The sequence below is a fragment of the Enterobacter sp. Crenshaw genome, assembly GCF_024734705.1.
GTDB lineage: Bacteria > Pseudomonadota > Gammaproteobacteria > Enterobacterales > Enterobacteriaceae > Enterobacter > Enterobacter asburiae_B.
In genome coordinates this window covers 4,230,458-4,288,128 of sequence record NZ_CP102932.1, presented here as the reverse complement: position 1 = coordinate 4,288,128, position 57,671 = coordinate 4,230,458, and the positions used below count along the sequence as shown (strand labels likewise).

Here is a 57,671-nt window from a genome sequence, read left to right as displayed (position 1 = left end):
CTGGCGCAGGAAGCTGCCAAACAGCGGGTGATAGCTAAACCACTCGCCGGGATCGTCCATGCGCGTCAGGAAAAGGCCCTGACGTTCAATCTCTTCGAGCTGCAGCTGACCGTTTTCACAGCCCGTTACGCGCACGATAAGCGCATCGTTCATGGAACGCAGCAGCGAGCTTTTCAGCAGGAAATTACGCGTCGAGGGATCGACGCTGTCCAGCACCTCATCCACCAGATAGTCGGAAAGGTGGCTGGCGTTGATGCCCGCCAGACGCCGCGCAGACTGATGCGCCGGACTGTTGTTTTGTCGGGCAGAGAGCGCGATGAGCTGCAGCGCCGTGGCCCAGCCGGCAACGTCATCACACAGACGGCTGCTCTCGGCGGCCTCAATCGGTGATGTCAGGCGGCAGTCAAAGAATTGTTTCGCTTCCTGGTGGGTAAAGGCCAGCTGCTGGCTGCCCACTTCCAGAAGCTGATCGCGCACGCGCAGGTTGGCAATACCCAACTGCGGCAGGTTGCGTGACAGCACCACTAAAGTCAGGTTTTCCGGCTGATGGCGCAGGAAGAAACGCATCGACTCATGAATCACCGGATTCGTGATGAGATGGTAATCGTCGATCACCACGTAGAGCGGGCGATGCCATTCGGCCAGTTCGATAAACAGCTGAGAGAAAAGAGAGGACAGGCTGGCGTACTGGCGCTTTTGCACCATCACCTCACTGGCGACGCAGTGTCCATGGGTGGCTTGCTGTATGGCGGCAATCAGATAGCTGGCAAAACGCTCCTGCTGGTTATCGCCCTCGTCGAGGGAGTACCAGCCAAGATCGCTTTTACCCGCGGCCCATTGCGAAATGAGCGTTGTTTTTCCATAGCCTGCAGGGCTCGTAACCAGCGCCAGTCGGAAATTATGCGCGCCGGAAAGTTTAGCCAACAGACGCTCGCGGACCACTGTATGGTCAAGACGAACCGGGCGACTTAATTTAGACGGAATCAACATAGGTTTCACTTCACTGTGGGGAACGAGAGATTTTATTTTTTTTGCGCTTCGTAATTAATACGATATAAGGTCGAACAGAAAGAGAACTATTGCAAGTTATGTCTGGGTTTTGTGGTTCTGAATTTGCACTCTGTCACAAAACATTCAGGCAAATGTTGGAACTTTCTCGAAAGGGCCGTAACGCCGCGTCACTGCTGGCTTGTCTGTATACATTGCCGCTGCGCTGAAACTGGTTTCAGAAAGGTATAGTGACGTCGAATTTAATAAAGTGCGGGTAAAGTTGAGGGAGAGAAATAGTCTCCGGAGATGTAACCCGATGACTAAATTATTATTCTACGTAAGTAATCATTTCAGAACGGATTAATTTCACCCGAAACTGCATTTCATTTCTTTGACATTCTCTCCGGTTACTTTTTTATCTTCCGGGCACACTCGAACTATGCTCTGAGAGTGGCCTCGATCACACTTTTATGCTCATCCCCGCTACTCCTCCCTGTCTAATCCCCCACAGGAGGAGGAAGAGGGGAAATGAGCCAGGCACACTAGCGCCAACTTGTGTTTTCTTTCTAAAGGATGCCGATCCCCTATGTCACAGCCTACCTTCAACAAAGCTCAATTCCAGGCTGCCCTGACGCGTCAGTGGCAGCGTTTTGGCCTTCATGCTGCAAACGAGATGACGCCTCACCAGTGGTGGCAGGCAGTGAGCGGTGCGCTCGCAGAACAGCTGGATGCTCAGCCTTTGGCAAAGCCGGTGAAGAACCAGCGCCATGTAAACTACATTTCAATGGAATTCCTGATTGGCCGCCTGACGGGCAACAACCTGTTGAACCTCGGCTGGTATCAGGACGTTGGTGACGTCCTTAAAGAACACGACATTAACCTGACTGACCTGCTGGAAGAAGAGATTGACCCGGCGCTGGGCAACGGCGGTCTGGGACGTCTGGCGGCCTGTTTCCTCGACTCCATGGCGACCGTCGGCCAGTCGGCGATTGGCTATGGCCTGAACTATCAGTATGGCTTGTTCCGTCAGTCGTTTGCCGATGGCCATCAGATGGAAGCGCCGGACGACTGGCATCGCAATACCTATCCGTGGTTCCGCCACAACGCGCAGCTGGATGTGCAGGTCGGCATTGGCGGGAAAGTGACAAAGCAGGGGCTCTGGGAACCGGCGTTCACCATTACCGGTGAAGCCTGGGATCTGCCGGTGCTTGGCTACCGTAACGGCGTGGCGCAGCCGCTGCGTCTGTGGCAGGCGAAGCACGCGCATCCGTTTAACCTGACCAAATTCAACGACGGCGATTTCCTTCGCGCCGAGCAGCAGGGCATCGACGCCGAGAAGCTGACCAAAGTCCTCTACCCGAACGACAACCACCTGGCCGGTAAAAAGCTGCGCCTGATGCAGCAGTACTTCCAGTGCGCCTGCTCCGTGGCGGACATTCTGCGTCGCCATCATCTGGCGGGCCGCAAGCTGGCGCAGCTGCCGGACTTCGAAGTGATTCAGCTCAACGACACGCACCCGACGATTGCGATCCCGGAACTGCTGCGCGTGCTGATCGACGAGCACCAGCTGAGCTGGGATGACGCCTGGGCCATCACCAGCCGTACCTTTGCCTACACCAACCACACCCTGATGCCAGAAGCGCTCGAGTGCTGGGATGAGAAGCTGGTGAAAACGCTGCTGCCGCGCCACATGCAGATCATCAACAAGATTAACGACCAGTTTAAAAACCTGGTGGATAAAACCTGGCCAGGCAACAAAGCGGTCTGGGCGAAGCTGGCGGTTGTGCATGACAAACAGGTGCGCATGGCGAACATGTGCGTGGTCAGCGGCTTTGCGGTGAACGGCGTGGCGGCGCTGCACTCGGATCTGGTGGTCAAAGATCTCTTCCCGGAATACCACCAGCTGTGGCCGACCAAATTCCACAACGTGACCAACGGCATCACGCCGCGTCGCTGGATCAAGCGGTGCAACCCGCTGCTGGCCGGTCTGCTGGATAAGACCCTGAAGAAAGAGTGGGCCAACGATCTGGACCAGCTCATCAACCTGGAAAAACAGGCTGACGACGCGAAATTCCGCGAGCAGTATCGCGCGATCAAGCTGGAGAACAAGGTTCGCCTGGCGGAGTTTGTGAAAGTGCGTACCGGGATTGAGATCAACCCGAATGCCATTTTCGATATCCAGATCAAACGTCTGCACGAGTACAAACGCCAGCACCTGAACCTGCTGCACATTCTGGCGCTGTACAAAGAGATCCGCGAGAACCCGCAGGCCGACCGCGTGCCGCGCGTGTTCCTGTTCGGTGCGAAAGCGGCGCCGGGCTATTACCTGGCGAAAAACATTATCCTCGCCATCAATAAAGTGGCGGCGGCGATCAACAGCGATCCGAAAGTGGGCGACAAGCTGAAGGTGGTGTTCCTGCCGGATTACTGCGTCTCGGCGGCTGAAATGCTGATCCCGGCGGCGGATATTTCCGAGCAGATCTCGACGGCAGGTAAAGAAGCGTCCGGTACCGGCAACATGAAGCTGGCGCTGAACGGCGCGCTGACCGTCGGTACGCTCGACGGGGCAAACGTCGAAATCGCCGAGAAGGTCGGGGAAGAGAATATCTTTATCTTCGGCCATACCGTGGAAGAGGTGAAGGCCATCAAGGCCAAAGGCTATGACCCGGTGAAATGGCGTAAGAAAGACAAAGTGCTCGACGCGGTGCTGAAGGAGCTGGAAAGCGGTAAATACAGCGACGGCGACAAGCACGCGTTTGACCAGATGCTGCACAGCATGGACAAACACGGCGGTGACCCGTATCTGGTGATGGCGGACTTCACGGCCTATGTAGAAGCGCAAAAGCAGGTCGACGTGCTGTATCGCGACCAGGAAGCCTGGACCCGCGCGTGCATTCTGAACACCGCGCGCTGCGGTATGTTCAGCTCTGACCGTTCAATCCGTGATTATCAGGCCCGTATCTGGCAGGCAAAACGCTAAGGAAGCGCGATGGAGAGTAAACGTCTGGACAGCGCCGCGCAGGCGGCGGGGATCAGCCTCAGTTACATTAATGCGCACGGCAAACCTCAGTCTATTGGCGCCGACACCAAAAGACGTTTGCTGGATGCCATGCACAAAGCCGACGCGAAAGCGTCGGTTGCACCGGTGCCCAACGTGAAGGTATTCACCGCAGGCAAAAAGATGCCGCTGGCGGTGGAGGGGCGCGGCGAGTTTAGCTGGCTGCTTACCACCGAAGAGGGGCATCAGCACAAAGGCCACGCCACCGGCGGCAAAACGTTAAACCTTCCGGCGAAGCTGCCGGAGGGGTATCACACCTTAACGCTCACCCAGGACGATCGTCGTTTCCACTGCCGGGTGATCGTCGCGCCAAAACGCTGCTACGAGCCGCAGGCGTTGCTCGAGGGTAAAAAGCTGTGGGGCGCCTGCGTGCAGCTCTATACGCTGCGCTCCGACAGCAACTGGGGCATCGGTGATTTTGGCGATCTGAAAAAGATGCTGTCGGATGTGGGCGAGCGCGGCGGCGCGTTTATCGGGCTCAACCCGATCCACGCGCTCTATCCGGCCAACCCGGAGAGCGCCAGCCCGTACAGCCCGTCGTCCCGTCGCTGGCTGAACGTGATTTATATCGACGTTAACGCGTTAGATGACTTCAAAAACAGCAAAGAGGCGCAGGCGTGGTGGAAACTCAGCACCACGCAGCAGGCCCTGAAGCAGGCGCGCGACGCGGAGTGGGTGGACTATTCCACCGTCACGGCGCTGAAAATGGCCGCGCTGCGTCTGGCGTGGAAAGGCTTTTCGCAGCGCGATGACGAGCAGATGGCCGCGTTCCGCCAGTTTGTGACGCAGGAGGGCGAGAGCCTGTACTGGCAGGCGGCGTTTGATACACTGCACGCGTATCAGGTGAAGGAGGACGAAATGCGCTGGGGCTGGCCGGTCTGGCCGGAAGCGTATCAGTCCGTCGACACGCCTGAAGTAAAAGCGTTCTGTAAAAAATATGCCGATGAAGTGGACTTCTACCTGTGGCTGCAGTGGCTGGCGTACAGCCAGTTTGCCGCCTGCTGGCAGGTGAGCCAGGGCTATAAGATGCCGATCGGCCTGTATCGCGATCTGGCCGTCGGCGTGGCAGAGGGCGGCGCGGAAACCTGGTGCGACCGTGAGCTTTACTGTCTGAAAGCTTCCGTCGGCGCGCCGCCGGATATTCTTGGTCCGCTCGGTCAGAACTGGGGATTACCGCCGATGGATCCGCACGTCATGGCGTCGCGCGCCTACGAGCCGTTCATCGACCTGCTGCGCGCGAACATGCAGAACTGCGGCGCGCTGCGTATCGACCACGTGATGTCCGTGCTGCGTCTGTGGTGGATCCCGTACGGTGAAACGGCCGATCACGGGGCGTACGTGCAGTATCCGGTTGACGATCTGCTGTCGATCCTGGCCCTGGAAAGTAAACGCCACCAGTGCATGGTGATCGGTGAAGATCTCGGTACCGTGCCGGTGGAAATTGTCAGCAAGCTCCGCGACAGCGGCGTCTACTCCTATAAAGTGCTCTATTTTGAAAACGACCATGAGAAAACCTTCCGCGCGCCGAAAGCGTACCCTGAACAGTCAATGGCAGTCGCGACGACGCATGACCTTCCTACGCTTCGTGGCTATTGGGAAAGCGGCGATCTGACGCTCGGCAAAACGCTGGGACTGTATCCAGATGAAGAGGTTTTGCGCGGCCTGTATCAGGATCGCGAGCTCTCCAAACAGGGGCTGCTGGATGCGCTGCACAAGCAGGGCTGTCTGCCGAAACGTGCCGGACATAAGGCGTCATTGATGTCGATGACCGCTACCCTCAATCGCGGCTTGCAGCGCTATATTGCCGACAGCAACAGCGCCCTGCTGGGCCTGCAGCCGGAAGACTGGATTGATATGGCGGAGCCGGTGAACATTCCGGGCACCAGCTATCAGTACAAGAACTGGCGTCGCAAGCTGTCCACATCGCTTGAGAAGATGTTTGCCGATGACGGGGTGAACAAGCTGATTAAGGATTTGGACAAACGCAGAAGGGCGGTGGGCAAGAAGCGGTAGTTTCACCCTAACCCTCTCCCAGAGGGAGAGGAAATAGAATGTAGGCCGGGTAAGCGTCAGCGCTACCCGGCTTTTTTACATCAAACCACCATATTCAACAGCAGTACCCCGACCAGACCGCACACCGAAATAATGGTTTCCAGCGCGGACCAGGACTTGATGGTTTCACCGATCGTCAGGTTGAAGTACTCCTTGAACAGCCAGAAGCCAGGGTCGTTAACGTGAGAGAAAATCACGCTACCGGAACCGACGGCGATAACCATCAGTTCAGGGCTAACACCCGTGGTCGCAATCAGCGGGGCAACGATACCGCCCGCGGTGATCGCTGCAACGGTCGCAGAACCCAGCGCAATACGCAGAACCGCGGCAATAGACCAGGCCATCAGGAGCGGCGATACGTTGGTTTCATGCATCATGGCAGCGATGTATTTGTCCACGCCGCTGTCGACCAGAACCTGCTTGAATGCACCGCCACCGCCGATGATCAGAAGCATCATGGCAATGATTTTGATGGAAGAGGTCAGCGTGTCGTTGATCTGATCCATAGAACGGCCGCGGTTCAGGCCGAAGGTGAACATCGCGATCAGCACCGCAATCAGCGTTGCCATGACCGGGTCACCGAGGAATTCCGCAACGGACAGGAACGGATGACCTTTCGGCAGAATCATCTCCGCCACGGCACGCATCGCCATCAGGATCACCGGTACCAGAGAGGTCCAGACGCTGACGCCAAAGCCCGGCATCTCTTCTTCGGTGAAGGTTTTGGCGCTGTACAGACCTTCCGGAATCGGCTTATCAATGCCTTTCAGGAAGCGGGCATAAACCGGGCCCGCCAGAATCACGGTTGGGATCGCCAGAATCGTACCGAACAGCAGGGTTTTACCCATATCCGCGTGGAAAATGGTTGCGATAGCGGTTGGACCCGGGTGCGGCGGCAGGAAGCCGTGAGTCACGGACAGCGCCGCAGCCATTGGCACACCGACATACAGCAGCGGGATGTTTGCCGCAGCCGCGATGGTGAACACCAGCGGCAGCATCAGCACGAAGCCCACTTCATAGAACAGCGCGAAGCCGACGGTAAAACCGGTTAATACCACCGCCCACTGGATGTTCTTCTTGCCAAATTTGGCAATCAGCGTGGTGGCGATACGCTGGGCGCCCCCGCAGTCTGCCAGCATTTTACCGAGCATGGCGCCGAAGCCCATGATCAGCGCCAGGCTGCCGAGCGTGCCGCCGACGCCGGCTTTGATGGAACTGATAACTTTAACCAGCGGCATACCCTGCATCAGACCGACTGCAAGTGCCACCAGAACCAGAGCGATAAATCCGTTCATTTTGAAACGGATCATCAAGAGCAGTAATAACACAACACCGATAGCAACGATGACTAATGGCATGATTTACCTGGCCTTTGAATTGTTATGGGTAACGTCATTGTTTCAACGACAAATTCCGATTGTCCCAACTGGGAACAGAGTGTTAACGGCACTCATACTGATGCCTTCGAAACCATTAAGTTTAGTCGGCTGTTATAAGGATGCTGAGTGCCCACGAGAATGATACGGGTAACATGGCGCGATTGAGAATCACCCTGGGAGGCTAAATTTGAATTATGAGACGCAGGTCAACATATGGGAGGTAAACGCAAAACGGTAACCATGAGGTTACCGTTTTTAATGTTTTCACCCTCTCCCGTGGGAGAGGGCCGGGGGTGAGGGCAATCAGACCTCACTATTTCTGTAGGCCCGGTAAGCGCAGCGCCACCGGGCGATACAGACGGATACTGAATTAGTAGTAAGAGTGCTCGCCGCGCTGGTGCTCGGTCAGGTCACGCACGCCTTTCAGTTCCGGGAACTCGTTCAGCAGCTGCTTCTCGATCCCTTCTTTCAGCGTTACATCGACCATTGAGCAGCCGTTACAGCCGCCGCCAAACTGCAGAATGGCAAAACCTTCGTCGGTGATTTCCATCAGGGAAACACGACCGCCGTGGCCCGCCAGCTGTGGGTTGATCTGGGATTGCAGCAGATACTCAACGCGCTCCATCAGCGGGGCATCGTCAGACACTTTACGCATTTTCGCGTTCGGCGCTTTCAGGGTCAGCTGAGAACCCAGCTGATCGGTGACGAAGTCGATCTCCGCATCTTCAAGATACGGTGCGCTCAGCTCATCAACGTAGGCGGTGAGCTGTTCAAATTTAAGGGCAGTGTCAGTCGCTTCCACAGCGTCCGGAGGACAATAAGAAACACCACATTCTGCATTCGGAGTGCCTGGATTAATCACAAACACGCGGATCTGCGTCCCTTCTTCCTGATTTGCCAGCAGTTTGGCAAAGTGCGCTTGTGCAGAATCGGAAATACGGATCATAGCTTTGGCCTAATAGTTGACTAAATTACCTGGGTATAATCATACGCCCATTGAAGAAGGGCTACAAGGTACGGCACAGACACCATACCTGAACCGACGCGGCGCCGCTTCGCAAAAGCAGTCGGGAAAGTTCAGCAACGGTACTGCCCGTGGTGACGACATCATCCACAATCGCGATATGGAGACCGTCGACCGGCAATTCAAGGCGAAAGGCATTTTTGAGGTTTCTTTTGCGAAGCCGGGCGCTGAGCTGATGCTGGATGGCGGTGGCATGAACGCGTGTCAGCGCGCGGGCCTCATACCGGCAGCCGAGCCACCGTGCGAGGGGACGGCAGAGCAGGTCACTCTGGTTATAGCCGCGCCGCCAGTGCCGACGTCGGTATAAAGGGACATTCACCACCATGTCAATTTTCGGCAGTGCCCGGTGACGTCGCGCCTGCAAAACCGCCAGCAACAGCAGGCGGGCAAGGGGCTGTGCCAGCGAGCTCTGCCCGGAAAACTTCAGCGCGTGGATCAGCCTGTTCAGCGGCGGAACATAATCATCCACTGCCACCAGCGCGCTCCACGGCGGGGATTTTTTCAGGCAGCGGCCACAGGGCAACGAGGGGTTCGTGGCCGGTAAACCACATTGTGGACAGATCCCGATACGCCATTGCAGCGATCGCGTGCAGACGGAGCAGACGCCCCACCCGCTGAGCGCCAGCGGCATTTGGCATAGCCAGCACAAGCCGGGTACTGTTAGCATGTGCAACCTCCATGTGAAAAAAAGAGAACAGTAACTGATGAAGACGCTGTGGTGGCAGACCGTAGGGACAGGAAATTGCCATCTTGTGCTGCTGCACGGATGGGGCCTGAATGCGGAGATATGGCATTGCATACGTGAGGAACTTGCCTCGCATTTCACGCTGCATCTGGTGGATTTACCCGGCTTTGGCCGCAGCCGCGGGTATGGCGCGTTGTCGCTTGATGAAATGGCGCAGCAGGTTCTGGACGCTGCGCCGCAAAACGCTGTCTGGCTGGGCTGGAGCCTGGGCGGGCTGGTGGCGAGCCAGATTGCGCTGTCGCAGCCTGAACGCGTAAAAGCGCTGGTGACGGTGGCGTCATCGCCCTGTTTTAGCGCGCAGGAAGAGTGGCCGGGGATCAAGCCTGACGTGCTGGCGGGCTTCCAGCAGCAGCTGAGCGAAGATTTCCAGCGGACCGTAGAGCGGTTCCTGGCATTGCAGACAATGGGCACTGACACCGCGCGTAAGGATGCCCGAACGCTGAAGCAGACCGTGCTTTCGCTGCCGATGCCGGAGGTTGAGGTGCTAAACGGCGGACTTGAGCTCCTGAAAACGGTTGACCTGCGCGAGCCGCTGGCCGCGCTGACGGTGCCGCACCTGCGTATCTACGGTTATCTCGACGGGATTGTGCCGCGCAAAGTGGTTCCGCTGCTGGATTCACTCTGGCCGGAGAGTGAATCGCAGATTATTGCCAAAGCCGCACATGCCCCGTTTATCTCTCATCCGACGGAATTTTGTTCAGCGCTGATTGCGTTAAGTCAACGTTTCGACTGATTATTTTCTATCCTGCCTGGAAAAAGTAACACACCGCAACCATACTCCAGATGTCGTTGCGGTTGTTCTGCCTACGATAATCAAAACAACAATCCTATGGAGAGTCAGGCTATGAAACTTGTTACAGGTATTGTCACTTCTCTGGTTATTGGGTCACTGTCATTTGGCGTCTTTGCGGCAAAAGAGCTGGAAAAAGATAAAGTTGCCGGCATGAATTTGACGAAAATTGGTGAGATTTCTACGTCTGACACCACCGCGCCGATGGACGCGAGAAAAGAGCTGTCGAAGAAAGCGGATGAGCTGGGCGGAACGTACTACGTCGTCACCAGCGCAGAAAAACAGACCAAAAACGTACGCGCAACGGCGGACGTCTACAAGTAATACGATAAAGCCGGGCAGCGATGCCCGGCTTTGTTAACGCAGCGTCCACCACTCCCTGAGGCAGGCCTTTCCTTCCGGACAGCTTTTACAACTGCCGGAGAGACAACCGTCCGCTTCTTCCTGAATCCGCACGGCTTTCCCCATGGCTTCCAGTCTTTCCAGCATGGCATCGATCATCGGCTGCGGCGTATGCAGGCTGAGGCTCAGCTGTTTCGCCTCCATTCGCCCTTGCAGTGCCAGCAGGTCACGAACCTGAATCAACGATGCCATGCTTTACTCCTTAGTGACAGTCGCCCGCCGGGCTGCTGCAGCAGGTCGCGGCGGTTTTACGGTTTGCCAGCAGGTCGATGTCGACGCGGCTGCGCGCACGCCGCAGTAAACCGAGCACTATCACGTTAAACAGCACAACCGCGAGAATGCAGACCAGGCTGTAGCGCGGATGCTGGCTGAAATTAACGGTTTGATAAAAGAGCGTCGACAGCGAGTACGCAATGTTTAACCCCCACAGGATGGAGAAGCCCATCCAGCCGCGGCTGGACTCGCGGGCAATCGCCCCCATCACGGAGATGCACGGAATGTAGAGCAGAACAAAGATGAGGTAGCTGTAGGCCGCGGACGCGCTGCCAAATTTCTCGCCCATCACGCCCATGGCACCTGTTGCCATTTCGCCGTCGCCTTTGCTGGCCTCAATAGGGTTCGCCAGCACGCTCAGGCTGAAGGTGTCTTTCAGGCTCTGCCAGGTTTCCTCTACGGCACCCAGCAGTTCATGACCGAGATGAAACTCTGCCGGATTAAATTCCTGTTCCTGAATGTTCTCTGCGGTGTAAAGCGTGTTCAGGGTGCCCACAACCACCTCTTTCGCCATCGCACCGGTGAACAGCCCGACGGTTGCCTGCCAGTTATCCTCATGCACGCCAATCGGTTTGAAGACCGGCGTGATGACGCGGCTGACGGAGGCGAGGGCAGAGTCGTTGATGTTATCTGCCGCCTGCCCGCTGAGGGTGAAGCTGTTCAGCGCGCTCAGGAAAATGCTGACGATGACAATCACCTTACCGGCGCGCAGCACAAAGCCCTTCAGGCGCTGCCAGGTCTGGATCGCCAGGCTTTTCAGATGCGGCACGTGATACACCGGCAGCTCCATCACAAACGGCGACGCTTCACCGCGCATGATGGTGTGCTTCAGCATTAAACCGGTAAGAATAGCCATCACGATGCCCAGCACATACAGCGAGAAGACCGCCAGCGCGCCCTGCTGACCAAAGAAGGCTGCGGCAAAGACCGCAAAGATGGCCAGACGGGCACCGCAGGACATAAACGGCGCCATCATGATGGTCATCAGACGTTCACGCGGCGCATCCAGGGTGCGTGCGCCCATCACCGACGGTACGTTACAGCCGAAGCCGACAATCAGCGGGACGAAGGATTTACCCGGCAGACCCAGCGCCTGCATCAGACGATCCATCACGAACGCGGCGCGCGCCATGTAGCCGGAATCTTCCAGGAACGAGAGGAACAGATACATCATGCCGATCTGCGGCACCAGAGGCAGAACGGTGTTGATACCGCCGCCGATCCCCTGTGCGAGGAAGATGGTTAACCATTCAGGGAAGTGCAGGGTGTAACCCACCCACTGAATACCGTGCACGAAGACCGCGACGGAACCGGCGTCGAAAATAGGCTGGAGTGCGCCGCCGATGTTAATGGCGAGCAGGAACATCACGTACATGACCAGCAGGAAGATGGGCAAACCGAGGAAGCGGTTAAGCACAACCTTATCCACCGCTGCCGTAAAGCGGCTGGGCTCTGCCGTCAGGGCGTTACTGACAACGTCGCAAATCGAGGCGATGGCCTGGTAACGCGCATCGGCGATGTGCAGCGCCGGGTCGTCCAGCTCGTCGCTAAGACGGGCCACCGTCGCGTCCAGCTTATCAGCCGCATGCCCGGCGTAAGCGCGGCTGTAGATATCCCCTTCCAGCATCTGCAGGCCGAGCCACAGGCGCTGTTTTGCCGGCATGCTTTTGTCCATCTCCTGCGCCAGCACATTGGCTTCGCGCAGGAGAGGCTTCGCGTAATGCACCAGCTCAATGTCATGATTTCCCTGGTGACGGTCAATGGCCAGCTTCAGCGCATCAATACCGCGAGCGCGCGTCGAGACCAGCGGAACGACCGGGCAACCCAGGCGCGCGGAGAGGGCATCGACGTCGATACGAAGCTTTTGTTTCTCCGCAATGTCGAGCATGTTGAGCGCCACGATGCAGGGGATGCCCAGCTCCAGCAGCTGCAGCGTCAGATAAAGGTTACGTTCGAGATTGGAAGCGTCGACCACGTTGATCAGCAGGTCCGCGTCGCCGCCAAGAATATAGTGGCAGGCAATCTGCTCATCGAGCGAGGTTTGCGACGAAATGGTGGTTAAGGAGTAGGTGCCTGGAAGGTCAACCAGCGTCACCTGGTTGTCCGTTGTCGTGAACTGGCCCTCTTTACGCTCAACCGTCACGCCCGCCCAGTTGCCCACGCGCTGGCGGGCTCCGGTTAGCTGGTTAAAAAGCGTCGTCTTGCCGGAATTAGGATTGCCAATTAAGCCAATAGTTAACTTTTTCATTTTTTTAGACTCACTGAAACCGCTGGCTTGTTATCGGGATAAGGCTTCGACTTCTATTAACGCGAGGTCTTTCTTACGCAGCACCAGATTCACGCGGCGGGTTTCGATATGAACCGGATCGCCCAGCGGCGCCACGCGCACAACCTGGAATGACGAGCCGGGCAGCATGCCCAGCGACAGCAGCTTTTGCCGATAGGCTGGGCTAATTTCGCGGGTAAAACCGGTAATCTTCCATGCACTGTCTGGAGTGAATTGCATAACGCCTGATTCCACGAAAGGTTAAATTATCTACTATGGGATGATAATGAGAATAGTTTTTATCAGCAATATTAAAACTGTGACGGAATGTTGTTTACGGTATTAATTTACGGCCTGTTTGACCTGGCTCAATATTTGCTGAATTGCCTGGAAAACAAAAAGGGGAGTATTTGTTAACGGGGTGATAATTCGTGGTTTAAATATGGCTATGCAATCGGTTTCATATATTTCGATATGAATTTATTCCCCCCATCCATGAGGACGAGGGGGAAAGACCGCACCGTGCGATCCCCTCTCCCCTTTGGGGAGAGGGTTAGGGTGAGGGGCATTGCAACCTTAGCGTTTCTTACCCATCGCTGCCGCCAGCGCATCCATCATCGCGCTGTTGCCTGCAGGCTGAGCATCACGTCCGCGCGGTTTTGCCGCTTTTGCGGCCGGGCGCTGCTGCTCGCGGCCACCGCCATTGCCGCCGCGGCGCGCGCTGGTGTCGCCCGGCTGCTCGTCCAGACGCATGGTCAGCGCGATACGCTTGCGCTGCAGATCCACTTCCAGCACTTTGACCTTCACGATGTCACCCGCTTTAACCACGGTGTGCGGGTCTTCAACGAACTTGTCGGCAAGGGAAGAGATATGCACCAGACCGTCCTGATGCACGCCGATATCCACAAACGCGCCAAAGTTGGTGACGTTGGTCACCGCGCCTTCCAGCACCATGCCGGGCAGCAGGTCGTTCATGGTTTCTACGCCGTCAGCAAAGGTCGCCGTTTTGAACTCAGGGCGCGGATCGCGGCCCGGCTTTTCCAGCTCTTTGATGATGTCGGTAACGGTGGGAACACCAAATTTGTCATCGGTGAAATCAACGGCTTTCAGGTTGCGCAGGGCGCTGCTGTCACCCATAAGATCTTTCAGTGCCTGCTGGGTGGCGGCCAGAATGCGCTCCACAACCGGGTACGCTTCCGGGTGAACGGTGGAGGCATCCAGCGGGTTATCGCCGTGGTTGATGCGCAGGAAGCCCGCACACTGCTCAAAGGCTTTTGGCCCCAGACGGCTCACCTTCAGCAGCTGCTGACGGTTCTGGAACTGGCCGTTCTCATCACGCCAGGCGACGATGTTCTGCGCCATCATGCGGGTTAAGCCCGCCACGCGGGTCAGCAGGGGAACGGAAGCGGTATTCAGGTCAACGCCGACGGCGTTTACGCAGTCTTCCACCACCGCATCCAGCTTGCGCGCCAGCTGAGTCTGGCTCACGTCGTGCTGATACTGGCCCACGCCGATGGATTTCGGGTCGATCTTCACCAGCTCCGCCAGCGGATCCTGCAGGCGGCGTGCGATAGAGACCGCACCGCGCAGGGAAACGTCCAGGTCAGGGAACTCCTGGGCCGCCAGCTCGGACGCGGAATAGACGGATGCTCCCGCTTCGCTGACGATCACTTTCTGTGCCGTCACTTTCGGGAACTGCTTCTGCACGTCGAGGTAGAAACGCTCGGTTTCGCGTGAGGCCGTACCGTTGCCGATGGCAACCAGCTCGACGTTGTATTTTTCGCACAGCGCCGCCACGACGACGGCCGCTTTCGCTGCCTGGCCGGTGTGCGGATAGATGGTATCGGTCGCCACCAGCTTGCCGGTGCCGTCAACCACAGCGACCTTCACGCCGGTACGCAGACCCGGATCGAGACCCATAGTCGCGCGCAGGCCGGCAGGGGCGGCCATCAGCAGGTCGTGCAGGTTACGGGCGAAGACGTTAATCGCTTCATCTTCGGCGCGCTCGCGCACGGTGCCCATCAGCTCGGTTTCGAGGTGCATCAGCACCTTGATGCGCCAGGTCCAGCTCACTACGCCTTTGCGCCAGCTGTCCGCCGGGGCGTTGTTCAGGCGCAGGCCGAGATGGTCGATAATGATCTGCTCGCAGTGGCTCTCTTTCGGCGGCTCGTCGAACTGCGGGTCGGCGTTGAGGGAGAGCTGGAGCACGCCTTCGTTGCGGCCGCGGAACATCGCCAGCGCGCGGTGTGAAGGGGCGGTAGAAATCGGTTCGTGGTGATCGAAGTAGTCGCGGAATTTCGCGCCTTCTTCCTCTTTACCCGCGACGACGGTAGAGACGATGTGGGCATTCTTCCACAGGTAATCACGCACTTTAGCGAGCAGGGCGGCGTCTTCGGCGAAGCGCTCCATCAGAATGTAGCGCGCGCCGTCAAGGGCGGCCTTGGTGTCCGCTACGCCTTTGTCGGCGTCGATAAATTTGGCAGCTTCAGTTTCCGGATCGTGGGACGGCTCGTTCCACAGCAGGTCGGCAAGCGGCTCAAGACCCGCTTCAATCGCAATCTGCCCGCGCGTGCGGCGCTTCGGTTTATACGGCAGATAGAGATCTTCGAGTTCGGTTTTGCTCAGGGTGCCGTTGATGGCGCTTTCAAGCTCGCTGGTCAGCTTGCCCTGTTCGCCGATGGATTTGAGGATCGCCTGACGACGTTCTTCCAGCTCGCGCAGATAGCCCAGACGGGTCTCCAGGTTACGCAGCTGCGTGTCATCCAGACCGCCGGTGACTTCCTTACGATAGCGTGCAATAAACGGCACGGTGTTCCCTTCATCAAGCAGGCGAACGGCAGCTTCTACCTGTTCGGCTCTGGCCTGAATATCACCCGCAATAATGCGGCAGAGCGAATCATTCATCATGGCTTTATCATCTGTTGAGTCGAAAAATCAGGGGATAGTTATACGGGCTGACACGGCAAAATGCCAGCCGGTGAGGGCGCTCTCGGACTATTTTACGTAGACGATCTCATTGACGTACCAGCTGGCTTCACCGGCTGGGGTCTGAACGACGGCCAGATCGCCCACTTCCTTTTTCAGCAGCGCGCGGGCCATCGGGGAGTCGATAGAGATGTAGTCCTTACGACCAAAAATTTCATCGTAGCCGACAATGCGAAAACGCAGAGTGTCGCCATCGTCGTTTTCAATCTCCACCCACGCGCCGAAGAACACTTTGCCCTCCTGCTGCGGGGAGTAATCGACAATTTTGAGATTCTCGAGACACTTCGTCAGGTAGCGAACCCGGCGGTCAATTTCGCGCAGCCGCTTTTTGTTGTACTGGTAGTCAGCGTTTTCGCTGCGATCGCCCAGGCTTGCCGCCCAGGTCACCTTTTTGGTTACTTCAGGACGCTCTTCGCGCCAGAGGTAATCCATCTCTTTTTTGAGCTTTTCGTACCCTTCGCGGGTGATCAGGGGCGTTTTCATGATAAAGCCTTTGCTGCCTGCCGGTTAACTGTCTTGCGCACAATACGTACCGCACAGTGTAACAGACAGGATTAATAATGATTTATGTGATGAAATGAGCAGATAAGCTGCTGTTAAATATGCTTTGTAACAATTTCGACTAGAATTTATACCAGAATTAACTGGTCGAATACGTGCACTTTTTTAGAATACGCTGTTACAAAGACTATCCGAACCTTTGGGAGTACACACAATGCAAGAGAACTACAAAATTCTGGTCGTGGATGACGACATGCGCCTGCGCGCGCTGCTGGAGCGTTATCTGACCGAGCAGGGCTTCCAGGTTCGTAGCGTCGCGAACGCTGAGCAGATGGACCGTCTGCTGACCCGTGAATCTTTCCACCTGATGGTTCTCGACCTGATGCTGCCTGGCGAAGACGGGCTTTCTATTTGCCGCCGTCTGCGCAGCCAGAGCAACCCGATGCCGATCATCATGGTGACGGCGAAGGGTGAGGAAGTTGACCGTATCGTCGGCCTCGAAATCGGCGCGGATGACTACATTCCAAAACCGTTTAACCCGCGTGAACTGCTGGCGCGTATTCGCGCTGTGCTGCGCCGTCAGGCGAACGAACTGCCTGGTGCACCGTCTCAGGAAGAAGCCGTCATTGCCTTCGGCAAGTTCAAGCTGAACCTCGGCACGCGCGAGATGTTCCGTGAAGACGAGCCAATGCCGCTCACCAGCGGCGAGTTTGCGGTCCTGAAAGCGCTGGTCAGCCACCCGCGTGAACCGCTTTCCCGCGACAAGCTGATGAACCTGGCGCGCGGTCGCGAATACTCCGCAATGGAACGCTCTATTGACGTGCAGATCTCTCGCCTGCGCCGCATGGTGGAAGAAGATCCTGCGCATCCTCGTTATATTCAGACCGTATGGGGTCTGGGCTACGTGTTCGTCCCGGACGGCTCTAAAGCATGAGGCGAATGCGCTTCTCGCCGCGTAGCTCGTTTGCCCGCACCCTGTTGCTGATCGTCACCCTGCTGTTCGTCAGCCTGGTGACGACCTATCTGGTGGTGCTGAACTTTGCGATCCTGCCGAGCCTCCAGCAGTTTAATAAGGTCCTGGCCTACGAAGTCCGTATGCTGATGACCGACAAACTGCAGCTGGAGGACGGCACGCAGCTCGTCGTTCCCCCGGCGTTTCGCCGTGAAATCTACCGTGAGCTGGGCATTTCGCTCTACTCCAACGAAGCGGCGGAAGACGCTGGCCTGCGCTGGGCGCAGCACTACGAATTCCTCAGCCAGCAGATGGCGCAGCAGCTGGGCGGCCCAACGGAAGTGCGCGTTGAGGTCAACAAAAGCTCGCCCGTCGTCTGGCTGAAAACCTGGCTGTCACCCAATATCTGGGTGCGCGTTCCGCTGACCGAAATCCATCAGGGCGACTTCTCGCCGCTGTTCCGCTACACCCTGGCGATTATGCTGCTGGCGATAGGCGGCGCGTGGCTATTTATCCGTATCCAGAACCGACCGCTGGTCGACCTGGAGCACGCTGCGCTGCAGGTCGGTAAAGGAATTATTCCACCTCCGCTGCGCGAGTATGGCGCCTCGGAAGTCCGTTCGGTGACGCGCGCGTTTAACCATATGGCGGCAGGCGTGAAGCAGCTGGCGGACGATCGTACGCTGCTGATGGCGGGCGTAAGCCATGACCTGCGCACGCCGCTAACGCGTATTCGTCTGGCGACGGAGATGATGGGGGAAGAGGACGGTTATCTCGCCGAGTCCATTAACAAGGATATCGAAGAGTGTAACGCCATCATCGAGCAGTTTATCGACTACCTGCGCACCGGGCAGGAGATGCCGATGGAGATGGCGGATCTGAACGCGGTGCTGGGCGAAGTGGTGGCGGCGGAAAGCGGCTACGAGCGCGAGATTGATACCGACCTGCAGGCGGGTGAAATTCAGGTACGCATGCACCCGCTCTCCATCAAACGTGCAGTGGCGAATATGGTGGTCAACGCGGCGCGCTACGGCAATGGCTGGATTAAAGTCAGCAGCGGGTCTGAACTCAACCGCGCCTGGTTCCAGGTGGAAGACGACGGTCCTGGCATCAAGCCCGAGCAGCGTAAGCATCTGTTCCAGCCGTTTGTGCGCGGCGACAGCGCGCGCAGCACTAGCGGTACGGGCTTAGGCCTGGCGATTGTTCAGCGTATCATCGATAACCACAACGGACTGCTGGAGATTGGCACCAGCGAGCGGGGTGGGTTGAGCATTCGCGCCTGGCTGCCGGTACCGGTGACGCGGGGGCAGGTGAAAGAGGGTTAAAAAAAGGGTGGCAATTGCCACCCTTTTTTGTAGGTCGGGTAAGGTGAAGCCGCCACCCGACAAAATGCGGTCTCTGCGGTCTGATGCCCTCACCCCGGCCCTCTCCCACGGGGAGAGGGAGAAGGACTACAGCTTCGGTCCCGCGCTCACCAGCGCAGCACCCGCCGGGGTATCGGTATACTTCTCGAAGTTCTCAATAAACAGCTTCGCCAGCGATTCCGCCTTCTCGCGCCACTGCTCCGGAGAACCGTACGTGTTGCGCGGGTCGAGGATATGCGTATCCACACCCGGCAGCGACGTTGGGATCGCCAGGTCAAACATCGGCAGCGTGAAGGTTTCGGCGTCGTCCAGAGAACCATCCAGAATGGCGTCGATAATGGCGCGGGTATCTTTGATAGAGATACGTTTGCCGGTACCGTTCCAGCCGGTGTTCACCAGGTATGCCTGCGCGCCGGATGCCTGCATGCGTTTCACCAGCACTTCAGCGTACTGCGTCGGGTGCAGCGACAGGAAGGCCGCGCCGAAGCAGGCGGAGAAGGTTGGGGTTGGCTCCGTCACGCCACGCTCGGTACCCGCCAGCTTGGCGGTAAAACCGGAGAGGAAGTGGTACTGCGTCTGGCTGGCCGTCAGGCGAGACACCGGAGGCAGCACGCCGAACGCATCCGCCGTCAGGAAAATGACCTTCGTGGCATGACCCGCTTTTGACACCGGCTTCACGATATTGTCGATGTGGTAGATCGGGTAAGAGACGCGGGTGTTTTCCGTTTTCGACGCATCGTCGAAGTCGATGGAGCCGTCGGCACGCACGGTGACGTTTTCCAGCAGCGCATCGCGACGGATCGCGTGGAAGATATCCGGCTCGGCCTCTTCAGACAGACGAATGGTCTTCGCGTAGCAGCCGCCTTCAAAGTTGAATACGCCGTCGTCATCCCAGCCGTGTTCGTCATCGCCAATCAGGCGACGTTTTGGATCGGTGGACAGGGTGGTTTTCCCGGTGCCGGACAGGCCGAAGAATACCGCCACGTCGCCTTTTTCACCGACGTTAGCCGAGCAGTGCATGGAGGCGATGCCCCGCAGCGGCAGCAGGTAGTTCATGACCGAGAACATCCCTTTCTTCATTTCGCCGCCGTACCAGGTACCGCCTATCAGCTGGATACGCTCGGTCAGGTTGAAGGCCACAAAGTTTTCGGAGTTCAGACCCTGCTCTTTCCACTGTGGGTTCGTGCATTTCGCACCGTTCATCACGATGAAATCCGGGGTGAAATCCTGCAGCTCTTCGTCGGTTGGACGAATAAACATGTTTTTCACGAAATGCGCCTGCCAGGCCACTTCAGTGATAAAACGCACGGAGAGACGGGTATCGGCGTTAGCGCCGCAGAAAGCGTCGACAATGAACAGACGCTTGCCGGAAAGTTGATGGGTGACGAGCCCTTTCAGGTGCTGCCAGGTTTCCGGGGAGAGCGGTTTGTTGTCGTTCTTCCCTTTGCCCTTGTCAGCCCACCACAGCGTATCGCGGGTGGTTTCGTCTCGGACGATATACTTATCTTTCGGCGAACGACCGGTAAAAATACCGGTATCGACGGCGATAGCACCAAGATTCGTCAACACACCACGCTCGTATCCTTCCAGTGCTGGATTGAGCTCTTCCTGATACAGCGTATCGTAGTCGGGGTTGTAGACGATTTCCTGGACGTCGTGAATACCATAAGCCTTGAGATCTTGCGGGGTTAAACCAGTAACACGCATATCACTGCTCCTTAGCCAATATGTACTGCCTGAAATTGTAGGGTTTTTCTGAGGTTGTTAACCGCGACGGGGCTCATAGATTTACGCATCTGGACAAAACCCTTACTAACGGAAAACGCTGCGACTCCAGTCACAGCGCAGGCGGATTATCGCAGGAATCGCTTTTTGGTTGGGGAAAATGTTCCGAAAAGGTTAAAGAGTGGTGATTTTATCGGAAAGAATGTGAATGTAATCGCATACACGTAAGAAAATTACGTAAGAGTTACATAAGGAAAACGATTCAGCTTGGGGGGAGTTTTTTACCCCTCACCCCGGACCGTACACCCCAAAGGGGAGAGGGGGTTCAAGTTCCCTCTCCTCTTTGGGGAGAGGGTTAGGGAGAGGGGAAAGAGGTTTAGTGAACCTGCGGATCCGCCGGGGAGGCGTTATTGCGGATCTCAGCGATATCCATCGAATTGAACACGTAGTGCGTACCGCAGTAGTCACAGTGCATATCGATTTCGCCGTCTTCCGCCATGATGCTGTCGATCTCTTCATCCGGCAGGGTTTTCAGCGCGCCAGCACAGCGCTCGCGTGAGCAGGTGCACTTAAATTCCACGGATTGCGGGTCGTAAACCGTTACTTCTTCTTCGTGGTACAGACGCCACAGCACGTCGGTCGCCGACAGGTTGAACAGCTCTTCCGCTTTGATGGTTTCGGTCAGCGTCGCCAGGTGCTCAAAGTCATTGGTCTGTGCGTCCTGCGCAGGCAGAACCTGCAGCAGCATACCGCCCGCAGCAGGCTGACCGTCCACTTCACCGGTGCGGATGAAGAGACGCGTCGGCAGCTGTTCAGAACGCATGAAGTAATCTTCCAGGCAGGCTGCCAGGGTATCGCCTTCCAGACCCACCACACCCTGATAGCGCTCACCTTCCTCAGGGGAGATGGTGATCACCAGGTAGCCATTACCCACCAGCGTTTTGAGGTCTGCATTTTCAGGCACGTCGCCCTGAACGCGCGCCACGCCGCGCATCTGCTGCTGGTTATTGCCGTTGATCACCGCCAGCGTCATCGGGCCGTCGCCCTGCAGCTGCACGGTGATATCACCGGCAAACTTCAGCGTCGCCGTCAGCAGGCTGGTGGCAACCAGCAGTTCGCCCAACAGGGTCTTCACCGGCAGCGGGTAGTTGTGGTTTTCCAGAATCTGTTTCCAGGTTTCGGATACGGTGACCAGCTCGCCGCGCACGGCGAATTGTTCAAACAGATAGCGGTGTAATTGGTCGTGTTGGGCCATTTTCATCTCTCGTGCGGGTGAGGTTAATCAGTCTCACCGTGTTTAAATTTCATCAGATCGCGACGCTCTTTTTTATCCGGTCGCCGGTCCGGGTGGGGCATCGTCAGCGCGTTCATTTTGCGCGCCAGCGCGGTCTTCTCGCGCTTTTCAATGCTCTCCGCCGTCTCTTCATAAAGCAGTACGGCTTCCGCTGCAGGTCGACGCTGTTCGGTAATGGCTTTAATCACCACCGTACGTTCATCGTTGCCCTGCCGCAGCGTTAAGGTGGCATTCAGCTCAACCAGCTTGCTTGGTTTGCTGCGCTGGCCGTTGTAATGCACTTTTCCGCCGTCAACCATCTCGCGGGCGAGGGCGCGAGTTTTATAAAAACGCGCTGCCCACAGCCATTTATCCAGTCTTACCCCGTCAGAGGGTTTTTCTTTCATGGCGTCTCCTTCACGATCAGTGAGGGGATCATCTGGCGATAGTCGTTCAGTCCAGGGTGGCGCAGATAGCTTTTTTCAGCCAGGCCAGAGTCAGGATTGGTCACGCCCAGACAGTAGCGAATGCCAAACCTTGCCGCGGAATCCAGAATGGGCTCGCTGTCATCAATGAACAACGTACGTTCTGGCTGCAAACCCGTCTCTTCCCTTACCGCATGCCACAACCGCTGATCCTCTTTCGGATAACCAAATGTGTGGGTGGAAAGTAATAAATCAAGGTGCGACGCCAGACCGGTATGCTCCAGCTTCACCGCCAGATTATGTGGATGCGCGTTGGTCAGCAAAATACGGCGCTTGCCGCTTGCTTTCAGCGCATCCAGAAAGGGCACGGTATCCTCGCGCAGAACGGCGCGCGGCCCCTGGGCGGTGGTCATGGCACAAATATCCAAACCGAGGCGCTCGCTCCAGTAGTCAAGACAGTACCAGTTTAGCGTATGTTGCACCGCACTATATTGCGAACGAATGAATGCCTGCGCTTCTGCCGGGGAGATCCCCTGCTGCTCGCCATAGGTTTCAGGAACCAGCGTTTGCCAGAAATAGTTATCAAAGGCGAGATCGAGCAGCGTGCCGTCCATATCCAGCAGAACGGTATCTACCTCCTGCCAGGCGATATCAAGATGCATTAGGGGGGAACTCCAGCCAGAAGAAACGTGCGCGACAGGGTAGCACATCTTGTCGCGCAACGACGTTATCAGATCAGGCTCTCAGACGAGGGGATCAGCTTTGGATTGAGGCAGTTTTCATAATACTGCTGAATGTCTGCAAGCCGGGTGCGCGAGCGCTGGTAGCGGCGCAGGGCCATAAAGCCGTTCCAGAAAATGGCGATCAGCATCGCGGTCATCAGCAAAGAGGTGCCGATGTAACGCCACAAGCCTGCGCTATCCGGCATCCGGTGCAGGCCGATATGGCGAGTGCCGTTGGCGTCGGTATAAATACTCGTGACAATCCCTTCGGCGCTGAACGGCGTTTGCATCAGCATCTGCGCCAGGCGCTGGAACTGGCTCCACTGCTCCTGCGCCGGGTAGTCATAAAGCGCAACCTGCGGGTAGGGTTGATCGACCAGGTCGCTGCCTTCATCGCTTGCTATCACAAAGCCACCCGGCGCCGGGCTGTTCAGCGCCTGAGCCGCGCGGGTGGTCTCGCGCATCATGAACGGCGACGTCGAGGTGGCGACCAGGTTATCCAGCGATTCCGCGCTCACCGGACGCAGCAGCACGTTAACGCCATCCAGTCGTCCCGCTTCGGCGCGTTTTACCAGCGAGTCCCAGTCTTTGCTGTTCCCCAGGTTTACCAGGGCGTTTTTAAGGCGTATGCACTCATCCTGAGAGGAGCATAAATCCTGCGTTTTCAGGACGATGTCACCAAAATCATCCAGCAGAACCATGCCTGATTTCTGAATGGCCGAGCGCAGCGCGGGGCTGACGCGCGAATCATCGTCCGGTTTCGGGTGCAGCTGGCGGTTAACCGTCTGGGTGAGAGCCGTGGCCTTATTCACCACTTCGGATTCCGGCAGCGGCAGCGGCGGCGCGTCGTTCCAGATAATTTGCGAACAGTCGAACGGCATGAACGGCGAGCTCTGACGCGTGTTCCACGCCCCCGGGGTGTGAATATTACACATCCCGGTTCCCTTCAGGCGCAGCGTGTCCCCCACGCGTACACCGGCTTCATCCAGTTTGTTGACGCTTGTCGCTTCAATGGTTTGCGCCCCTTTGATCCACGACAGGGTGAATTTAATGGGCATATCCAGCGGCACGAAAAGCAGCAGCATGGCTAAGACCAGCGCGGCGCCGCCGGCAATGACCGTACTGCGTAGCCAGTGCTGAAGCGGGAAATTTTTCACTTCATCATGCAGGGATAAGAAGCGCCCCTGGCGCACAACGTGGCGGTCAAGGTAGATATCAATATCGGTTTTCTGCCCTAAATCCTGTGCGATCCACGGCTGCCAGTGGCGCGGGTAGATCAGGTCGATAATACCGAGCGAGATATTGTTGAGATGCTCCTGATCGTTTTCACCGAACAGGCCCCAGCGCTTTGGCGTCCCGCGCAGGCAGTGGATCTCGCGCAACGAGGTTTTAGCCGGTGGAGCAAAGAGACCCCAAAGCCCGCCGGCCAGCAGCAGCACCGCGCCGCCAGCCAGCCAGGGGACAAACACATCCGGCGTCAGCAGGCAGATAAAAAAGAGCAGGAAGGCAGCAACGATCAGAATGGCTTCACGGATGCCGTCCGGGCGGCTCAGGGCGTACTCTTCATGCGTTTCCTGGCGAATGTTCAGCAGTTCGATCTGCTCTGTCTCTTCGCCACGAATGGACGCCTGCGTTGAACTCGCGCGCTCCAGCGCAAAACGCGGGGCTTCCTGAAGGTATTCATTCAGCGTATGGCCGTTAAGCGTGATTACCAGAGGCAACGAATCGGTGTGAATCAGCTCAACGCTGTTTTCGTCATTAATGTATTGCTCCCAGGACGGGGGCAGATGCACTTCGACGGAATCAAGGTAATAGCGCCATTTGTTGGGGTCATCAGTGGTGATGCCATAGCGCGTGATGGAGCGCGTCACGCACAGCACGGTATCACTTTGCGCATTCAGCTTTAGCGCGACGGGCGCAGCGGTGGCTCCCGTTGGCCCAGGCGTTAACTGAGTACGGTTCAGGATTTCGAGATAGTTTTCAACCGCATCGCGCTCGTCCTGCGTGAGTTTACGCGTGCTCGCACCCGCAAATGCGTTTAAAAAAGGCAGACGATAACGGCGCTGTACGCGGCGCCTGTACAACCACCCTGCAACCAACGCGCCGGCCAGCATAGCAGCGAGAACAATCAAAATGGTGCTCATGCTTTCCCCATCTTACTTATCTTCTTACAGGTGTAGTCAGTAGCACCTTTACATTGAATGAGAGTCTGTGGCTGGCTATCGGCAAGTATGGAGTCGAACTTGAGCATTCTGAAGCGCATCCCAGTGACCGGTGATGATAGCAAAGCCTGTTATGGCGCGATATCAGCAAATTCCTGGAAACATTTCAACCTCTTGACATTTGTTTTGAATTGAGGATTGATCCCTGATACGTTGCATAAATGTAAATAAAGAACGATTGACATTGCCGAAACCGTGCGGCATATCGCACAATAACGCCAGTTCTCACTGCTAAGACCCATCAAGATGAGCAAACCATTACAAAAACCCACCATTCTGAATGTTGAAACTGTCGCCAAATCGCGCCTGTTTAATGTCGAAAGTGTGGACCTGGAGTTCAGCAACGGTGTGCGTCGCGTTTATGAACGTATGCGCCCCTCTTCGCGCGAAGCGGTGATGATTGTTCCCATTGTCGACGATCATCTGATTTTGATCCGCGAATACGCTGTGGGAACGGAATCTTACGAGCTTGGGTTCTCGAAAGGGCTTATCGACCCGGGTGAAACCGTCTTTGAAGCGGCAAACCGCGAGCTGAAAGAAGAGGTCGGCTTCGGTGCGAATGAGCTTTCATTCCTGAAAAAGCTGAGCATGGCGCCGTCCTATTTTTCCAGCAAAATGAATATCGTGGTGGCTGAAGACCTCTATCCTGAATCGCTGGAAGGGGATGAACCGGAGCCGCTGCCGCAGGTTCGCTGGCCGTTAGCGCACCTGATGGATCTGCTTGAAGACCCTGACTTTAATGAGGCTCGCAACGTGAGCGCGCTGTTCCTGGTACGGGAGTGGTTGAAGGGGCAGGGGCGGCTGTAATGGCCTGATGCCCCATCCCAACCCTCTCCCACGGGAAGAGGGAGCAAACACAAAAACGGCAACCAGAGGTTGCCGTTTTGCTTTGTTGTCAGAACAGCTCGTGCGTCTCGCCGTTATCAATAATCTCTGTCCCCACCTCGTGCACCGCCTGCGTGGTTGGCTGCGTGCCCTCGATGAAATACTCTTCGCGACTATTACCGCCGTTGGCGAGCTGACCGGTGCTGCGGTCGATATTAACCGTCACCACGCCTGGCGGTGGCGTTAACGGCTGCTCCGGCACGCCTTCAAGAACGGACTTCATGTAGGCGTCCCAGGCCGGCTGCGCGCTCTTCGCTCCGCCTTCGTAGCCGGAAATCTGATCCTTAATCGCGCCGGAGGCCGTTGTACGACCTAAGTCACGGCGGTGATCGTCGAAACCGATCCAGACCGACGTCACCACGCCCGGGCCGTAGCCGGAGAACCAGGCATCTTTCGAGCTGTTGGTTGTCCCCGTTTTACCGCCGATATCATGGCGCTGCAAATCGCGCCCTGCGCGCCAGCCTGTGCCCTGCCAGCCCGGTTCACCGAAGATGTTGGTGTTCAGCGCGCTTTTGATCAGGAACGACAGCGGCGTGTTAATCACGTGCGGGGCATACTCCGGCGCGCCGGTCTGTGCCACCAGCGACTGGTTAGCCTGCTCGAGCTGCGGCTGCGGCACGACGCCGTTCTGCTGCTCCTGAGACACGGCAGGGTCTTCCATGTCCTTATTCTCAAGCACCTCGGATTTCGGCGTATTGCCATAAATCACCGGAATATCGCAGTCAGGGCAGGCAATTTTCGGCTTCGCTTCGAACAGCACGCCGCCCTGGTCGTTCTCGATCTTGCTGATGAAGTACGGGTCAATCAGGAAGCCGCCGTTGGCCATCACCGAGTACCCGCGTGCGACCTGAAGCGGCGTAAACGAGGCGGAGCCTAACGCCAGCGACTCGGTGCGAACGATGTTCTGCGCCGGGAAACCGAAGCGCTGCAGATACTCTGCGGCATAGTCGACGCCCATTGCGCGCATGGCGCGCACCATCACCACGTTTTTCGACTGTCCCAGGCCCTGACGGAGACGAATTGGGCCGGCATACTCCGCAGGGGAGTTCTTCGGCTGCCAGTCGGAACCGGCACCGGCATCCCAGCGGGAGATTGGCACGTCGTTAAGGATGCTGGCGAGGGTCAAGCCCTTATCCATCGCTGCCGTGTAGAGGAACGGTTTGATATTGGAACCGACCTGACGCAGCGCCTGAGTGGCGCGGTTAAATTTGCTCTGGTTGAAATCAAACCCGCCGACCAGGGCCAGGATGGCACCGTTCTGTGGATTGATAGAGACCAGGGCCGAGTTGACGTCCGGCACCTGCGCCAGCCACCAGGATTCGCCTACCTTGCGCACCCAGATTTGCTGCCCGGTCTGGACTGCATCGGTCACTTTACGCGGCGTTGCGCCCTGCAGCGTATCCGAGCGGTAAGGACGCGCCCAGCGGATACCGTCCATACGCAGGGAGACGGACGTACCGTCCGCGAGCGTCGCAACGGCTTCCTGAGGATCGGCCTGCGTGACCACGGCAGGAAGGAGCGGACCATAGGTTGGCAGCGCCTTCAGCGTACTGGTGATTTTTTTACTGTCCCACGCGCTTTCGCCCACTTTCCAGAGCACGTTTGACGGGCCGCGATAGCCGTGACGCATATCGTAGTCCATCACGTTGTTCCGCACCGCTTCCTGAGCCGCCTGCTGGACCTTACGGGTGACGGTGGTGTACACGCGATAGCCATCTTCGTAGGCCTTGTCACCATAGCGATTCACCATCTCCTGGCGAACCATTTCGGTCAGGTAAGGGGACGCGAAGGCGATCTCAGGGGCGTGGTAGTTAGCGTCAATGACATCGTTACGCGCCTGGTCGTACTCGCTCTGGCTGATGTAGCCTTCGCTCAGCATACGTGACAAAACGACGTTACGGCGCGCGGTGGCGCGATCGAGCGAGTAGAGCGGGTTAAAGGTGGACGGCGCTTTCGGCAGACCGGCGATGGTTGCCATTTCGCTTAAGGTGAGCTGCTCAACGGGCTTACCGAAGTACACCTGTGCGGCAGCCCCCACGCCATAGGCGCGGTAGCCCAGGTAGATTTTGTTGAGGTACAGCTCAAGGATTTCGTCTTTGCTCAGCAGCTGCTCAATACGGATCGCGAGGAACACCTCTTTGATCTTGCGTATCAGCGTCTTTTCAGGGCTGAGGAAGAAGTTACGCGCCAGCTGCTGCGTAATGGTACTCGCCCCCTGAGAGGCGTGACCAGAGAACAACGCAATGCTCGCGGCACGGAAAATCCCCACCGGATCGACACCGTGGTGCTCGTAAAAACGGCTGTCCTCCGTGGCGATAAAGGCTTTCACCATCACGGGGGGGATTTGGTTTAAGGTCAGCGGAATACGACGCTTCTCGCCATACTGCGCCATCAGCTCGCCATCGGCGCTATAGACTTGCATCGGGATCTGGAGGCGCACATCGCGAAGCGTGGCGACATCAGGTAGCTGTGGCTCAATATATTTGTATAAACCGTAAATCGAGCCTGCTCCCAGCAGAATGCAAAAGACTGCAAGGATGAATAAATACTTTACGAACTTCACCGGAGATTTCCCATTTGGTTTCACTTGGGCAGTTTCTAAACAATCGCGCGGTAGTATAAAGGCAAGCCTGATTCATTGATATAGCCGTCAACCCGACGGGCGATAAGGAGATCGTGAAGCATGGCTTTCAAAACATGGCAAACGGGCGTTCATATTCAACAGGATAGGGTGCAGATCGTCGCCTTGGCCCGGGATAAGTCGGGCTGGTGCTTGCGCCGCTGGTGGGCGATTCCTCTGGACGAGGGCATCATTCGTGACGGCAAAATTTGTCAGCCAGAACAGCTGGTTGATGCGTTACGCGACTGGCGCAAAACGCTGCCGCACTACCATCGGGTGTTCCTCTCTTTCCCGGCAGCACGCACTCTGCAACGGACGCTCCCCCGCCCGACCGTTGCGCTGCGCGACAGCGAGCAGCTCTCATGGCTTGGCGCGGCGCTCGCGCGCGAACTGGAGATGTCTGCCGATACGCTCTGTTTCGATTACGCGCAGGATACCTTCAGCAATACCTTTCACGTGACCGCCGCGCAAAACAACGAGGTTGATACCCTACTGGCGCTGGCGAAAACGCTGCGTTTGCGGCTGGTGGCCATTACGCCGGATGCCAGCGCGCTGGCGAATCTTCTTCCTGCGGTGGCGCCAGCGACGTGCGTCGCCTGGCGCGACGATCGGCAGTGGCTGTGGGCGATGCGCCACCAGTGGGGACGCCGCTTTACCACAGAAGCCGAAAGCGTGGCCGAGCTGGCGGCGCTGCTGGCGCTTGGTCCGGATGACATCGCGCTGTTTGATAACCGACGTGATCCGTGGGAAATCCTGGAACGCTGCCATGCCCCGCTACCGGACTGCGGCGCTGATTATACCGTTGCGCTGGCGCTGGCCATGAGCGAGGTGCCCGGATGAGCCTCATGAACTTTCTGCCCTGGCGACAGCAGCGGCGCGCACGATGCCTGCGTTTCTGGGGGGCAATGTGTGTCGGCACCGTGCTGTTGATGTTCGCGGTCATTTTCTGCCTGCGGATAAACCCTGTTATGAGGCTGCACGCGCTGCAAACGGAGCTGACGGGAATGCAGACCGTGCAGCACGCGCTTGCCTCCCGGCAGAAACTCGCCTCACAGGCGCAGAAGCCAGCGCAGACACGTCAACAACGCGCATGGCAGCCGGTGCTGGAATCCCTTTCCCGCGCCACTCCTTCACAGGTCTGGCTGACAGAGCTTCGCTATCAGCCTCCTGCTCTGATGTTGACCGGGTATGCCATAACCCTGCCAGCCCTGTCTGCTCTGCGCGATGCGCTGGGCCAAATAGTGGGTTTTACGCCCGGAACGGCGGGTGAGCTTCGGCAGGACAGCCAGGGGCGCTGGATGTTCACCCTCCATCTTAAAAGCGAGGGGTAACGCATGGATACCCTGTTAGAACGCTGGTGCGAAAGCCGTCCCTGGTATCGGGTGCTTTTCTGGTGTCTGGGGAGTCTCCTGGCAGGACTGGCCGCGTGGGGCACCTTGCTCAGACCGCTGGACAGGCAGTGTGCTGAACGACAGCGACAGCTGATTCAGGACGCGAGGACGAACGCGGCGTTATGGCCTGTCGTCAGAAAGGTGCCGTTTCTTACGGAAACAACGGAAATACGCGAGCTGACGCCGTTTTCCCCGCTCGATTTTCAGGGTGATAACGCGACGCTGGTTCACTGGAAGCCGCTGCAGAACGGAGGGGAACTGATGCTGGAGGTGGAGTGGCAGGCTCTCCCGGCGCTTTTTTCCCGGCTGGCGCAGCGGGATGTGCAGATCGCCGCTTTCGCGATTGCCCCACAAGGTACAGCGTTGCGCCTGCTGCTGGAGCTGGAACATGCGAAATAGCGCGCGATATTTGCTGGTTTGCTCAGCGCTGCTATTGACCGGCATGCGCGATCCGTTTCGCCCGCCGGACGATCCCTGTGCCATTGGCGAGCTGGCGCAGTGGCGCTATCGCGGCATGGTGGGAGGACAGCAGGCTATCGGCATTTTACAGGATGGGCAAAAGCGCTGGTACCGGCTGAAAACGCATGAACGCTTCCCGGCGGGCTGGACGATAACAGCCATAAATGAAACGGAGCTGGTTGTTAATGTGGGTGACACATGTGAACCAGGAACATGGACGTGGCAACGAGAAGGAACGAATAAGAATGAATTTACGGATAATGCTGTGGCTGCTGGCGTTCAGCCATCCGCTGTGGGCCGCCGCGCCAAAACCGGTCACGCTGGTGGTGGATGACGTGCCTGTAGTCCAGGTGCTGCAGAGCCTGGTTGCACAGGAGAACCGAAATCTGGTGATATCGCCTGACGTCGGCGGCACGCTTTCGCTCAACCTGACGCGGGTCCCCTGGCGTCAAGCGTTACAAACGGTTGTCACCAGCGCTGGCCTCGTTTTGCGAGAGGAGGGCGGCATTTTTTATGTTCATACCGCGGCCTGGCAGCGTGAACAGCAGGAGCGCTCAGAACAGGAGCGAACGCGTCGACAGCTTGAGGCGCCGCTGGTTTCTCACAGCCTCGCTTTCTCCTATGCCGATGCCGGAGAGCTGCAAAAAGACGCTGAAAAACTCCTGAGCCCAAAGGGAAGTTTGTCTCTCGACAAACGCACCAACCGGCTGCTGATTCGCGATAACCAGACGGTGGTGGAAACGCTGCAGCGCTGGGCCGCTCAGATGGATATTCCTGTCGAACAGGTCGAGCTGGCGGCGCATATTGTGACCATTAATGAAAAAAGCCTGCGTGAGCTGGGAGTGAAATGGAATCTCGCCGACGCCGCCGACGCGGGAAAGGTTGGCCAGCTCACCACGCTTGGTAGCGATCTTTCCGTCGCCAGCGCCACCAGCCACGTGGGTTTTAACATCGGACGGATCAATGGTCGGCTGCTGGATCTGGAGCTTTCTGCGCTGGAGCAAAAACAGCAGGTCGATATCATCGCCAGCCCGCGGCTGCTGGCCTCGCATATGCAACCGGCCAGCATCAAGCAGGGGAGTGAAATTCCGTATCAGGTCTCAAGCGGCGAAAGCGGCGCAACCTCCGTTGAGTTTAAAGAGGCGGTATTAGGGATGGAGGTCACGCCGGTGGTCTTACCGGGAGGGCGCGTACGCCTGAAATTGCACATCAGTGAAAATATGCCGGGACAAGTCCTGCAGCAGGCTGACGGCGAAACGCTGGCGATCGACAAACAGGAGATAGAAACCCAGGTGGAGGTAAAAAGTGGAGAAACGCTGGCGTTGGGCGGAATTTTTTCGCAGAAGAACAAAACTGGCAGCGACAGCGTGCCGGGGCTGGGGAAAATCCCCTGGCTTGGGCAGCTTTTTCGCCACGATGGGAAGGATAATGAACGGCGCGAGCTAGTGGTGTTTATTACACCACGTCTGGTCGGTATTCGCTGACGGGTAACGATCCCCGCAATGATTTTGCATTCAGTTTGTTGCAGATGTTTGACGTGGGGCATGAATTAGCATACAAGGAGTACCGATTTGAGTTGGACTTACGTCTTATTACCTTATGCGCCCGGCGCGGTGATTTAATCAGTTGCCAAACAAGCCGGAGTATTGAGATAATTTTTAGTCTGACTCTCGCTCTATTGCATATGAGGTTTCAGTTCATGTCCTGCTACGCTGGGTGTCTGCGAAGCGGGAATTACCATTAACGAATAGTCTTAGTAGTACCGATAAAATGGCAGAGAAACGCAATATCTTTCTGGTTGGGCCTATGGGTGCCGGCAAAAGCACTATTGGGCGTCAGTTAGCTCAACAACTCAATATGGAATTTTACGATTCTGATCAAGAGATTGAGAAACGAACCGGAGCTGATGTGGGCTGGGTTTTCGATGTAGAAGGCGAAGAAGGTTTCCGTGACCGAGAAGAAAAAGTGATCAACGAACTCACGGAAAAACAGGGCATCGTTCTGGCAACAGGCGGCGGTTCTGTGAAATCTCGCGAAACCCGTAACCGTCTCTCCGCCCGTGGCGTAGTGGTCTATCTTGAGACGACCATTGAGAAACAGCTGGCACGTACGCAGCGCGATAAAAAGCGCCCGCTGCTGCAGGTTGAAACGCCACCACGCGAAGTTCTGGAAGCGTTGGCCGATGAACGCAATCCGCTGTATGAAGAGATTGCCGACGTGACCATTCGTACTGACGACCAGAGCGCTAAAGTGGTTGCAAACCAGATTATTCATATGCTGGAAAGCAACTGATTCTGGCTTTATATACACTCGCCTGCGGGTAAAAGCATTAAAGGTGGATGTCGCGTCATGGAGAGGATTACAGTTACTCTCGGGGAACGTAGTTACCCTATCACCATCGCGGCTGGTTTGTTTAACGACCCAGCTTCCTTTTTACCACTGAAAGCGGGTGATCAGGCGATGCTGGTCACCAATGAGACGCTGGCTCCGCTTTATCTCGACCGCGTACGCCACCTGCTTGAGCAGGCGGGCGTAAAAGTCGACAGTGTGATTCTCCCCGATGGCGAGCAGTATAAAAGCCTGACGGTACTGGATACCGTCTTTACCGCATTGCTGCAAAAACCGCACGGTCGCGATACAACACTGCTTGCCCTGGGCGGCGGTGTTGTGGGCGATCTGACCGGCTTTGCGGCCGCAAGCTATCAACGTGGTGTCCGTTTTATTCAAATCCCGACCACGTTGCTGTCCCAGGTCGACTCCTCTGTGGGTGGCAAAACGGCAGTTAACCATCCGCTCGGCAAAAACATGATTGGCGCGTTCTACCAGCCCGCATCGGTGGTGGTGGATCTCGACTGTCTGAAAACCCTGCCGAAGCGCGAACTGGCTTCGGGTCTGGCAGAAGTGATCAAATACGGCATTATTCTGGATGGCGAGTTCTTTAGCTGGCTTGAAGAGAATATGGATGCGCTGCTGTGCCTGGATGAGGCTACACTGGCATACTGCATTCGTCGTTGTTGTGAACTGAAAGCAGAAGTTGTCGCTGCAGACGAGCGTGAAACGGGCTTACGTGCTTTACTGAATCTTGGGCATACGTTTGGCCACGCCATTGAAGCCGAGATGGGTTACGGCAACTGGCTGCACGGTGAAGCCGTCGCGGCCGGTATGGTCATGGCAGCGCGCACCTCTGAACGTCTGGGGCAGTTTAAACCTGAAGAGACGGCACGCATCATTGCGCTGCTTGAGCGTGCAGGTTTGCCGGTAACCGGGCCGCAGGAGATGTCGGCGCAAGCGTATTTACCCCACATGATGCGCGATAAAAAAGTATTGGCAGGTGAGATGCGTCTTGTACTCCCGCTTGCAATAGGGAAGAGTGAAGTGCGCGGCGGAGTGCCGCACGATGTCGTTCTTGGCGCTATCGCTGATTGTCAGCAGGCGTAACAACTAGAAAGGTCAGGCCACTGTCGCAGGTGGTCGTTTAGCTTCAGGTGAAATGCAAAGTCGTTAGCATAAGCCTTTGAGTGGGGTGTTAAATGGATGAATTCAAACCAGAAGACGAGCTGAAACCCGATCCCAGCGATCGTCGTACTGGTCGTTCTCGTCAATCTTCAGAACGTGATAACGAGCCGCAGATCAACTTTGACGATGTTGATCTGGATGCAGACGATCGTCGCCCTTCGCGCAGCCGCAACGCGCACGAAGAGCGAGCAGAAGAGGATTATGAGTCCGAAGAAGATTCAATGGACGAACAGCCTGTAGAGCGTCGCCCACGTAAACGTAAAAAAGCCGCTGCGCCGAAACCGGCTTCCCGCCAGTACATCATGATGGGCCTGGGCGTTCTGGTGCTTGTGCTGCTGATTGTCGGCATTGGCTCCGCGCTTAAAGCACCGTCAACGAACTCAACCGAGCAAACTGCTTCCGCTGAGAAGAGCATCAACCTGTCCGGTAACGATGCGACCAATCAGGCGAATGGCGCACAGCCTGCACCGGGTGCGACTTCCGCAGAGCAGACCGCAGGTAACACTACAGCGCCGCAGGATGTTTCTCTGCCGCCCGTTTCTTCAACCCCTGCTCAGGGGCAGGCACCTGCCACGCCTGAAGGCCAGCAGCGCGTAGAAGTTCAGGGTGATCTGAACAATGCGCTGACGCAGCCGCAGAACCAGCAGCAGGTTGATAACGTCGTGGTTAACTCTACGCTGCCAACTGAGCCGGCAACCGTTGCCCCGATTCGCGGTGGTAACGCTCAGCCACAAACGGCTGCGACGGAAACCAAACCGCGCCAGACGCAAACTGCGACGCGTCCTGAACGTAAGCAGGCGGTGATTGAGCCTAAGCGTGAAACCAAACCTCAGGCAGTCGTAAAAGCGCCTGAAGTGAAAGCCGTACCGGCACAGCCGAAACGCACCGAAACGGCTGCGGTGAGCGAGCCTGCTAAAGCGCCAGTCACGCAGACTGCGCCGAAAGCAACGGCAACCACAGCGGCACCTGCAGCAACGGCTCCAGCAGCCACGGCAACAGCCTCCAGCAGCGCCGCAGGCAAAACTGCAGGTAACGTTGGCTCGATGAAGTCTGCGCCATCCAGCAACTACACGCTGCAGCTGAGCAGTTCGTCTAACTATGACAACCTCAACAGCTGGGCGAAGAAATCAAATCTGAAAGACTATGTTGTTTATCAGACGACCCGTAACGGTCAACCGTGGTATGTGCTGGTCAGCGGCGTTTATTCGTCCAAAGATGAAGCGAAACGTGCCGTAGCGGCACTGCCAGCGGATGTTCAGGCAAAAAATCCCTGGGCGAAGCCGATTCATCAGGTTCAGGCCGATCTGAAGTAATGTTTAAAGCGCAGGATGCTGTCGGAGCTTTCTCCACAGCCGGAGAAGGTGTAATCAGTTAGTCAGCATGAAAAAAAATCGCGCTTTTCTGAAATGGGCAGGGGGGAAATACCCCCTGCTCGATGATATTAAAAAGCACCTGCCAAAAGGCGAGTGTCTAATCGAGCCTTTCGTGGGCGCAGGATCGGTGTTCCTGAACACCGATTTTTCTCGTTATATCCTGGCGGATATCAACAACGACCTCATCAGCCTCTATAACATTGTTAAGCTGCGTACCGAAGAGTATGTCGCAGAGGCGCGCAAACTGTTTACGCCGGAGAACAATCAGCCGGACGTTTACTACCAGTTCCGCACTGAGTTTAATCAGAGTCAGGATCCGTTCCGTCGGGCGCTGCTGTTCCTCTATCTCAACCGTCATGGTTACAACGGCCTGTGCCGCTATAACCTGCGCGGGGAGTTTAACGTGCCGTTTGGTCGCTATAAGCGCCCGTATTTCCCGCAGGACGAGCTGTACCACTTTGCCGAAAAAGCGCAGAACGCAGAGTTTCATTGCCTCTCCTATGAAGAGTGTATGGAGCTGGCAGGCGTAAACTCGGTGGTTTACTGTGACCCGCCTTACGCACCACTGTCTGCAACGGCGAATTTCACCGCTTATCACACCAACAGCTTCAGCCCGGCCGAACAGGCCCGTCTGGCGGAGATGGCAGAAAAGCTGGTCAGCAAAAGAATTCCGGTGTTAATTTCGAATCACGACACGCCTGATACGCGCGAATGGTATAAAGCCGCGAAGCATTTTCAGGTCAAAGTGCGGCGTAGCATTAGCAGCAACGGCGGCACACGTAAAAAGGTGGACGAACTTCTGGCTCTTTATCGCCCCTGAGCCGTTTTGCCCGCCGGTAAACACATTTCAAGGAGAAGCGGATGAAACAGTTTTTGATTGCTCCCTCAATTCTGTCGGCCGATTTTGCCCGCCTGGGTGAAGACACCGCCAAAGCTCTCGCGGCTGGTGCAGATGTCGTCCATTTCGACGTTATGGACAACCACTACGTCCCTAACCTGACCATTGGCCCAATGGTGCTCAAGGCATTACGTAACTATGGCATTACCGCGCCGATCGACGTTCACCTGATGGTTAAGCCTGTTGATCGCATCGTGCCTGACTTCGCCGCAGCGGGTGCCAGTATCATCACTTTCCATCCTGAAGCCTCTGAACACGTGGACCGCACGCTGCAGCTGATCAAAGAGAACGGCTGTAAGGCGGGCCTGGTGTTTAACCCGGCCACGCCGCTGAGCTATCTCGACTATGTCATGGACAAGCTGGACGTGATTCTGCTGATGTCCGTTAACCCGGGCTTTGGCGGTCAGTCGTTCATTCCCCACACGCTGGATAAGCTGCGTGAAGTGCGCCGTCGTATTGATGAGTCAGGTTACGATATTCGCCTGGAAGTGGACGGCGGTGTGAAAGTGAATAACATTGGTGAAATTGCGGCAGCCGGCGCGGATATGTTCGTTGCAGGTTCGGCAATTTTCGACCAACCGGATTACAAAAAAGTCATTGATGAAATGCGCCGTGAGCTGGCGAAGGTAAGTCATGGATAAATTGCAGGCAATTCGGGGTATCGCATTTGACCTCGACGGCACGCTGGTCGACAGCGCGCCGGGCTTAACGAGCGCCGTAGACCAGGCGCTGTACGCCCTTGAACTCCCCGTTGCGGGGGAAGAGCGCGTGGTAACGTGGATTGGCAACGGCGCCGATGTCCTGATGGAGCGCGCGTTGACGTGGGCGCGTCAGGAGCGCGCGTCGCAGCGTTCCGCGCAGGGTAAACCGAGCGTTGACCACGCTGACATCCCTAAGGATGAGCAGCTGCGGATTCTGCGCAAACTGTTCGATCGTTTCTACGAAGAGACCGTCGAGGAGGGCAGTTTCCTGTTCCCGGACGTTCAGGAAACGCTGAGCGCGCTGCACGCGAAGGGCATTCCGCTGGGGCTGGTGACCAACAAACCGACGCCATTTGTTGCGCCTCTGCTGGAAGCGCTGGATATCGCGAAGTATTTCTCCGTGATTGTGGGCGGTGACGACGTGCAGAACAAAAAGCCGCATCCGGAACCGCTGTTGCTGGTGGCAGGAAAATTATCCTTAACCCCTGCGGAGCTGCTCTTTGTCGGGGATTCGCGCAATGATATTCTGGCTGCCCGAGCGGCTGGGTGTCCTTCCGTCGGATTAACCTATGGCTACAACTACGGTGAAGCCATCACATTAAGTGAGCCGGATGTGGTCTTCGACCACTTCAAAGATTTGTTGCCCGCACTCGGGCTTTCGCACAGTGAACATCAGGAATTGAATAATGACTAAGCCCATCGTTTTTAGTGGCGCACAGCCTTCAGGTGAATTGACCATTGGTAACTACATGGGTGCGTTACGTCAGTGGGTCAGCATGCAGGATGAGTACCATTGCATTTACTGCATCGTCGATCTCCATGCGATTACCGCGCGTCAGGATCCTGAGAAGCTGCGTAAAGCCACCCTGGACACCCTGGCGCTGTACCTGGCCTGCGGCATCGATCCTGAGAAGAGCACCATTTTCGTTCAGTCTCACGTGCCGGAGCACGCGCAGCTGGGCTGGGCGCTGAACTGCTACACCTATTTCGGCGAGCTGAGCCGCATGACCCAGTTCAAGGATAAATCCGCGCGCTACTCTGAAAACATCAACGCCGGTCTGTTCGACTATCCGGTGCTGATGGCGGCGGACATCCTGCTGTATCAAACCAACCAGGTGCCGGTAGGTGAAGACCAGAAGCAGCACCTGGAGCTGAGCCGCGATATCGCCCAGCGCTTTAACGCGATTTACGGCGATGTGTTCAAAGTGCCAGAGCCGTTCATTCCGAAGTCCGGCGCGCGCGTGATGTCGCTGCTGGAGCCGACCAAGAAGATGTCCAAGTCTGACGATAACCGCAACAACGTTATCGGCCTGCTGGAAGATCCGAAATCCGTCGTCAAAAAGCTCAAGCGCGCGGTCACCGACTCCGACGAGCCGCCTGTGGTGCGCTACGACGTGCAGAACAAAGCGGGCGTTTCCAACCTGCTGGATATCCTCTCCGGCGTGACTGGCCAGAGCATCCCTGAACTGGAAAAACACTTCGAAGGCAAGATGTACGGCCACCTGAAAGGTGAAGTGGCAGACGCCGTTTCCGGTATGCTGACCGAGCTGCAGGAGCGTTATCACCGCTACCGTAACGACGAAGATTTCCTGCAGAGAGTGATGAAAGACGGCGCGAAAAAAGCTACTAAACGTGCGTCTAAAACACTGAAAGCTGTATATAAAGCTATTGGCTTTGTTGAAAAGCCGCCAAGATCAAGTAACAAGAAACAAGAAGACGCCTTATATAAATCCAAGTTAAAACAATATCAGGTGTAGGTCGGGCAAGGCGGAGCCGCCACCCGACAAAAAAAATGCTCTACGCCAACAAAAAAACCGGGATATCCCGGTTTTTTTACGCCTGAAAAACGCTTACTGCTCCGCCGCCGGGCCGCAACCGCCGATGATCTTCGAAATGGAGATCGCCGGGTGCAGCAGGTAATCGTAGCTGCAGTTATTTTTGGTGTTCTGTACATGACCGGTACAGGCAGTCAGAGTCGATAACAGGCCAACCAGAACGGCGGCTTTTGCCAGTTTGAACATACGCATTCCTTGTCTTAAAAACGAAAGTTGGATGTAACTCAGGGGAATAAAGGGAGAAATTCCACTTCGGGGCGATATGTTATCGACAGCAGTAAGAGGGGAGTAGTCCGCATAAGGACTACTCCGCAAAGGAAGAATATGCGTTAGTGATTTGAGAACCAGTTCAGCTTATCGCGCAGCTCAACCACACGACCCACCACAATCAGCGCCGGGCTTTCGACCTGCTGCGCCAGCTCACCGAGCTGCGTCAGTACACCATTTACCACGCGTTGCTTGATGGACGTACCGTTTTCCACCAGCGCAACCGGCATATCAGCCTCCATGCCGTGCTCCAGCAGCTTCGCCTGAATCGTCGCGGCCTGGTTCAGCCCCATGTAGAAGACCAGCGTCTGCTTTTCCGCGGCCAGGTTATGCCAGTCCAGCTCGCAGCCGGTTTTCAGATGGCCCGTCACCAGACGCACGCTCTGGGCATAGTCGCGGTGGGTCAGCGGAATGCCAGAGTAAGCTGAGCAGCCGGATGCCGCCGTAATGCCCGGCACCACGGAGAACGGAATGCCCGCGTCACACAGGGTTTCCAGCTCCTCGCCGCCACGCCCAAAGATAAACGGATCGCCACCCTTAAGGCGCACCACGCGCTTACCTTTCTGCGCCTCGCGCAGCAGGATCTGGTTAATCTCCTCCTGCGGCACGCAGTGATAGCCCGCCCGTTTTCCAACGAATACGCGGTCGGCATCGCGGCGTACCAGGTTCATGATGTCATCGGAGACCAGACGATCGTAAACCACGGTATCGGCCTGCTGGATCTGCTGTAGCCCTTTCAGCGTCAGCAGGCCCGCATCGCCGGGGCCTGCGCCCACCAGCACCACTTCGCCGCGATGGTCCAGCGGCTCGCTGAGCAGCTGTTCGGTCGTCTCTTCAACGGCTTTGGTGTCCTGATTCGCCAGCGACTGCGCCAGCCTGTCGTTCACAAAGAATTTTTCCCAGAAGCGACGGCGCTCGCCAACGGTCGAGAAGGTTTGCTTCACGCGGGAGCGGAGCTGTCCGGCGTAATGGGCAATCTGACCAAGGTGCTGCGGCAGCACGGCTTCCAGCTTTTCCCTCAGCAGGCGGGCGAGAACCGGCGAGCGTCCGCCGGACGACACCGCAATCATCAGCGGCGAGCGGTCGATAATCGACGGCATGATAAAGCTGGCCTCTTTCGGCGCATCCACCACGTTGCAGAAGATTCGGCGCGCTTCGCAGGCGTCGCTGACGCGCTGGTTCACTTCATCATCATCCGTTGCGGCAATGGTCAGCCAGCAGGTATCCAGCAGAGATTCATTAAACTCACCCTGTTCCAGCGTGAGCATCCCTTCCTGGGCCCAGACCTCAAACTGTGGGGCGAAGGTGAGGGCGTTGACGGTGAGCCGGGCGCCAGCCTCTAACAGCAGGCGCGCTTTGCGTTCAGCCACGTCGCCGCCGCCCACCAGCAGGCAGTCGCGGTTGCGTAATTGACAGAAAATCGGCAGGTGATCCACGACGTTACCTCGCAGCTTTCATGGAGGGGGTAAGAATTGACGTCAGGATAACAGCAGGAATCGTACAAAACATACGGTTTTTCCTGCCGTTACCCATAAGGGGTCATAAGCTTTTCGTATTGAAAAGGCGGGGGATCAGCCTTTCAGCTGCACCTTGCCGTCCTTCACGCGAACGTCATAGTGCTTCACTGAATGACTCTCATCTTCCATGCAGTAACCGTCGCTTAAGCGGAAACGCTGCTTTTTCAGCGGGCTGGCGACCCACAGTTCGCCCTGATGCTCGGCAATCAGTCCGCGGGAAAGCACGCTGGCCTCGAAGAACGGGTCGATATTGCTGATGGCAAAAACCTGTTCATCGTGGCGAGGGCGGAAAATCGCAACCTGCTCGCTGCCCAGCAGCGCGCATACGCCGGTGGCCGGGATGATGTCGTTAATATCGCAAATGTTTATCCACTGGCTCATGCGTTTTCCTCCACCAGCGTGACCGGAATACGTTCATACGGTGTCGCCGGACGATGCTGCTCGCGCTCGGGCACTACCTGTACGTTCGGGTCGCGCTGGGCGCTGTTGATGAAGTGTTTGAAGCGCGTCTGCGCCGCCGGGGTGTTGACGGTTTCAGTCCATTCGCATATCACCGCCTCGCGCAGGCGCGCCATCTCCGCTTCCAGGTGCTCGTTCAGGCCCAGCTTGTCGTCGATGATCACCGCTTTCAGGTAGTCGATGCCGCCTTCCAGGTTATCGAGCCAGGAAGCGGTACGGGTCAGCTTATCGGCGGTGCGGATATAGAACATCATGAAGCGGTCGAGATACTGAATCAGCGTGTCGCGATCGAGATCCGCCGCCAGCAGGTCCGCGTGGCGTGGTTTCATCCCGCCGTTGCCGCAGACGTACAGGTTCCAGCCCTTCTCGGTGGCGATGATACCCACGTCTTTACCCTGCGCTTCCGCACATTCGCGGGTACAGCCGGAGACGCCAAACTTCATTTTGTGCGGGGTGCGGATGCCTTTGTAGCGGTTTTCCAGCTCCACGCCGAAGCCCACGCTGTCGCCGACGCCGTAGCGGCACCAGGTGCTGCCCACGCAGGTTTTCGCCATGCGCAGCGCTTTGGCATACGCGTGACCGGTTTCGAAGCCGGCTTCAATCAGCTGACGCCAGATTTCCGGCAGATCGTCTTTCTGCGCGCCAAACAGGCCGATACGCTGGGAACCGGTAATTTTGGTGTACAGGTTAAATTCACGGGCAATACGGCCCACGGCGACCAGCCCTTCCGGCGTGATTTCGCCACCGGCGGAACGTGGAATAACGGAGTAGGTACCGTCTTTCTGAATATTCGCCAGGAAGTTGTCGTTGGTGTCCTGCAGCGGCGTGTGTTCCGGCTTGAGTACGTACTCGTTCCAGCAGGAGGCCAGCAGGGAGCCGACGGTCGGTTTACACACTTCGCAGCCGTAGCCCTGGCCGTGTTTCGCCAGCAGCTCGTCGAAGGACTTGATGCCTTCCACGCGGATCAGGTGATACAGCTCCTGGCGAGAATACGCGAAGTGCTCGCACAGATTGTTGTTCACTTCGATGCCCTGTTTCGCCAGTTCGGCGTTCAGCACCTGAGTGACCAGCGGAATACAGCCGCCGCAGCCGGTACCGGCTTTGGTTTCGGCTTTCAGGGCCGCAACTGTGTGGCAGCCTTTATTGATGGCGGAGATTAGCATGCCTTTGGTGACGTCGAAGCAGGAGCAAATTTGCGCGCTGTCCGGCAGTTTATCCACGCCGATAGACGGCTTGCCGCTGGACGCGTGCGCCGGGAGGATCAGCGCGTCCGGGTTTTCCGGCAGTTCGATGGCGTTCAGCACCAGCTGGAGCAGGTTGCCGAAGTCGCTGGTGTCGCCCACCAGCACAGCGCCGAGCAGGGTTTTGTTGTCCTGGCTGACGATGAGGCGTTTGTAGACTTCTTTGCTTTCGTCGAGATAGACATAGCTGCGGGAATTCGGGGTGCGGCCATGCGCATCGCCAATACCGCCCACGTCCACGCCCAGCAGCTTCAGCTTGGCGCTCATGTCTGCACCGGTAAACGCGTTTTCGCTGCCGAGGATATGGTCCACGGCAACCTGCGCCATTTTGTAGCCCGGTGCCACCAGACCGTAGACGCGGTTGTTCCAGCTGGCGCATTCGCCGATGGCGTAGATATCCGGATCGGAGGTCTGGCAGGCGTCGTTGATCATGATCCCGCCGCGCTGCGCCACGGCCAGCCCGCACTGGGTCGCCAGCTTGTCGCGCGGACGAATACCGGTGGAGAAGACGATGAAGTCCACTTCCAGCTCGCTGCCATCGGCAAAGCGCATGGTTTTGCGCGCTTCAGTCCCTTCCTGAACGATCTCTTTGGTGTTTTTGCTGGTGTGAACCTTCACGCCCATGCTTTCGATTTTACGACGCAGCTGGTCACCGCCCATGTGGTCGAGCTGTTCGGCCATCAGCATCGGGGCAAATTCGATGACGTGGGTTTCAACGCCGAGGTTTTTCAGTGCGCCAGCCGCTTCCAGACCCAGCAGGCCGCCGCCGACCACCGCGCCGCGACGGCTGCGACGGGCGCAGGATTCGATGGCGTTGAGGTCTTCAATGGTACGGTAGACGAAGCAATCCTGAGTTTCCGAGCCTTTGATCGGCGGGATCCACGGATAAGAGCCCGTCGCCATGATCAGCTTGTCGTAAAAAACCGTACGCCCGGCGCTGGAGTGGATCACTTTTTCCTGACGGTTGATGGTGATAGCGCGTTCGCCCACCAGCACTTTTACGCCATGCTTCTCGTAGAAACCTTCGCGCACCAGAGAGAGCTCTTCGGCGGTATGATGGGAGAAGTAGGAAGACAGGTGCACACGGTCGTACGCCTTGCGGGGTTCTTCACAGAACACGGTAATATCGAACTGCTCAGCATCGGCCTTATCGAGAAGATCCTCGATAAAGCGGTGGCCGACCATGCCGTTACCGATGATAGCGAGTCTGACTTTGCTCATTATTGCCTCGATTTCTTTTCTATTATTGCCTACCTTAACGATTCAGCAGGGGCGCTTATTGATGCAAATCAAATACGTCTTCGCCTACTCCTTAGGTGGTATATAGCTGATTTGTCAGGATTTTTATAAGTGGCGGAAATCGCAGGCTTTTCGCGCTCGTTGAATTTGTGTACAAATCAGGGGCGGTTTTGCCAAAATCGATACGCCTGAATATCAGCGGCGTTTTTTAGGGGAAGGGTATGTCTACAACACCGTTATGGCTTGTTCAGAATGTTCGTTTACCGGGTCGGGAAGGGCTGTGGCAGCTCGCCATTGAGAACGGGCGATTTGGTGACATCACCCCGATGGACGACACCCACGCCGAAAGTTATGAAGTATTGAACGCGCGCGGCGGGCTTGCGATCCCGCCGTTCATTGAGCCGCATATCCATCTTGATACGACCCAGACCGCGGGTGAGCCGAACTGGAACCAGTCCGGCACGCTATTCGAAGGCATTGAGCGCTGGGCGGAGCGCAAGGCGTTGCTCAGCCATGAGGATGTTAAAGCGCGCGCCTGGAAAACGCTGAAGTGGCAAATTGCCAACGGCATACAGTTTGTCCGTACTCATGTGGATGTCTCCGACCCGACGCTTACCGCCCTTAAGGCGATGCTGGAGGTGAAGCAGGAGGTGGCCCCGTGGGTGACGCTGCAAATCGTCGCATTCCCGCAGGAAGGTATTCTCTCTTACCCGAACGGCGCGGCGCTGCTGGAAGAGGCGTTAAGGCTGGGAGCCGACGTGGTGGGGGCGATCCCGCACTTCGAGTTCACCCGCGAGTATGGCGTGCAGTCGCTGCATATCGCTTTTGAACTGGCGAAGAAGTATGACCGTCCGCTGGATATCCACTGCGATGAAATCGACGACGAGCAGTCGCGGTTTGTCGAGACGGTGGCAGCGCTGGCGTATGAGGCTGGCATCGGCCCGCGCGTGACGGCCAGCCACACCACCGCCATGCACTCCTACAACGGCGCTTACACCTCGCGGCTATTCCGTCTGCTGAAAATGTCGGGAATTAACTTCGTCGCTAACCCGCTGGTCAATATCCATCTGCAGGGGCGCTTTGATGACTATCCGAAGCGCCGCGGCATCACCCGGGTGAGAGAGCTGCAGGAAGCGGGCATTAACGTCTGCTTCGGTCATGACGACGTCTTCGACCCGTGGTACCCGCTCGGCACCGGCAACATGCTGCAGGTGCTGCACATGGGGCTGCACGTCTGCCAGATGATGGGCTATCCGCAAATCGACAGCGGTCTGAATCTCATCACCCATAACAGCGCCCGTACCTTCGGCCTGAGCGATTACGGTATTGCCACGGGGAACCCGGCGAACCTGATTATTCTGCCTGCCGAGAGCGGGTTTGAAGCGGTGCGCTGTCAGGTGCCGGTGCGCTGGTCGATTCGTCAGGGACGCGTGATCGCCACGACGCAGCTGGCGCAGACGTGGATCCAGATGGATATCGGGGGAGAAGAGGTAAGTTTTGCCAGAAACAGCCCCTCTGCCGAGCGCAAAGGGGCGTAGGGGTTAGTGAGACGCTGCCGCCGCGTTGTGCTGGCGGTGGCGGGTCACGAAGCCCAGAACGAAGCACATGATGAATACCACGGCATACAGACCGTTCGCGGTGTGCAGCGCCGCCAGCGGGCCGCTGTGGGCGACGATTGGGCCGGTGACCACGAAGGTCAGCATGGTGCCGATGGTGCCGCAGGTCAGGACGAAGTTAACCAGCTTCGGCGAGGCCACTTTGGTCTGCAGGGAGCCCAGGGTGATGATCGAGGTATAAATGGCGCTGGAGAAGAAGCCCAGGGTCAGAATGAACCACGGCATGTGCTCCGGTGAACCGTTGATGAACAGGTACATCAGCACGGTCGCCAGCCCCGCCAGCACGGTCAGAATGCGCTGCAGGTCGAAGAAGCGCAGGATGAAGCTAAACGCCCACATGCCGAACATGTAAGACATCCAGAAATCGCTCACCAGTTTACCCGCATCGTTCAGGCTCATGCCCAGACCTTTCGCGTACTCCGGTACCCAGGAGATAAAGCCCAGCTGGCCCAGGATGTAGCACAGCGCGGCAACGGAGAGGAACAGCACGCCAATGCCCCACTTTTCCTTCGCAACGGGCTCTGCCGTGGTTTGCGCTTTCTTGCCCAGCACCGGGAACTCGCAGCCGAAGGTCAGAATGAAAATAGCAACGTAGACCAGGCCGATGCAGGCATAGACCCAGTACCACTCAATGCTGCGCGCCAGCAGAACGGCCGCGACCATCGGGAAAATCATTCCGGCCATGCTGAAGAAGGAGTCGGTAAACAGCAGACGCGCGCCGCGCTGGCGGCCTTCATACATGTGGGTAATGAGGAACGTACCGATCGACATGGTGATCCCGCTGACCAGACCGAGCACGAACATGGCGGCGGAGAACAGGGCGATGCTGTGGCTCAGCATCAGGCCCGCCACGGCGGCAACCATCAGTACAAAGCCAAAGCGTAGCTGGGTTTTCAGCGGGACGATTTCCATTAGCCAGGCATTCAGGAAGATAGAGATCAGGATCCCCGCGTTGAGGAAGGTAAAGGTGTTACTCATGCTGGAAACGGGCAGCTGAAAGTAGTCTGCGATATTCCCCATCACCATCCCGGTGACGATCACCAACGCGCCGGTCAGGGCGTAGGAGAAGAAGCTGATCCATGTGAGCTTGATGCGATTGCTGTTAGTCATGTCTGGCCTGTTCAGAAAAAGAAAAGCGCCCGGGGGGCGCTGAGAGCGGGCAGATTTTAGTCGCTAAAGTGATCTATTCCTATCTTTTAAGGGCAATGATTACGTCATTGCAGGTTTTAGTGTGATCTAAATCACATTATTTGACGGCGTAACCAATCGTTTGCGCGGTAATAATTGTTTCAATTTCGTAAAATTAGGTAAAAGGCTGGTCTCCGTTCATACTGCTCTTTAGAATCAAGCCATTCGCTTTTTATACTGCGCTTTGTTAAGGAATTCTCATGCTCAAATCAACACTGGCGGCTGTCGCAGCTGTGTTTGCTCTTTCTGCCGTTTCCCCTGCTGCGCTGGCAGCCAAAGGGGACCCTCACGTTCTGCTGACCACCTCCGCCGGGAATATTGAGCTGGAACTGAATAGCCAGAAAGCCCCTGTTTCCGTGAAAAACTTCCTCGACTATGTGAACAGTGGTTTCTATAACAACACCACTTTCCACCGCGTGATCCCAGGCTTCATGGTGCAGGGCGGCGGCTTCAACGAGCAGATGCAGCAGAAGCAGCCTAACCCGCCAATCAAAAACGAAGCGGACAACGGCCTGCTGAACAAACGCGGCACCATCTCTATGGCGCGTACCGCAGACAAAGACAGCGCGACCAGCCAGTTCTTCCTGAACGTGGCGGATAACGCCTTCCTCGACCACGGTCAGCGCGACTTCGGCTATGCCGTTTTCGGTAAAATCGTGAAAGGGATGGACGTGGCCGACAAGATTTCTCAGGTGCCTACCCACGACGTCGGTCCGTACCAGAATGTGCCGTCAAAACCGGTGGTTATCCTCTCCGCAAAAGTTCTGCCGTAATTCTCCTGAACGCGGGCTTCTTCTGCCCGCGTTATGTCGCCCTCCCTGCGAAAGCGCGTTTTGCTGCTTATACTTGTGGCAAACGGACTATTCAGGGAGGCGTTAAGTGAAAAAACTCACCGACAAGCAAAAATCCCGTCTCTGGGAGCAGCAGCGTAACGTCAATTTACAGGCCAGTTGTCTCCTTGAAAAAGGTAATGGTCCCTCAGAACCCCATATTGAGACGCTGGAGCTTGGGCCATCCGCGCCCGGGTTGCCCCATCTGTGCCTTATTCATCGTCATCTGTACCGCAGCGAGATGAAGCGGGCAGGCGAGTTACGTACCGACGATATTTTTAAGGGTGACATTCCGTTCTGCCATTTCGAATACATCGAGAAGATGGGCAACGAGCTGATGGCGGCGCTGGAAGGCGAAAAGTATCTCGTGGGTCTTGAGAAAGCGGCGTTTGTTGACCGGGTTAGCCACTATTACTGCGAAATCAACATGCTGCATCCGTTTATGCGCGGCAACGGTATTGCCCAGCGCGTTTTCTTCGAGCAGCTGGCGCTCCACGCGGGCTACGCGCTGGACTGGCGCGATATCGATCCCGACCAGTGGGTGACGGCTAACCGAAGCGGCGCAACGGGAGATTTAACCGCGCTCAACGCTATCTTTGCCAAAGTAGTGAGCGAAGCGCGGGAATCTGAGTAGAATAGGGCGGCATTTTTTTCGGGAGCCGCCATGATTCTGCTGATTGATAACTACGATTCCTTCACCTGGAACCTTTACCAGTATTTTTGTGAACTGGGTGCAGAGGTGGTTGTCCGCCGTAACGACGAGATCGGACTGGCCGATATCGGGACGCTGGCTCCGCAGAAAATCGTGATTTCTCCGGGGCCGTGTACGCCGTCAGAATCGGGTATTTCTCTGGATGTTATCCAGCACTATGCCGGCAAGCTGCCGATCCTGGGCGTCTGTCTGGGCCATCAGGCGATTGCTCAGGCGTTTGGTGCCACCATCGTGCGCGCCGCGAAAGTGATGCACGGTAAAACCTCTCCGGTCACCCACGCCGGCACCGGGGTATTCACGGGGCTCAATAACCCGTTAACCGTGACGCGCTACCATTCCCTGGTGATTGACCCGTCGACCCTGCCCGACTGCTTTGAGGTGACCGCCTGGAGCGATACGCAGGAGATCATGGGGATTCGCCACCGCGAATGGGACCTCGAAGGCGTGCAGTTCCACCCGGAAAGCATCCTCAGCGAGCAGGGGCACGCGCTGCTGGCAAATTTCCTCAATCGCTGAATATCTGTTGCCTTGTTGTGATTTTTTATGCATATTTTGTGATTATATTTTCACAATCACTGTGACATAAAAATGGATGGTCATGACATGGCAACTGAACAACCAGCAATTACCCGCGCGACATTTGATGAAGTGATCCTGCCGATTTATGCACCGGCTGAGTTTATCCCGGTGAAGGGAAAAGGCAGCCGCGTCTGGGATCAGCAGGGGAAAGAGTATGTGGATTTCGCGGGCGGTATTGCGGTCACGGCGCTGGGTCATTGCCATCCCGCGCTGGTTGAGGCGCTGAAAACCCAGGGCGAAACCCTGTGGCATACCAGCAACGTGTTCACCAACGAACCGGCGCTGCGCCTGGGCCGCAAGATCATCGATGCGACCTTTGCCGAGCGCGTGCTGTTTATGAACTCCGGCACTGAAGCCAACGAAACTGCGTTTAAGCTGGCGCGCTACTACGCGACAACGCGCCACAGCCCGTACAAAACCAAAATCATCGCCTTCCACAATGCCTTCCACGGACGCTCCTTCTTTACCGTCTCCGTTGGCGGCCAGCCGAAGTATTCCGACGGGTTTGGCCCGAAACCGGCCGACATTGTCCACGTGCCGTTTAACGATCTGCACGCGGTGAAAGCGGTCATGGACGACCATACCTGCGCCGTTGTTGTCGAGCCGATCCAGGGGGAAGGCGGCGTGACGGCGGCAACCCCGGAATTCCTGAAAGGGCTGCGCGCGCTGTGCGACGAGCATCAGGCGCTGCTGGTCTTTGATGAAGTGCAGTGCGGGATGGGGCGTACCGGCGATCTGTTCGCTTATATGCACTACGGCGTGACGCCGGACATCCTGACCAGCGCCAAAGCGCTCGGCGGCGGTTTCCCGGTGAGTGCGGTACTGACGACGCAGGAGATCGCCTCCGCGTTCCACGTCGGTTCTCATGGTTCCACCTACGGCGGTAACCCGCTGGCGAGCGCCGTGGCGGGTGCCGCATTCGACATTATCAACACGCCGGAGGTGTTGAACGCCGTGAGCGCGAAGCGCGAGCTTTTCGTAAAACACCTGCAAAAGATTGATGAACAGTACGATGTGTTCAGCGAAATCCGCGGGATGGGGCTGTTGATTGGCGCCGAACTGAAGCCGCAGTACAAAGGCCGGGCGCGCGACTTCCTGCACGCCGCCGCGCACGAAGGGGTGATGGTGCTTAATGCCGGGCCGGACGTGATGCGCTTTGCGCCGTCGCTGGTGGTAGAAGACAAAGACATCGAAGACGGGTTAACCCGCTTTGCCGCGGCGGTCGAGAAGATCGTAAAAGGCTAATACTCGGTTCGCTTTAGCCGGCGCGTTAACCAAATGCCGTGATGCGGACGCTGACGCCATGCCACCGACGAAATGGTGTGCATGGTGTTCAGATGCCCCAGAACGCGCTGTAAATGCTGCTCCAGGGTGCTCATTGGCCCGTGGGTCAACGTCTCCGGCGCTTCAAGAATGTTTGAGTCGCCCGACTCGCCCGGCGCGTCGTACTCCAGACGCTGCTGACACCTCTGCAACGCAATTTCACATGACTGCAAATAGCGCTGCGCCAGATCCGGCGTTAGCATCGTGTGCTCGCGCGCCAGCGTGGTCATGGCGTTAATATGCTCGACGATAAACTGGCTGTGCGTCACCCAGAGCTTCATGTCTGCCAGATAGTGCGAGTTAAAGCCCGGCTCCTGCATCGCCTGGTTGAGCGAGTTAAACAGGGCGTTGTGCGCCTGGTTGACCTTCATCCGCTGATAGGCCAGCGGGGAGGGCTGCGGGTCGTTGCTCAGGATCAGGCGAATAGCCTGCTGGTCGGCTTCCAGCGCGTCGTGGGCGTTCTGCCTCAGCAGCCCGCTCTGCCACTGCGGCCACAGCCAGACCATGCCGCCAAAGGCAATCAGGCAGCCGATCAGGGTATCAATCAGCCTGGCGACAATAAACTGTTCGCCATTGAGCGTGAGCAACTGCAGCGTATATACCGCCGTCACCGTAAAGCCCACCATCGCCCAGCCGTAGTTTTTGCGGATAATCAGGTAGCTCACCAGCGTAATCGCCAGCATGCCTGCCAGGGTATAGCCTTCCGGCACGTGGAAGTGCAGCGTCACGCCTGCAATGATCAGCCCGGCCAGCGTTCCGCCAGCCCGATGCAGAATACGCACCCGCGTGGCGCCGTAGCCGTTCTGGGTGACAAACAGCACGGTCATTAAGATCCAGTAGGGTTTCGGCAGATGCAGCGCCATGCCCATCAGGCTGGCGGTACTGAGCATAACGCTAATCCTTGCGGCGTTGCGCAGGGCGGACGATTTAAGAGAAAGATAGCTTTTGAGCGCGGGCAATAGCGGAAGCCGTTTTTGCTTATCCGCCATCAGGTCGCGGGGATAAAGCGGGCGCTGGGTGCGCAACACGCGGGCGATGCGGCTGAAGTGCCAGGCGGCAAACTGGCCGACCGGGTTATCGGGATGCTGGCGGGCGATTTTCTCCAGCGCGCCCAGCTGTTTTTCCATGTTAAAGCGCGTCGGGTAGCGGTGGTAGAGAATATCATCGGCCAGGATCCGCAGACGTGCCGATACGGTCTGCGCGTTCCAGCGGATCACCGCTTCGGCGTGGCTGCGCTCGACCAGCTTTTGCACCTCCTGCGGGTGGTGAAGGCTTACGGAGATATGCTCCTGTAGATCCAGCCCGACCTGGAAGGTGCGCAGCAGCCGCTTGTACTCGTGGTTCTTGTTGGCGGCGAGCATATGCAGCTGCTGATAGCACTGGCTTATGAGATCCACCACCTTCTGCTGGCGCGTCAGCAGCGGCGGTAAGGATTTTTCCGGGTCGGTATGCTGGGTGAGCAGGGTGTATTTGGCTTCGCAGTAATCCGCAAGCTGCACATAGAGCAGGCTCAGGGATTCACGCAGCGGCTGCTCCCGCCACAGCCAGAACCAAAACCAGTTAAACAGCCCGTACCATAATGTCCCCAGGGCGTAGATCAGCAGCGGCTCCCACACCGGCATGTTCCCGGCGAGGCTCAGCGTGAAAATGGCCGCAATCAGCGAGGCGGGAAGCAGGCGGGCGTGCAGCGAACTGATTTCCGCCGTGACGCCGAGCGTCATCGCCAGCACGGTCAGGATCAGCGGCAGCGGGATATCCCGGGCAAGCAGGAGTTGTACGGCGAGGCTACAGCCCGCAAACAGGCAGCCACCAACGATCAGGCGTTTGAAAAAACGCTTATGCGGCGTGTCCAGACCGGCGATGTTGCAGCAGGCGGGCACGAGGGAAAACAGCAGGCCTTGCTGAAGATGTCCGAGGATCAGGCCTATGGCCACAGGAAGACACAACACCAGCGTTTGTCGCAGTGCGTAGTTAACTTCCGGGTGATAGATCAGCCTGCGCCACATGGGGAATAGAGACAAAAACGGCGTGACACCTTGCGATGGCACGCCGTTTAAGCGGAATTAACGCGTTCCGTAGACCACGATGGTTTTACCGTGGGCGGAGATCAGGTTTTGATCTTCCAGCATTTTCAGGATACGGCCCACTGTTTCACGGGAGCAACCGACGATCTGACCAATTTCCTGACGGGTAATTTTAATTTGCATGCCGTCCGGGTGGGTCATGGCGTCTGGCTGTTTCGCCAGGTTCAGCAGGGTTTGTGCGATACGGCCGGTAACGTCCAGGAAGGCGAGGTTACCCACTTTCTCTGACGTGACCTGCAGACGGCGCGCCATCTGGGAAGAAAGACGCATCAGGATGTCAGGGTTAACCTGAATCAGCTGACGGAACTTCTTGTAAGAAATTTCAGCCACTTCACATGCTGTCTTTGCTCGAACCCAGGCGCTACGTTCCTGGCCCTCTTCAAACAGGCCCAGTTCACCGATGAAATCGCCCTGGTTCAGATAAGAAAGGATCATCTCTTTCCCTTCTTCATCTTTGATCAGCACTGCCACCGAGCCTTTAACGATGTAATACAACGTTTCCGCTTTTTCACCCTGGTGAATCAGCGTGCTCTTCGATGGGTACTTATGAATGTGGCAATGAGACAAGAACCATTCGAGAGTCGGGTCTGTTTGCGGTTTGCCAAGCACCATGCGCTGTTATCCTCTGTTATAAGCTGTCACCAGAGTCATCAGATGCATCCGGACTCTGGGGTTGCAATCGAATTCTTACCCATACCCTGGGAAGTCGGCTACCGTAACGTTTCGCAGCCAGTAAAGTTTGATGTCCTCTGCATACACGTGTAACGTCAATGTATTACTGTAGCATCCTGAGTGTTTTAGCATAGCTTTCGCCGCGTGTCTCCTGGTGTCTCGCTTCAGCATGATGCAGGTCGCCTTCCATTGCGATAAATGTAACGCACACGTAATCTGTCACCAAAAATGCAACGTTGGAGTTAATGAATATGCAAGCGCGCGTGAAATGGGTTGAAGGTTTAACGTTCCTGGGCGAGTCCGCGTCAGGACACCAGATTTTGATGGACGGTAACTCCGGCGATAAAGCACCCAGCCCAATGGAAATGGTGCTGATGGCGGCAGGCGGATGCAGCGCAATTGATGTGGTGTCGATTCTGCAAAAAGGACGTCATGACGTGACGGATTGTGAGGTTAAACTCACGTCAGAGCGTCGCGAAGAGGCGCCACGCCTGTTCACCCATATTAACCTGCACTTTGTGGTCACCGGTAAAGAGCTGAAAGACGCGGCGGTCTCGCGTGCGGTGGACCTGTCTGCGGAAAAGTACTGCTCGGTGGCGTTAATGCTGGAGAAAGCGGTAAAAATCACGCATTCGTATGAAGTGATCGAGGCGTGATTGATGGGGCATCGTGCGTGTTGATGCCCTCACCCTAACCCTCTCCCACAGGGAGAGGGAACATGCTCACGCGATCTGCTTCCCTTCCATCAGTCGCTCCACCAGCGGCGTCATGATGAGCTCCATCGCCAGCCCCATTTTTCCGCCCGGCACGACTAACGTATTCATGTGCGAAATAAACGAGCCCTGCAGCATTGCCAGCAGCCAAGGGTAATCAATGCCTTCGAGATTGCGGAAATGGATCACCACAAAGCTCTCATCCAGCGACGGGATGCTTTTAGCGGCAAACGGGTTCGAGGTGTCCACCGTCGGCACGCGCTGGAAGTTGATATGGGTGCGGGAGAACTGCGGCGTCAGGAAGTTAATGTAATCCTCCATGGAGCGCACCACGGAGTCCATCACCGCCTCTCGCGAATGGCCGCGCTCGCTCATGTCGCGCGTCAGCTTCTGGATCCACTCCAGGTTAACGATAGGGACCACGCCGACCAGCAGATCCACGTGGCGCGCCACGTCGTGTTGAGGGGTGACCACGCCGCCGTGCAATCCTTCGTAAAACAGGACGTCGGTGGGTTCCGGCAGCGGCTGCCACGGGGTAAAGGTTCCCGGCACCTGATTCCAGGGTACGGCTTCATCATAGGTGTGCAGATACTTGCGGGACTGCCCTTTGCCGCTCTTACCGTACTCTATAAAGGTTTGTTCCAGCAGGCCGAAGTCATTGGCCTCCGGGCCGAAGTAGCTGATGTGTTTACCCGAATCGCGCGCCTTACGAATGGCCATGTCCATCTCCGGACGCGTGTAGCGGTGAAAGCTGTCGCCTTCGACCTCCGCCGCACGGAGATTCAGCTGGGCGAAAATCTTGCGAAATGCGAGGCTGGTGGTGGTGGTTCCCGCACCACTCGACCCCGTAACGGCAATAACCGGATGTCTGGCAGACATAGCAACTCCCTGACTGAAAAGGGTGGAAGATCAGCCGTGAAACGCGTTGCGGGGCATGATATTGACCGTCTCATGCAGTTCTGACCACACCAGCACCACGTCGCCGCTTTTCAGCTGGCGCTTAACATCGTTGACCTTTTGCTCAAGCGAGCGTTCCTGTTCACCATAATCGGTGCCTTCGCGTAATACAAAGCTTTCAATCAGATTATCGAGCGTTTCGGGAGCCAGATCCTGCCAGGGAATAATCATTTTGCACCGTCCAGATAAGGGGTCAGCCAGTCAGGAATACGCGCCTCAAGCCACATTTTCGGGCGGCGCAGCGTGCCGCCGATAAACCCGACGTGGCCGCCGTGCTCCGTCAACTGATAGTGAACGTTGTCGGGCAGGAATTCCTGAGCGGGGATCGAGTGATGATCCATAAACGGGTCATCTTTGGCATGAATAATCAGCGTCGGCTGCGTGATCTTGCTGAGCAGCGGCATGGCGCTGCACTGACGATAATAGTCAATCGCATCGGCGAAGCCGTGGATTTTCGCGGTGATCAGGTCGTCGAACTCGCGGATACGACGCACCTTTTTCAGCTGGCGCAGGCTTACCGGCAGGGTATCCGGGTAGGCCTTCAGCTTACGCGCCGCGTTGGCCTTCAGCAGGTTGAGCAGGTAGCGCTGGTAGACGCGGGAAAAGCCTTTATCCATGTGGTAGCTGCACTGCTCGAGCATAAACGGCGCGGAGACAATGACGGTGGCATCCAGCGGTACGCTTTCGCCCTCTTTGGCCAGCAGACAGGCCAGCATATTGCCGCCCAGCGAGTAGCCCACGGCGGCCGTTGGCACGGTGCCATAATTTTCCCGCAGCCAGTGTAAAAACCACGTCCCGTCTTCGGTTTCACCCGAGTGATAAATGCGTTTCTGACGATTCGGTTCACCGCTGCAGCCGCGAAAATGCATCACCACGCCGAGCCAGCCGCGCGCTTTTGCCGCCTCAATTAGCCCATGCGCATACGGGCTGTGCAGGCTGCCTTCCAGACCGTGGAAAACCACCAGACGCGGCTTATGGCGAGCCTGTTCAGGCGCTTCGCTCCAGGCGAGATCCAGAAAATCACCGTCTGGCAGGTCAAGCCGTTGCCAGTGCGGGGTGAACTGAACCTTGCGGCGGATCAGTCGCGGCAGCATGGTCTGCAAATGCGGATTGGCCACGCCGCGCATAGGCACGAACTCAGTGCTGTCTTCGGCCGCAATGTCGAAGTCTGATGGAATGATTTGGGTCATAAGCGCGATGCTGATTCTTGTCGGAAATTTACGATACTTTCCGAATTGTACCCCGTTTAAGCTGGATTTCCGAACCCGGTACGGATTCTGTTCTTCAAACGGGGTAAACCGGTCAGTCAGCCTGCAGCATCGCTTCCAGCTGTTCCTGCGCGTCGAGCCACGCCATCTCGCACTCTTCGAGACTGGATTTGGTCTTCGCCTGGGTTTGCAGGCAGTCGGTCAGCTCAGCCTTGCGGCTCTGGTCATACAGGCCGCTATCACCGAGCTTCTCTTCAACGATAGCCAGCGTGGCGTTGAGTTTTTCCATCTCTTTTTCGAGACGGGTAATCTCTTTACGCAGGGGCTGCGTCTGGGTGCGGAGCTCCGCTTCACGGCGCTTCTGGTCTTTACGCGCCTGCGCGCTGTTGGCGTTGTCTTTCGCTGACTCTTCCGGCTGGTTTTCCTGCTTCTGCACGTCCGTCAGCCACTGCTGATAGTCTTCCAGATCGCCGTCGAACGGTTCGACTTTGCCGCCGTGCACTAAATAGAGATCGTCCGTGGTGGAGCGGATCAGGTGACGGTCGTGCGAAACCACCACCAGCGCGCCTTCGAACTCAATCAGCGCTTCGGTCAGCGCCTGACGCATGTCGAGATCCAGGTGGTTGGTCGGTTCATCGAGCAGCAGCAGGTTCGGGCGCTGCCAGACGATCAGCGCCAGCACCAGACGGGCCTTTTCGCCGCCGGAGAAGCGCTCGGTGTTTTCAGTCACCTTATCGCCCTGGAAGCCGAAGCCGCCGAGATAGTCGCGCAGCTTCTGCTCCATCTCCTGCGGCGCAAGACGCGCGAGGTGCTGAATCGGCGATTCATCCGCGCGTAAAAATTCCAGCTGATGCTGGGCGAAGTAACCCAGTTTGATGCCCTTCGCCAGGCCGATTTCGCCGCTGACCGGGTTAAGCTCGCCCGCCAGCAGTTTGATCAGCGTCGATTTACCGGCGCCGTTACGCCCCAGCAGGCCAATGCGGGAACCCGGCACCAGGTTGAGCTTGATGGAGTCGAGAATAATGCGGTCGGCATAGCCAGCGCTGACTTTTTCCATTTTCAGCAGCGGGTTAGGCAGGCTTTCCGGCTCGCGGAAGCTGAAGTGGAACGGGTTATCCACGTGCGCCGGGGCGATCATCTCCATGCGTTCCAGCATCTTGATGCGGCTCTGGGCCTGCTTGGCTTTTGAGGCTTTGGCCTTAAAGCGATCCACGAAGCTCTGCAGATGCGCCACGCGCTGCTGCTGGCTTTCGTACATGGACTGCTGCTGGGCGAGACGCGTCGCGCGCTGGCGCTCGAAGGAGCTGTAGTTGCCGGTGTACTCGAACATCGTTTGCTGTTCGATATGAATAATTTTATCCACCACCGGGTCAAGGAAGTCGCGGTCGTGGGAGATCAGAATCAGAGTGCCCTGATAGCTCTTGAGCCACTTCTCCAGCCAAATAACCGCATCGAGATCGAGGTGGTTGGTCGGTTCGTCGAGCAACAGCAGGTCAGAGCGGCAGATCAGCGCCTGCGCCAGGTTGAGGCGCATACGCCAGCCGCCGGAGAAGTCGCTGACCGGGCGTTCCAGCTGTTCGTTGCTGAAGCCCAGGCCGTGCAGCAGGCTGGAGGCGCGGGAGCGAATGGTCCACGCGTCGATGGCGTCCAGCTTGCCGTGAACGGTGGCGATGGCGTGACCGTCGTTGCGCTCGTTAGCAGAATGAAGTTCCGCTTCGAGCTTGCGGTATTCACGGTCGCCGTCGATAACATAGTCGAGTGCCGGTTCGCTCAGCGCAGGCGTCTCCTGGTTTACCCAGGCGAGCTGCCAGTTCCCCGGGAAGGTAAAGTTACCGCCATCCGCGCTAATCTCGTTTTTCAGCAGCGCCAGCAGGGTGGATTTACCGCAGCCGTTTTTGCCGACCAGGCCCACTTTTTGGCCCGGGTTGATGGTAGCAGTGGCGTTATCCAGCAGGACGCGCACGCCGCGACGAATTTGTAACGAGGAGAAAACAATCATAGAAGCGCCGTATGTTCCGACTATGTTAATTTGTCATTATGATAATGTAAGGTGTGGGCCATTTTCCGCACCGGGCCGCCATGGTAGCCCAAAACAGCGACGATACACAAAAACAGAAACAAGACCGGGAGGGGAATGATGTCTCAGACAGCAAAAGTGCTGCTGCTGTATGCCCATCCGGAATCTCAGGACTCGGTGGCAAACCGGGTGCTGCTTAAGCCGGCCACACAGCTTAGTAACG

At 57.0% G+C, this 57,671-nt stretch carries 51 protein-coding genes and 1 pseudogene (2 of these 52 running past the window's edge); 26 read left to right on the top strand and 26 right to left on the bottom strand.

All coding sequences use genetic code 11. The features are described from left to right. On the bottom strand, positions 1–990 hold the beginning of the coding sequence (malT, locus tag NWV12_RS20490) for an HTH-type transcriptional regulator MalT (RefSeq protein WP_048981440.1). The gene continues 1,716 nt to the left of window position 1, outside the view; 990 of the gene's 2,706 nt are visible here — the first part of the coding sequence; the start codon lies at positions 988–990; the stop codon falls past the left edge of the window. Between the two features lie 586 nt (positions 991–1,576). Between malT and malP the strand changes: the two genes are divergently transcribed. After that, complete coding sequence (gene malP, locus NWV12_RS20485; protein ID WP_048981439.1) at positions 1,577–3,970, top strand: maltodextrin phosphorylase; 2,394 nt, start codon at positions 1,577–1,579, stop codon at positions 3,968–3,970. 9 nt (positions 3,971–3,979) lie between these two features. Next, complete coding sequence (gene malQ, locus NWV12_RS20480) at positions 3,980–6,061, top strand: 4-alpha-glucanotransferase (RefSeq protein ID WP_048981438.1); 2,082 nt, start codon at positions 3,980–3,982, stop codon at positions 6,059–6,061. Between the two features lie 80 nt (positions 6,062–6,141). Here malQ and gntT read toward each other — a convergent pair whose 3' ends face one another. The 3 genes from gntT to gntX all read right to left on the bottom strand — a co-directional run bounded on the left by gntT (position 6,142) and on the right by gntX (position 9,170). Continuing rightward, on the bottom strand, positions 6,142–7,458 hold the full coding sequence (gntT, locus tag NWV12_RS20475) for a gluconate transporter (protein ID WP_039263070.1): 1,317 nt from the start codon (positions 7,456–7,458) through the stop codon (positions 6,142–6,144). A 391-nt stretch (positions 7,459–7,849) separates the two neighbouring features. Then, positions 7,850–8,425, bottom strand: a complete 576-nt coding sequence (nfuA, locus tag NWV12_RS20470; RefSeq protein WP_008503055.1) for a Fe-S biogenesis protein NfuA — start codon at positions 8,423–8,425, stop codon at positions 7,850–7,852. Positions 8,426–8,486: 61 nt separating this feature from the next. After that, positions 8,487–9,170: a DNA utilization protein GntX gene (gene gntX / locus NWV12_RS20465; RefSeq protein ID WP_047059832.1), complete on the bottom strand. Its 684-nt coding sequence runs from the start codon at positions 9,168–9,170 to the stop codon at positions 8,487–8,489. Positions 9,171–9,207: 37 nt separating this feature from the next. On the opposite strand from gntX, the gene bioH reads away from it, so the two are divergent. Beyond that, positions 9,208–9,981, top strand: a complete 774-nt coding sequence (gene bioH / locus NWV12_RS20460; RefSeq protein ID WP_033146825.1) for a pimeloyl-ACP methyl ester esterase BioH — start codon at positions 9,208–9,210, stop codon at positions 9,979–9,981. A 111-nt stretch (positions 9,982–10,092) separates the two neighbouring features. Beyond that, positions 10,093–10,362, top strand: a complete 270-nt coding sequence (locus tag NWV12_RS20455; RefSeq protein WP_023309499.1) for a YdgH/BhsA/McbA-like domain containing protein — start codon at positions 10,093–10,095, stop codon at positions 10,360–10,362. 33 nt (positions 10,363–10,395) lie between these two features. Here NWV12_RS20455 and feoC read toward each other — a convergent pair whose 3' ends face one another. The 5 genes from feoC to greB form a co-directional block, all read right to left on the bottom strand. Then, a complete protein-coding gene (gene feoC, locus NWV12_RS20450) occupies positions 10,396–10,632 on the bottom strand; it encodes a [Fe-S]-dependent transcriptional repressor FeoC (protein WP_048976275.1) in 237 nt (78 codons plus the stop codon). Positions 10,633–10,642: 10 nt separating this feature from the next. Then, a complete protein-coding gene (gene feoB, locus NWV12_RS20445; RefSeq protein ID WP_047059829.1) occupies positions 10,643–12,961 on the bottom strand; it encodes a Fe(2+) transporter permease subunit FeoB in 2,319 nt (772 codons plus the stop codon). A gap of 30 nt (positions 12,962–12,991) precedes the next feature. Continuing rightward, positions 12,992–13,219, bottom strand: a complete 228-nt coding sequence (feoA, locus tag NWV12_RS20440) for a ferrous iron transporter A (protein WP_008503050.1) — start codon at positions 13,217–13,219, stop codon at positions 12,992–12,994. Between the two features lie 336 nt (positions 13,220–13,555). Further along, a complete protein-coding gene (locus tag NWV12_RS20435; RefSeq protein WP_048981437.1) occupies positions 13,556–15,886 on the bottom strand; it encodes a Tex family protein in 2,331 nt (776 codons plus the stop codon). Between the two features lie 87 nt (positions 15,887–15,973). After that, a complete protein-coding gene (greB, locus tag NWV12_RS20430; protein ID WP_014885539.1) occupies positions 15,974–16,447 on the bottom strand; it encodes a transcription elongation factor GreB in 474 nt (157 codons plus the stop codon). A gap of 232 nt (positions 16,448–16,679) precedes the next feature. Between greB and ompR the strand changes: the two genes are divergently transcribed. Further along, the gene (gene ompR, locus NWV12_RS20425; RefSeq protein WP_001157751.1) at positions 16,680–17,399 is read left to right on the top strand and encodes a two-component system response regulator OmpR; all 720 of its coding nucleotides are present in this window, start codon (positions 16,680–16,682) and stop codon (positions 17,397–17,399) included. Next, the gene (envZ, locus tag NWV12_RS20420; protein WP_010436407.1) at positions 17,396–18,742 is read left to right on the top strand and encodes a two-component system sensor histidine kinase EnvZ; all 1,347 of its coding nucleotides are present in this window, start codon (positions 17,396–17,398) and stop codon (positions 18,740–18,742) included. The genes ompR and envZ overlap by 4 nt, the downstream gene beginning before the upstream one ends. Positions 18,743–18,868: 126 nt before the next feature. Here envZ and pckA read toward each other — a convergent pair whose 3' ends face one another. From pckA to NWV12_RS20395, 5 genes are all read right to left on the bottom strand, one after another. Further along, complete coding sequence (gene pckA / locus NWV12_RS20415) at positions 18,869–20,488, bottom strand: phosphoenolpyruvate carboxykinase (ATP) (protein WP_023309493.1); 1,620 nt, start codon at positions 20,486–20,488, stop codon at positions 18,869–18,871. 394 nt (positions 20,489–20,882) lie between these two features. Next, positions 20,883–21,767 (bottom strand): Hsp33 family molecular chaperone HslO, encoded by an 885-nt coding sequence (gene hslO / locus NWV12_RS20410; RefSeq protein ID WP_161495995.1) that lies wholly within the window; start codon positions 21,765–21,767, stop codon positions 20,883–20,885. 17 nt (positions 21,768–21,784) lie between these two features. Continuing rightward, positions 21,785–22,186 (bottom strand): ribosome-associated heat shock protein Hsp15, encoded by a 402-nt coding sequence (gene hslR / locus NWV12_RS20405; protein ID WP_029740483.1) that lies wholly within the window; start codon positions 22,184–22,186, stop codon positions 21,785–21,787. Then, the gene (gene yrfG, locus NWV12_RS20400) at positions 22,183–22,866 is read right to left on the bottom strand and encodes a GMP/IMP nucleotidase (protein ID WP_048976270.1); all 684 of its coding nucleotides are present in this window, start codon (positions 22,864–22,866) and stop codon (positions 22,183–22,185) included. The genes hslR and yrfG overlap by 4 nt, the downstream gene beginning before the upstream one ends. Before the next feature lie 68 nt (positions 22,867–22,934). After that, complete coding sequence (locus tag NWV12_RS20395) at positions 22,935–25,070, bottom strand: intracellular growth attenuator family protein (protein ID WP_033146817.1); 2,136 nt, start codon at positions 25,068–25,070, stop codon at positions 22,935–22,937. 324 nt (positions 25,071–25,394) lie between these two features. Here NWV12_RS20395 and nudE point away from each other — a divergent pair, with 324 nt between their 5' ends. Continuing rightward, positions 25,395–25,955: an ADP compounds hydrolase NudE gene (gene nudE / locus NWV12_RS20390; protein ID WP_008503041.1), complete on the top strand. Its 561-nt coding sequence runs from the start codon at positions 25,395–25,397 to the stop codon at positions 25,953–25,955. Positions 25,956–26,043: 88 nt separating this feature from the next. Here the strand turns inward: nudE and mrcA are convergent, their stop codons facing one another. Beyond that, positions 26,044–28,596 (bottom strand): peptidoglycan glycosyltransferase/peptidoglycan DD-transpeptidase MrcA, encoded by a 2,553-nt coding sequence (mrcA, locus tag NWV12_RS20385; protein WP_048981436.1) that lies wholly within the window; start codon positions 28,594–28,596, stop codon positions 26,044–26,046. 120 nt (positions 28,597–28,716) lie between these two features. Here mrcA and pilM point away from each other — a divergent pair, with 120 nt between their 5' ends. From pilM to trpS, 12 genes and pseudogenes are all read left to right on the top strand, one after another. After that, positions 28,717–29,493, top strand: a complete 777-nt coding sequence (gene pilM / locus NWV12_RS20380) for a pilus assembly protein PilM (RefSeq protein WP_048981435.1) — start codon at positions 28,717–28,719, stop codon at positions 29,491–29,493. Next, entirely contained in the window at positions 29,490–29,984 is a 495-nt protein-coding gene (locus tag NWV12_RS20375) for a PilN domain-containing protein (RefSeq protein WP_048981434.1), read from the top strand. Before pilM ends, NWV12_RS20375 begins: the two co-directional genes overlap by 4 nt. A 3-nt stretch (positions 29,985–29,987) precedes the next feature. Continuing rightward, positions 29,988–30,443, top strand: coding sequence for a hypothetical protein (locus tag NWV12_RS20370; protein WP_048981433.1), 456 nt, complete (start codon positions 29,988–29,990; stop codon positions 30,441–30,443). Next, complete coding sequence (locus tag NWV12_RS20365; protein WP_048981432.1) at positions 30,433–30,837, top strand: HofP DNA utilization family protein; 405 nt, start codon at positions 30,433–30,435, stop codon at positions 30,835–30,837. Before NWV12_RS20370 ends, NWV12_RS20365 begins: the two co-directional genes overlap by 11 nt. Beyond that, on the top strand, positions 30,764–31,987 hold the full coding sequence (gene hofQ, locus NWV12_RS20360) for a DNA uptake porin HofQ (protein ID WP_224435150.1): 1,224 nt from the start codon (positions 30,764–30,766) through the stop codon (positions 31,985–31,987). The genes NWV12_RS20365 and hofQ overlap by 74 nt, the downstream gene beginning before the upstream one ends. A gap of 286 nt (positions 31,988–32,273) precedes the next feature. Further along, positions 32,274–32,795 (top strand): shikimate kinase AroK, encoded by a 522-nt coding sequence (aroK, locus tag NWV12_RS20355; protein ID WP_003861630.1) that lies wholly within the window; start codon positions 32,274–32,276, stop codon positions 32,793–32,795. Between the two features lie 57 nt (positions 32,796–32,852). Then, a complete protein-coding gene (gene aroB / locus NWV12_RS20350) occupies positions 32,853–33,941 on the top strand; it encodes a 3-dehydroquinate synthase (RefSeq protein ID WP_033146810.1) in 1,089 nt (362 codons plus the stop codon). A gap of 92 nt (positions 33,942–34,033) precedes the next feature. Beyond that, positions 34,034–35,332: a cell division protein DamX gene (damX, locus tag NWV12_RS20345; RefSeq protein ID WP_033146809.1), complete on the top strand. Its 1,299-nt coding sequence runs from the start codon at positions 34,034–34,036 to the stop codon at positions 35,330–35,332. Positions 35,333–35,399: 67 nt separating this feature from the next. After that, on the top strand, positions 35,400–36,212 hold the full coding sequence (gene dam / locus NWV12_RS20340) for an adenine-specific DNA-methyltransferase (protein ID WP_033146808.1): 813 nt from the start codon (positions 35,400–35,402) through the stop codon (positions 36,210–36,212). A 41-nt stretch (positions 36,213–36,253) separates the two neighbouring features. Beyond that, the gene (gene rpe, locus NWV12_RS20335) at positions 36,254–36,931 is read left to right on the top strand and encodes a ribulose-phosphate 3-epimerase (protein WP_024907923.1); all 678 of its coding nucleotides are present in this window, start codon (positions 36,254–36,256) and stop codon (positions 36,929–36,931) included. Beyond that, on the top strand, positions 36,924–37,685 hold the full coding sequence (gene gph / locus NWV12_RS20330) for a phosphoglycolate phosphatase (RefSeq protein WP_033146807.1): 762 nt from the start codon (positions 36,924–36,926) through the stop codon (positions 37,683–37,685). The genes rpe and gph overlap by 8 nt, the downstream gene beginning before the upstream one ends. Next, positions 37,678–38,679, top strand: a pseudogene (gene trpS / locus NWV12_RS20325) (tryptophan--tRNA ligase); the annotation flags it as partial. The gene gph and the pseudogene trpS, both read left to right, overlap by 8 nt. 162 nt (positions 38,680–38,841) lie before the next feature. On the opposite strand, the gene NWV12_RS20320 reads toward trpS, so the two are convergent. The 4 genes from NWV12_RS20320 to nirB all read right to left on the bottom strand — a co-directional run bounded on the left by NWV12_RS20320 (position 38,842) and on the right by nirB (position 43,531). After that, positions 38,842–39,012, bottom strand: coding sequence for a YhfL family protein (locus NWV12_RS20320; protein WP_047646835.1), 171 nt, complete (start codon positions 39,010–39,012; stop codon positions 38,842–38,844). Between the two features lie 143 nt (positions 39,013–39,155). Beyond that, positions 39,156–40,529, bottom strand: coding sequence for a siroheme synthase CysG (gene cysG / locus NWV12_RS20315; protein ID WP_048981429.1), 1,374 nt, complete (start codon positions 40,527–40,529; stop codon positions 39,156–39,158). A gap of 135 nt (positions 40,530–40,664) precedes the next feature. Then, positions 40,665–40,991, bottom strand: a complete 327-nt coding sequence (gene nirD / locus NWV12_RS20310; RefSeq protein WP_023309475.1) for a nitrite reductase small subunit NirD — start codon at positions 40,989–40,991, stop codon at positions 40,665–40,667. Further along, positions 40,988–43,531: a nitrite reductase large subunit NirB gene (gene nirB, locus NWV12_RS20305; RefSeq protein WP_048981428.1), complete on the bottom strand. Its 2,544-nt coding sequence runs from the start codon at positions 43,529–43,531 to the stop codon at positions 40,988–40,990. The genes nirD and nirB overlap by 4 nt, the downstream gene beginning before the upstream one ends. A 239-nt stretch (positions 43,532–43,770) precedes the next feature. Between nirB and NWV12_RS20300 the strand changes: the two genes are divergently transcribed. Next, a complete protein-coding gene (locus NWV12_RS20300; RefSeq protein WP_048981427.1) occupies positions 43,771–45,087 on the top strand; it encodes a cytosine deaminase in 1,317 nt (438 codons plus the stop codon). A gap of 3 nt (positions 45,088–45,090) precedes the next feature. On the opposite strand, the gene tsgA is transcribed toward NWV12_RS20300, so the two are convergent. Continuing rightward, positions 45,091–46,275 (bottom strand): MFS transporter TsgA, encoded by a 1,185-nt coding sequence (gene tsgA / locus NWV12_RS20295; protein ID WP_048981426.1) that lies wholly within the window; start codon positions 46,273–46,275, stop codon positions 45,091–45,093. 278 nt (positions 46,276–46,553) lie between these two features. Between tsgA and ppiA the strand changes: the two genes are divergently transcribed. From ppiA to NWV12_RS20275, 4 genes are all read left to right on the top strand, one after another. After that, entirely contained in the window at positions 46,554–47,126 is a 573-nt protein-coding gene (ppiA, locus tag NWV12_RS20290) for a peptidylprolyl isomerase A (RefSeq protein WP_023309471.1), read from the top strand. Between the two features lie 106 nt (positions 47,127–47,232). Next, the gene (locus tag NWV12_RS20285; protein ID WP_048981425.1) at positions 47,233–47,817 is read left to right on the top strand and encodes a putative adenosine monophosphate-protein transferase Fic; all 585 of its coding nucleotides are present in this window, start codon (positions 47,233–47,235) and stop codon (positions 47,815–47,817) included. 30 nt (positions 47,818–47,847) lie between these two features. Further along, positions 47,848–48,411, top strand: a complete 564-nt coding sequence (gene pabA, locus NWV12_RS20280) for an aminodeoxychorismate synthase component 2 (RefSeq protein ID WP_047059796.1) — start codon at positions 47,848–47,850, stop codon at positions 48,409–48,411. Between the two features lie 87 nt (positions 48,412–48,498). Continuing rightward, positions 48,499–49,719: an aspartate aminotransferase family protein gene (locus NWV12_RS20275; protein WP_172421409.1), complete on the top strand. Its 1,221-nt coding sequence runs from the start codon at positions 48,499–48,501 to the stop codon at positions 49,717–49,719. Here the strand turns inward: NWV12_RS20275 and NWV12_RS20270 are convergent. Both NWV12_RS20270 and crp read right to left on the bottom strand, forming a co-directional pair. Beyond that, positions 49,716–51,803, bottom strand: a complete 2,088-nt coding sequence (locus NWV12_RS20270; protein ID WP_048981424.1) for a YccS/YhfK family putative transporter — start codon at positions 51,801–51,803, stop codon at positions 49,716–49,718. The two genes, NWV12_RS20275 and NWV12_RS20270, sit on opposite strands and share 4 nt — an antisense overlap. Positions 51,804–51,860: 57 nt before the next feature. After that, positions 51,861–52,493, bottom strand: coding sequence for a cAMP-activated global transcriptional regulator CRP (gene crp, locus NWV12_RS20265; RefSeq protein WP_000242758.1), 633 nt, complete (start codon positions 52,491–52,493; stop codon positions 51,861–51,863). A 311-nt stretch (positions 52,494–52,804) separates the two neighbouring features. On the opposite strand from crp, the gene NWV12_RS20260 reads away from it, so the two are divergent. Then, on the top strand, positions 52,805–53,209 hold the full coding sequence (locus tag NWV12_RS20260; RefSeq protein ID WP_008503018.1) for an OsmC family protein: 405 nt from the start codon (positions 52,805–52,807) through the stop codon (positions 53,207–53,209). A gap of 66 nt (positions 53,210–53,275) precedes the next feature. Here NWV12_RS20260 and NWV12_RS20255 read toward each other — a convergent pair whose 3' ends face one another. The 4 genes from NWV12_RS20255 to NWV12_RS20240 form a co-directional block, all read right to left on the bottom strand. Beyond that, complete coding sequence (locus tag NWV12_RS20255) at positions 53,276–54,145, bottom strand: phosphoribulokinase (RefSeq protein WP_023309465.1); 870 nt, start codon at positions 54,143–54,145, stop codon at positions 53,276–53,278. 30 nt (positions 54,146–54,175) lie between these two features. Next, positions 54,176–54,394 carry a YheU family protein gene (locus tag NWV12_RS20250; protein WP_008503016.1) on the bottom strand — a complete coding sequence of 73 codons (219 nt, stop codon included), beginning with the start codon at positions 54,392–54,394 and terminating at the stop codon, positions 54,176–54,178. Beyond that, positions 54,391–55,413 carry a hydrolase gene (locus tag NWV12_RS20245; RefSeq protein WP_101744692.1) on the bottom strand — a complete coding sequence of 341 codons (1,023 nt, stop codon included), beginning with the start codon at positions 55,411–55,413 and terminating at the stop codon, positions 54,391–54,393. The genes NWV12_RS20250 and NWV12_RS20245 overlap by 4 nt, the downstream gene beginning before the upstream one ends. A 112-nt stretch (positions 55,414–55,525) precedes the next feature. Continuing rightward, complete coding sequence (locus tag NWV12_RS20240; RefSeq protein WP_033146795.1) at positions 55,526–57,430, bottom strand: ABC transporter ATP-binding protein; 1,905 nt, start codon at positions 57,428–57,430, stop codon at positions 55,526–55,528. 135 nt (positions 57,431–57,565) lie between these two features. Between NWV12_RS20240 and kefG the strand changes: the two genes are divergently transcribed. Next, positions 57,566–57,671, top strand: partial view of a glutathione-regulated potassium-efflux system ancillary protein KefG gene (kefG, locus tag NWV12_RS20235; RefSeq protein ID WP_021242220.1) — the beginning only. It continues 449 nt past the right edge of the window; only the first 106 of its 555 coding nucleotides appear in the window; the start codon lies at positions 57,566–57,568; its stop codon lies off the right edge, out of view.

What these genes read in the sequence shown, in the direction of transcription:
- malP (WP_048981439.1), top strand. Translation starts at nt 1,577, where the DNA reads ATGTCACAGCCTACCTTCAACAAAGCTCAATTCCAGGCTGCCCTGACG.
- malQ (WP_048981438.1), top strand. Translation starts at nt 3,980, where the DNA reads ATGGAGAGTAAACGTCTGGACAGCGCCGCGCAGGCGGCGGGGATCAGC.
- gntT (WP_039263070.1), bottom strand. Translation starts at nt 7,458, where the DNA reads ATGCCATTAGTCATCGTTGCTATCGGTGTTGTGTTATTACTGCTCTTG.
- nfuA (WP_008503055.1), bottom strand. Translation starts at nt 8,425, where the DNA reads ATGATCCGTATTTCCGATTCTGCACAAGCGCACTTTGCCAAACTGCTG.
- gntX (WP_047059832.1), bottom strand. Translation starts at nt 9,170, where the DNA reads ATGCTAACAGTACCCGGCTTGTGCTGGCTATGCCAAATGCCGCTGGCG.
- bioH (WP_033146825.1), top strand. Translation starts at nt 9,208, where the DNA reads ATGAAGACGCTGTGGTGGCAGACCGTAGGGACAGGAAATTGCCATCTT.
- NWV12_RS20455 (WP_023309499.1), top strand. Translation starts at nt 10,093, where the DNA reads ATGAAACTTGTTACAGGTATTGTCACTTCTCTGGTTATTGGGTCACTG.
- feoC (WP_048976275.1), bottom strand. Translation starts at nt 10,632, where the DNA reads ATGGCATCGTTGATTCAGGTTCGTGACCTGCTGGCACTGCAAGGGCGA.
- feoB (WP_047059829.1), bottom strand. Translation starts at nt 12,961, where the DNA reads ATGAAAAAGTTAACTATTGGCTTAATTGGCAATCCTAATTCCGGCAAG.
- feoA (WP_008503050.1), bottom strand. Translation starts at nt 13,219, where the DNA reads ATGCAATTCACTCCAGACAGTGCATGGAAGATTACCGGTTTTACCCGC.
- NWV12_RS20435 (WP_048981437.1), bottom strand. Translation starts at nt 15,886, where the DNA reads ATGATGAATGATTCGCTCTGCCGCATTATTGCGGGTGATATTCAGGCC.
- greB (WP_014885539.1), bottom strand. Translation starts at nt 16,447, where the DNA reads ATGAAAACGCCCCTGATCACCCGCGAAGGGTACGAAAAGCTCAAAAAA.
- ompR (WP_001157751.1), top strand. Translation starts at nt 16,680, where the DNA reads ATGCAAGAGAACTACAAAATTCTGGTCGTGGATGACGACATGCGCCTG.
- envZ (WP_010436407.1), top strand. Translation starts at nt 17,396, where the DNA reads ATGAGGCGAATGCGCTTCTCGCCGCGTAGCTCGTTTGCCCGCACCCTG.
- pckA (WP_023309493.1), bottom strand. Translation starts at nt 20,488, where the DNA reads ATGCGTGTTACTGGTTTAACCCCGCAAGATCTCAAGGCTTATGGTATT.
- hslO (WP_161495995.1), bottom strand. Translation starts at nt 21,767, where the DNA reads ATGAAAATGGCCCAACACGACCAATTACACCGCTATCTGTTTGAACAA.
- hslR (WP_029740483.1), bottom strand. Translation starts at nt 22,186, where the DNA reads ATGAAAGAAAAACCCTCTGACGGGGTAAGACTGGATAAATGGCTGTGG.
- yrfG (WP_048976270.1), bottom strand. Translation starts at nt 22,866, where the DNA reads ATGCATCTTGATATCGCCTGGCAGGAGGTAGATACCGTTCTGCTGGAT.
- NWV12_RS20395 (WP_033146817.1), bottom strand. Translation starts at nt 25,070, where the DNA reads ATGAGCACCATTTTGATTGTTCTCGCTGCTATGCTGGCCGGCGCGTTG.
- nudE (WP_008503041.1), top strand. Translation starts at nt 25,395, where the DNA reads ATGAGCAAACCATTACAAAAACCCACCATTCTGAATGTTGAAACTGTC.
- pilM (WP_048981435.1), top strand. Translation starts at nt 28,717, where the DNA reads ATGGCTTTCAAAACATGGCAAACGGGCGTTCATATTCAACAGGATAGG.
- NWV12_RS20375 (WP_048981434.1), top strand. Translation starts at nt 29,490, where the DNA reads ATGAGCCTCATGAACTTTCTGCCCTGGCGACAGCAGCGGCGCGCACGA.
- NWV12_RS20370 (WP_048981433.1), top strand. Translation starts at nt 29,988, where the DNA reads ATGGATACCCTGTTAGAACGCTGGTGCGAAAGCCGTCCCTGGTATCGG.
- NWV12_RS20365 (WP_048981432.1), top strand. Translation starts at nt 30,433, where the DNA reads ATGCGAAATAGCGCGCGATATTTGCTGGTTTGCTCAGCGCTGCTATTG.
- hofQ (WP_224435150.1), top strand. Translation starts at nt 30,764, where the DNA reads ATGCTGTGGCTGCTGGCGTTCAGCCATCCGCTGTGGGCCGCCGCGCCA.
- aroK (WP_003861630.1), top strand. Translation starts at nt 32,274, where the DNA reads ATGGCAGAGAAACGCAATATCTTTCTGGTTGGGCCTATGGGTGCCGGC.
- aroB (WP_033146810.1), top strand. Translation starts at nt 32,853, where the DNA reads ATGGAGAGGATTACAGTTACTCTCGGGGAACGTAGTTACCCTATCACC.
- damX (WP_033146809.1), top strand. Translation starts at nt 34,034, where the DNA reads ATGGATGAATTCAAACCAGAAGACGAGCTGAAACCCGATCCCAGCGAT.
- dam (WP_033146808.1), top strand. Translation starts at nt 35,400, where the DNA reads ATGAAAAAAAATCGCGCTTTTCTGAAATGGGCAGGGGGGAAATACCCC.
- rpe (WP_024907923.1), top strand. Translation starts at nt 36,254, where the DNA reads ATGAAACAGTTTTTGATTGCTCCCTCAATTCTGTCGGCCGATTTTGCC.
- gph (WP_033146807.1), top strand. Translation starts at nt 36,924, where the DNA reads ATGGATAAATTGCAGGCAATTCGGGGTATCGCATTTGACCTCGACGGC.
- NWV12_RS20320 (WP_047646835.1), bottom strand. Translation starts at nt 39,012, where the DNA reads ATGTTCAAACTGGCAAAAGCCGCCGTTCTGGTTGGCCTGTTATCGACT.
- nirD (WP_023309475.1), bottom strand. Translation starts at nt 40,991, where the DNA reads ATGAGCCAGTGGATAAACATTTGCGATATTAACGACATCATCCCGGCC.
- nirB (WP_048981428.1), bottom strand. Translation starts at nt 43,531, where the DNA reads ATGAGCAAAGTCAGACTCGCTATCATCGGTAACGGCATGGTCGGCCAC.
- NWV12_RS20300 (WP_048981427.1), top strand. Translation starts at nt 43,771, where the DNA reads ATGTCTACAACACCGTTATGGCTTGTTCAGAATGTTCGTTTACCGGGT.
- tsgA (WP_048981426.1), bottom strand. Translation starts at nt 46,275, where the DNA reads ATGACTAACAGCAATCGCATCAAGCTCACATGGATCAGCTTCTTCTCC.
- ppiA (WP_023309471.1), top strand. Translation starts at nt 46,554, where the DNA reads ATGCTCAAATCAACACTGGCGGCTGTCGCAGCTGTGTTTGCTCTTTCT.
- pabA (WP_047059796.1), top strand. Translation starts at nt 47,848, where the DNA reads ATGATTCTGCTGATTGATAACTACGATTCCTTCACCTGGAACCTTTAC.
- NWV12_RS20275 (WP_172421409.1), top strand. Translation starts at nt 48,499, where the DNA reads ATGGCAACTGAACAACCAGCAATTACCCGCGCGACATTTGATGAAGTG.
- NWV12_RS20270 (WP_048981424.1), bottom strand. Translation starts at nt 51,803, where the DNA reads ATGTGGCGCAGGCTGATCTATCACCCGGAAGTTAACTACGCACTGCGA.
- crp (WP_000242758.1), bottom strand. Translation starts at nt 52,493, where the DNA reads ATGGTGCTTGGCAAACCGCAAACAGACCCGACTCTCGAATGGTTCTTG.
- NWV12_RS20260 (WP_008503018.1), top strand. Translation starts at nt 52,805, where the DNA reads ATGCAAGCGCGCGTGAAATGGGTTGAAGGTTTAACGTTCCTGGGCGAG.
- NWV12_RS20255 (WP_023309465.1), bottom strand. Translation starts at nt 54,145, where the DNA reads ATGTCTGCCAGACATCCGGTTATTGCCGTTACGGGGTCGAGTGGTGCG.
- NWV12_RS20250 (WP_008503016.1), bottom strand. Translation starts at nt 54,394, where the DNA reads ATGATTATTCCCTGGCAGGATCTGGCTCCCGAAACGCTCGATAATCTG.
- NWV12_RS20245 (WP_101744692.1), bottom strand. Translation starts at nt 55,413, where the DNA reads ATGACCCAAATCATTCCATCAGACTTCGACATTGCGGCCGAAGACAGC.
- NWV12_RS20240 (WP_033146795.1), bottom strand. Translation starts at nt 57,430, where the DNA reads ATGATTGTTTTCTCCTCGTTACAAATTCGTCGCGGCGTGCGCGTCCTG.